54 protein-coding genes and 1 pseudogene (2 of these 55 cut by a window edge) are annotated in these 56,886 nt (G+C 71.8%); 37 read left to right on the top strand and 18 right to left on the bottom strand.

Features of this window, described 5'->3' with window-relative positions; all coding sequences use genetic code 11:
* On the top strand, positions 1-1,183 hold the 3' portion of the coding sequence (locus O7614_RS08395) for an MMPL family transporter (protein WP_278137903.1). The gene continues 1,037 nt to the left of window position 1, outside the view; only the last 1,183 of its 2,220 coding nucleotides appear in the window; the start codon falls outside the window, past its left edge; its stop codon occupies positions 1,181-1,183.
* 57 nt (positions 1,184-1,240) lie between these two features.
* Here the strand turns inward: O7614_RS08395 and O7614_RS08400 are convergent, their stop codons facing one another.
* Together O7614_RS08400 and O7614_RS08405 are read right to left on the bottom strand one after the other, a co-directional pair.
* Positions 1,241-2,083: an endo alpha-1,4 polygalactosaminidase gene (locus O7614_RS08400; RefSeq protein ID WP_278137904.1), complete on the bottom strand. Its 843-nt coding sequence runs from the start codon at positions 2,081-2,083 to the stop codon at positions 1,241-1,243.
* A 116-nt stretch (positions 2,084-2,199) separates the two neighbouring features.
* The gene (locus O7614_RS08405) at positions 2,200-3,369 is read right to left on the bottom strand and encodes a CAP domain-containing protein (protein ID WP_278137905.1); all 1,170 of its coding nucleotides are present in this window, start codon (positions 3,367-3,369) and stop codon (positions 2,200-2,202) included.
* A gap of 371 nt (positions 3,370-3,740) precedes the next feature.
* On the opposite strand from O7614_RS08405, the gene O7614_RS08410 reads away from it, so the two are divergent.
* The 3 genes from O7614_RS08410 to O7614_RS08420 all read left to right on the top strand — a co-directional run bounded on the left by O7614_RS08410 (position 3,741) and on the right by O7614_RS08420 (position 8,528).
* Positions 3,741-3,935: a hypothetical protein gene (locus tag O7614_RS08410; protein WP_007456482.1), complete on the top strand. Its 195-nt coding sequence runs from the start codon at positions 3,741-3,743 to the stop codon at positions 3,933-3,935.
* 358 nt (positions 3,936-4,293) lie between these two features.
* Complete coding sequence (gene smc, locus O7614_RS08415) at positions 4,294-7,908, top strand: chromosome segregation protein SMC (protein WP_278137906.1); 3,615 nt, start codon at positions 4,294-4,296, stop codon at positions 7,906-7,908.
* Positions 7,908-8,528: an HAD-IA family hydrolase gene (locus O7614_RS08420; protein WP_278137907.1), complete on the top strand. Its 621-nt coding sequence runs from the start codon at positions 7,908-7,910 to the stop codon at positions 8,526-8,528. The genes smc and O7614_RS08420 overlap by 1 nt, the downstream gene beginning before the upstream one ends.
* A gap of 7 nt (positions 8,529-8,535) precedes the next feature.
* On the opposite strand, the gene O7614_RS08425 is transcribed toward O7614_RS08420, so the two are convergent.
* The 5 genes from O7614_RS08425 to O7614_RS08445 all read right to left on the bottom strand — a co-directional run bounded on the left by O7614_RS08425 (position 8,536) and on the right by O7614_RS08445 (position 13,548).
* Positions 8,536-9,057: a DinB family protein gene (locus O7614_RS08425; RefSeq protein WP_278137908.1), complete on the bottom strand. Its 522-nt coding sequence runs from the start codon at positions 9,055-9,057 to the stop codon at positions 8,536-8,538.
* 43 nt (positions 9,058-9,100) lie between these two features.
* A complete protein-coding gene (locus O7614_RS08430) occupies positions 9,101-9,595 on the bottom strand; it encodes a universal stress protein (RefSeq protein ID WP_278137909.1) in 495 nt (164 codons plus the stop codon).
* 9 nt (positions 9,596-9,604) lie between these two features.
* Positions 9,605-11,224, bottom strand: a complete 1,620-nt coding sequence (locus O7614_RS08435; protein WP_278137910.1) for an MDR family MFS transporter — start codon at positions 11,222-11,224, stop codon at positions 9,605-9,607.
* Positions 11,225-11,372: 148 nt separating this feature from the next.
* Positions 11,373-11,813 (bottom strand): MarR family transcriptional regulator, encoded by a 441-nt coding sequence (locus O7614_RS08440; protein ID WP_278137911.1) that lies wholly within the window; start codon positions 11,811-11,813, stop codon positions 11,373-11,375.
* A gap of 10 nt (positions 11,814-11,823) precedes the next feature.
* Positions 11,824-13,548, bottom strand: a complete 1,725-nt coding sequence (locus tag O7614_RS08445) for an alkaline phosphatase D family protein (protein WP_278137912.1) — start codon at positions 13,546-13,548, stop codon at positions 11,824-11,826.
* Positions 13,549-13,767: 219 nt separating this feature from the next.
* Between O7614_RS08445 and ftsY the strand changes: the two genes are divergently transcribed.
* From ftsY to O7614_RS08495, 10 genes are all read left to right on the top strand, one after another.
* Entirely contained in the window at positions 13,768-14,949 is a 1,182-nt protein-coding gene (gene ftsY, locus O7614_RS08450) for a signal recognition particle-docking protein FtsY (protein WP_278137913.1), read from the top strand.
* A 6-nt stretch (positions 14,950-14,955) separates the two neighbouring features.
* Entirely contained in the window at positions 14,956-15,819 is an 864-nt protein-coding gene (locus tag O7614_RS08455) for an aminoglycoside phosphotransferase family protein (RefSeq protein WP_278137914.1), read from the top strand.
* 276 nt (positions 15,820-16,095) lie between these two features.
* On the top strand, positions 16,096-17,508 hold the full coding sequence (locus O7614_RS08460; RefSeq protein WP_278137915.1) for an ammonium transporter: 1,413 nt from the start codon (positions 16,096-16,098) through the stop codon (positions 17,506-17,508).
* A gap of 25 nt (positions 17,509-17,533) precedes the next feature.
* Positions 17,534-17,872, top strand: coding sequence for a P-II family nitrogen regulator (locus O7614_RS08465; RefSeq protein WP_172862163.1), 339 nt, complete (start codon positions 17,534-17,536; stop codon positions 17,870-17,872).
* A gap of 14 nt (positions 17,873-17,886) precedes the next feature.
* Positions 17,887-20,217 (top strand): [protein-PII] uridylyltransferase, encoded by a 2,331-nt coding sequence (locus O7614_RS08470; protein WP_278137916.1) that lies wholly within the window; start codon positions 17,887-17,889, stop codon positions 20,215-20,217.
* A gap of 243 nt (positions 20,218-20,460) precedes the next feature.
* Complete coding sequence (locus O7614_RS08475; protein WP_278137917.1) at positions 20,461-21,612, top strand: sensor histidine kinase; 1,152 nt, start codon at positions 20,461-20,463, stop codon at positions 21,610-21,612.
* Positions 21,609-22,265 (top strand): response regulator transcription factor, encoded by a 657-nt coding sequence (locus tag O7614_RS08480; RefSeq protein WP_278137918.1) that lies wholly within the window; start codon positions 21,609-21,611, stop codon positions 22,263-22,265. Before O7614_RS08475 ends, O7614_RS08480 begins: the two co-directional genes overlap by 4 nt.
* Before the next feature lie 115 nt (positions 22,266-22,380).
* Positions 22,381-23,940 (top strand): signal recognition particle protein, encoded by a 1,560-nt coding sequence (gene ffh, locus O7614_RS08485; RefSeq protein WP_278137919.1) that lies wholly within the window; start codon positions 22,381-22,383, stop codon positions 23,938-23,940.
* Between the two features lie 68 nt (positions 23,941-24,008).
* A complete protein-coding gene (locus O7614_RS08490; RefSeq protein WP_278137920.1) occupies positions 24,009-24,587 on the top strand; it encodes a Uma2 family endonuclease in 579 nt (192 codons plus the stop codon).
* An 18-nt stretch (positions 24,588-24,605) separates the two neighbouring features.
* On the top strand, positions 24,606-25,685 hold the full coding sequence (locus O7614_RS08495; RefSeq protein ID WP_278137921.1) for an amidohydrolase family protein: 1,080 nt from the start codon (positions 24,606-24,608) through the stop codon (positions 25,683-25,685).
* 235 nt (positions 25,686-25,920) lie between these two features.
* Here the strand turns inward: O7614_RS08495 and O7614_RS08500 are convergent, their stop codons facing one another.
* Both O7614_RS08500 and O7614_RS08505 read right to left on the bottom strand, forming a co-directional pair.
* Positions 25,921-26,517, bottom strand: coding sequence for a TetR family transcriptional regulator (locus O7614_RS08500; RefSeq protein ID WP_278137922.1), 597 nt, complete (start codon positions 26,515-26,517; stop codon positions 25,921-25,923).
* Positions 26,518-26,538: 21 nt separating this feature from the next.
* Entirely contained in the window at positions 26,539-27,096 is a 558-nt protein-coding gene (locus O7614_RS08505) for a hypothetical protein (protein ID WP_278137923.1), read from the bottom strand.
* 69 nt (positions 27,097-27,165) lie between these two features.
* On the opposite strand from O7614_RS08505, the gene proS reads away from it, so the two are divergent.
* The 12 genes from proS to O7614_RS08565 all read left to right on the top strand — a co-directional run bounded on the left by proS (position 27,166) and on the right by O7614_RS08565 (position 35,424).
* Complete coding sequence (gene proS, locus O7614_RS08510) at positions 27,166-28,572, top strand: proline--tRNA ligase (RefSeq protein WP_278137924.1); 1,407 nt, start codon at positions 27,166-27,168, stop codon at positions 28,570-28,572.
* A gap of 99 nt (positions 28,573-28,671) precedes the next feature.
* Entirely contained in the window at positions 28,672-29,292 is a 621-nt protein-coding gene (locus tag O7614_RS08515; RefSeq protein WP_278142189.1) for a DUF402 domain-containing protein, read from the top strand.
* Between the two features lie 229 nt (positions 29,293-29,521).
* A complete protein-coding gene (rpsP, locus tag O7614_RS08520) occupies positions 29,522-29,989 on the top strand; it encodes a 30S ribosomal protein S16 (RefSeq protein WP_278137925.1) in 468 nt (155 codons plus the stop codon).
* A complete protein-coding gene (locus tag O7614_RS08525; RefSeq protein ID WP_172862164.1) occupies positions 29,964-30,224 on the top strand; it encodes an RNA-binding protein in 261 nt (86 codons plus the stop codon). The genes rpsP and O7614_RS08525 overlap by 26 nt, the downstream gene beginning before the upstream one ends.
* A complete protein-coding gene (gene rimM, locus O7614_RS08530; RefSeq protein ID WP_278137926.1) occupies positions 30,224-30,781 on the top strand; it encodes a ribosome maturation factor RimM in 558 nt (185 codons plus the stop codon). The genes O7614_RS08525 and rimM overlap by 1 nt, the downstream gene beginning before the upstream one ends.
* A gap of 11 nt (positions 30,782-30,792) precedes the next feature.
* Entirely contained in the window at positions 30,793-31,566 is a 774-nt protein-coding gene (gene trmD, locus O7614_RS08535) for a tRNA (guanosine(37)-N1)-methyltransferase TrmD (protein WP_278137927.1), read from the top strand.
* Positions 31,567-31,709: 143 nt separating this feature from the next.
* Positions 31,710-32,066: a 50S ribosomal protein L19 gene (gene rplS, locus O7614_RS08540; RefSeq protein WP_088991045.1), complete on the top strand. Its 357-nt coding sequence runs from the start codon at positions 31,710-31,712 to the stop codon at positions 32,064-32,066.
* A 181-nt stretch (positions 32,067-32,247) separates the two neighbouring features.
* The gene (lepB, locus tag O7614_RS08545; RefSeq protein WP_278137928.1) at positions 32,248-33,120 is read left to right on the top strand and encodes a signal peptidase I; all 873 of its coding nucleotides are present in this window, start codon (positions 32,248-32,250) and stop codon (positions 33,118-33,120) included.
* 10 nt (positions 33,121-33,130) lie between these two features.
* Positions 33,131-33,766 carry a signal peptidase I gene (gene lepB / locus O7614_RS08550; RefSeq protein ID WP_278137929.1) on the top strand — a complete coding sequence of 212 codons (636 nt, stop codon included), beginning with the start codon at positions 33,131-33,133 and terminating at the stop codon, positions 33,764-33,766.
* Between the two features lie 46 nt (positions 33,767-33,812).
* The gene (locus O7614_RS08555; protein ID WP_278137930.1) at positions 33,813-34,298 is read left to right on the top strand and encodes an NUDIX domain-containing protein; all 486 of its coding nucleotides are present in this window, start codon (positions 33,813-33,815) and stop codon (positions 34,296-34,298) included.
* A complete protein-coding gene (locus O7614_RS08560) occupies positions 34,292-35,104 on the top strand; it encodes a ribonuclease HII (protein WP_278137931.1) in 813 nt (270 codons plus the stop codon). Before O7614_RS08555 ends, O7614_RS08560 begins: the two co-directional genes overlap by 7 nt.
* The gene (locus O7614_RS08565) at positions 35,101-35,424 is read left to right on the top strand and encodes a DUF2469 domain-containing protein (protein WP_007075222.1); all 324 of its coding nucleotides are present in this window, start codon (positions 35,101-35,103) and stop codon (positions 35,422-35,424) included. The genes O7614_RS08560 and O7614_RS08565 overlap by 4 nt, the downstream gene beginning before the upstream one ends.
* An 80-nt stretch (positions 35,425-35,504) precedes the next feature.
* On the opposite strand, the gene O7614_RS08570 is transcribed toward O7614_RS08565, so the two are convergent.
* The gene (locus O7614_RS08570; protein ID WP_278137932.1) at positions 35,505-36,647 is read right to left on the bottom strand and encodes a sulfite oxidase; all 1,143 of its coding nucleotides are present in this window, start codon (positions 36,645-36,647) and stop codon (positions 35,505-35,507) included.
* A 177-nt stretch (positions 36,648-36,824) separates the two neighbouring features.
* Between O7614_RS08570 and O7614_RS08575 the strand changes: the two genes are divergently transcribed.
* The gene (locus O7614_RS08575; RefSeq protein ID WP_278142190.1) at positions 36,825-37,271 is read left to right on the top strand and encodes a DUF4240 domain-containing protein; all 447 of its coding nucleotides are present in this window, start codon (positions 36,825-36,827) and stop codon (positions 37,269-37,271) included.
* Between the two features lie 142 nt (positions 37,272-37,413).
* Positions 37,414-38,115 carry a M23 family metallopeptidase gene (locus O7614_RS08580; RefSeq protein ID WP_278137933.1) on the top strand — a complete coding sequence of 234 codons (702 nt, stop codon included), beginning with the start codon at positions 37,414-37,416 and terminating at the stop codon, positions 38,113-38,115.
* Here O7614_RS08580 and O7614_RS08585 read toward each other — a convergent pair.
* The 5 genes from O7614_RS08585 to O7614_RS08605 all read right to left on the bottom strand — a co-directional run bounded on the left by O7614_RS08585 (position 38,036) and on the right by O7614_RS08605 (position 43,631).
* Positions 38,036-39,217: an aminotransferase class V-fold PLP-dependent enzyme gene (locus O7614_RS08585; RefSeq protein WP_278137934.1), complete on the bottom strand. Its 1,182-nt coding sequence runs from the start codon at positions 39,215-39,217 to the stop codon at positions 38,036-38,038. The two genes, O7614_RS08580 and O7614_RS08585, sit on opposite strands and share 80 nt — an antisense overlap.
* Before the next feature lie 44 nt (positions 39,218-39,261).
* Positions 39,262-40,284, bottom strand: coding sequence for a tyrosine recombinase XerC (locus tag O7614_RS08590; protein ID WP_278137935.1), 1,023 nt, complete (start codon positions 40,282-40,284; stop codon positions 39,262-39,264).
* Positions 40,285-40,516: 232 nt separating this feature from the next.
* Positions 40,517-41,722, bottom strand: a complete 1,206-nt coding sequence (locus tag O7614_RS08595) for a DNA-protecting protein DprA (RefSeq protein ID WP_278137936.1) — start codon at positions 41,720-41,722, stop codon at positions 40,517-40,519.
* The gene (locus O7614_RS08600) at positions 41,719-43,239 is read right to left on the bottom strand and encodes a YifB family Mg chelatase-like AAA ATPase (RefSeq protein WP_278137937.1); all 1,521 of its coding nucleotides are present in this window, start codon (positions 43,237-43,239) and stop codon (positions 41,719-41,721) included. Before O7614_RS08600 ends, O7614_RS08595 begins: the two co-directional genes overlap by 4 nt.
* Positions 43,240-43,271: 32 nt before the next feature.
* Entirely contained in the window at positions 43,272-43,631 is a 360-nt protein-coding gene (locus O7614_RS08605) for a YraN family protein (RefSeq protein ID WP_278137938.1), read from the bottom strand.
* Positions 43,632-43,941: 310 nt separating this feature from the next.
* Between O7614_RS08605 and O7614_RS08610 the strand changes: the two are divergent.
* From O7614_RS08610 to frr, 5 genes and pseudogenes are all read left to right on the top strand, one after another.
* Positions 43,942-45,139: pseudogene (locus tag O7614_RS08610) on the top strand (hypothetical protein).
* A gap of 526 nt (positions 45,140-45,665) precedes the next feature.
* Complete coding sequence (rpsB, locus tag O7614_RS08615; RefSeq protein ID WP_278137940.1) at positions 45,666-46,568, top strand: 30S ribosomal protein S2; 903 nt, start codon at positions 45,666-45,668, stop codon at positions 46,566-46,568.
* Positions 46,569-46,702: 134 nt separating this feature from the next.
* Entirely contained in the window at positions 46,703-47,530 is an 828-nt protein-coding gene (gene tsf, locus O7614_RS08620; RefSeq protein WP_278137941.1) for a translation elongation factor Ts, read from the top strand.
* A 161-nt stretch (positions 47,531-47,691) separates the two neighbouring features.
* Positions 47,692-48,459 carry a UMP kinase gene (gene pyrH / locus O7614_RS08625; protein ID WP_030335195.1) on the top strand — a complete coding sequence of 256 codons (768 nt, stop codon included), beginning with the start codon at positions 47,692-47,694 and terminating at the stop codon, positions 48,457-48,459.
* A gap of 82 nt (positions 48,460-48,541) precedes the next feature.
* Positions 48,542-49,099 (top strand): ribosome recycling factor, encoded by a 558-nt coding sequence (frr, locus tag O7614_RS08630; protein WP_278137942.1) that lies wholly within the window; start codon positions 48,542-48,544, stop codon positions 49,097-49,099.
* Between the two features lie 73 nt (positions 49,100-49,172).
* Here the strand turns inward: frr and O7614_RS08635 are convergent, their stop codons facing one another.
* Positions 49,173-49,613: a hypothetical protein gene (locus O7614_RS08635; RefSeq protein WP_278137943.1), complete on the bottom strand. Its 441-nt coding sequence runs from the start codon at positions 49,611-49,613 to the stop codon at positions 49,173-49,175.
* 381 nt (positions 49,614-49,994) lie between these two features.
* Here O7614_RS08635 and O7614_RS08640 point away from each other — a divergent pair, with 381 nt between their 5' ends.
* The 3 genes from O7614_RS08640 (at position 49,995) to O7614_RS08650 (ending at position 53,873) form a co-directional block, all read left to right on the top strand.
* A complete protein-coding gene (locus tag O7614_RS08640) occupies positions 49,995-51,392 on the top strand; it encodes a phosphatidate cytidylyltransferase (RefSeq protein WP_278137944.1) in 1,398 nt (465 codons plus the stop codon).
* A 104-nt stretch (positions 51,393-51,496) separates the two neighbouring features.
* A complete protein-coding gene (gene rlmN / locus O7614_RS08645; RefSeq protein ID WP_269680629.1) occupies positions 51,497-52,654 on the top strand; it encodes a 23S rRNA (adenine(2503)-C(2))-methyltransferase RlmN in 1,158 nt (385 codons plus the stop codon).
* A gap of 31 nt (positions 52,655-52,685) precedes the next feature.
* Positions 52,686-53,873, top strand: a complete 1,188-nt coding sequence (locus O7614_RS08650; protein ID WP_278137945.1) for a DivIVA domain-containing protein — start codon at positions 52,686-52,688, stop codon at positions 53,871-53,873.
* Between the two features lie 80 nt (positions 53,874-53,953).
* Here the strand turns inward: O7614_RS08650 and O7614_RS08655 are convergent, their stop codons facing one another.
* Positions 53,954-54,175, bottom strand: coding sequence for a DUF2631 domain-containing protein (locus tag O7614_RS08655; protein WP_088946662.1), 222 nt, complete (start codon positions 54,173-54,175; stop codon positions 53,954-53,956).
* A gap of 198 nt (positions 54,176-54,373) precedes the next feature.
* Here O7614_RS08655 and O7614_RS08660 point away from each other — a divergent pair, with 198 nt between their 5' ends.
* On the top strand, positions 54,374-55,954 hold the full coding sequence (locus O7614_RS08660) for a Rieske 2Fe-2S domain-containing protein (protein WP_278137946.1): 1,581 nt from the start codon (positions 54,374-54,376) through the stop codon (positions 55,952-55,954).
* A gap of 148 nt (positions 55,955-56,102) precedes the next feature.
* On the opposite strand, the gene O7614_RS08665 is transcribed toward O7614_RS08660, so the two are convergent.
* Positions 56,103-56,886 carry the end of an NAD(P)/FAD-dependent oxidoreductase gene (locus O7614_RS08665; RefSeq protein WP_278137947.1) on the bottom strand. It continues 809 nt past the right edge of the window, so 784 of the gene's 1,593 nt are visible here — the last part of the coding sequence; the start codon falls outside the window, past its right edge — the gene reads right to left on this strand; its stop codon occupies positions 56,103-56,105.

The raw sequence follows: 56,886 nt of genomic DNA on the forward strand, positions 1-56,886 counted from the left end.
GACCGCGCCGCGCACCGGCCGCCACGGTCAGCCCCGTGCGCCCCGGCTCTGGCCCGCTGTGCTCCGGCCGGCGCTGCGCGCGCCGGTGGTGACGCTGGTCATCTCGGTCGGACTGCTGCTCGCGCTGGCCGCGCCGGCGCTCGGCATGAAGCTGAAGTTCCCCGGCATGGAGGACCTGCCCCGCACCACGCCGGCGATGCAGGCGTACGACCGGCTCACCGCCGCGTTCCCGAGCACCGGCACCAATCACGTGGTGGCCGTGCGGGCGCCGGCCGACCAGGCCGACCGGGTACGCACCGCCCTCACCGACCTGTCCACCCGGGCGGCCGGCGACCCGCTGTTCGCCCCGGTCGAGGCGGACGGCCCGAAGATCGAGGTGTCGGCCGACCGGCGGGTGTCGGTGCTGGACGTCGCCACCCCGTACGCCAGCCGGGACGACCGGTCGGTGCAGTCGCTGGAGAAGCTGCGCGAGGACCTGGTCCCGGCCGGGTTGCGGGGCATCCCTGGCATCGAGTACGCGGTCGGCGGCAGCGTCGCCGACAGCGAGGACTACGCGGCCCACGTGCGGGACAAGTTGCCGTTGGTCATGGGCTTCGTGCTGGTGCTGACCTTCCTGGTCATGGTGTTCACCTTCCGGTCGGTGGTGGTCGCGGCGAGCTCGATCGCACTGAACCTGCTCTCCGCCGGTGCCGCGTACGGGCTGCTGGTGCTGGTCTTCCAGGGCGAGTGGGCCGAGGGGTTGCTCGGTTTCACGTCGATGGGTGCCATCGTGTCCTGGTTGCCGCTGTTCCTCTTCGTGGTGCTCTTCGGCCTGTCGATGGACTACCACGTCTTCGTGGTCAGCCGGATCCGCGAGGGGATCCGGTCCGGCATGCCCAACCGCGACGCCGTGTCCTACGGGATCACCTCGTCGGCCGGCGTCGTGACCAGCGCGGCGATCGTGATGGTCGGGGTCTTCTCGATCTTCGCCACGCTGAGCACGATCGACATGAAACAGCTCGGCATCGGCCTCGCGGCGGCGATCCTGCTGGACGCCACGATCATCCGGGGAGTGGTGTTGCCGGCGCTGATGACCATGTTGGGGGACGCCAACTGGTGGGCCCCGCGCTTCCTGCGCCCTCGCCCGGAGCCCGCGCCGGCCGATCCTCCGGCTCCCACCCCGGAGTTGGTGCCGGTGCCCTGACGTCGAGAGCCGTCGGGCCGGGTCGCGACCGCGACCCGGCCCGACACCAGTTCAAGCTCAGGGCAGCGGGCAGGCCTCCCGGGACGCGTCCAACGCGCGGTCCTTCCGGATCGACGCGAAGCCGTAGCCGACGGTGGTCACACAGAAGTCGTCGGTCGAGCCGGCGTACTCCACGTGGAAGACCGGCTTGCCGGCGTCGGCGAACGGCAGCAGCTTGGCGCACTGGGCCAGCCGCACGCACTCCTCGTTGACCACGAAGTCGAAGTCCGGGGCCAGTGCGGCGAGCTGCGGCACGTCGTTGACCAGCCCGGGGGAGAGGCTGAGCGAGCGGGCCAACTCGGCCAGCCGGCGGTTGAACAGCAGTTGGTCGTCGAAGTCGAGTGGGAAGCCGGTGCGGAACGCATACCCGTCGGCGTCGGCGAACGCGACAGCGCCGAAGCCCTTGCCCCGGCACAGCCGCAACCGGTCGGCCAGCACCGGTTCGAGCGCGTCCCAACTCCGGACGTCCAGCCACCGGCTCTCCGGCCGAGGTCCGGTCGAGCCCTGGACGACATCGGGGAACCGGCTGGCGTCCGGGTCGGCGGAGCGGACCGACCCGACGTGCACCTGGCAGATCAGCCGGCGATCCCGGGAGCGCAGCTCGGCGGTCTGCGCGGCGGTGGTGGCCACCGGGTCGAGAAGGAAGACGTCCGCCTGCACCGTCGGGTCGAGCGGGCCGGTGAGCTGCCACTGCCACTGCCAGTGGCGGGACTGCGCGGCCGGCCACGCGGTGGGCGCGCCGGGCGGGGTCAGTGCCGGGCGGCACCCGTACGCCGGTGCGACCAGGAGCAGCGCGACACCGGCCGACACGACGCGGTGCAGTGGGCGTACGGCGGCGCGTCGCCGTGGCCGGATCCGCATCGGCAGCTCCCGGGGCCGGGGCGGCCCGTCGCCGCCCTCACCGGTACGCCGGCCCCACGCTCGGCCCGACGTACCTCACCGGGTCAAACGAGCGCGGGGGCGCGGACGACGCGCGGTCAGCGCGGTGCGGCGAAGACCTGCGTCCAGTACGGTCCGTTGCTGTTGGCGATGCCGACGCCGATCTCGGTGAACGCGCAGTTCAGGATGTTGGCCCTGTGGCCGGAGCTGTTCATCCAGGCGTCCATCACCGAGGTCGGGGTCTTCTGGTTCCAGGCCACGTTCTCGCCGTACGTGCGCCAGGCGTAGCCGACCCGGTCCAGCCGGACGCCGGCGTTGCTGCCGTCGCTGCCGGTGTGCGACATGTTCTGGTGGTCGGCCTGGTCCTGGCTGTGCTTCTGCGCGGCGGTCATCAGCTTGTCGTCGATGCTCAGCGCCTTGCAGCCGGCCTTGGCCCGCTCGGCGTTGACCAGGTCCACCACCTCGCGGGCCTGGGAGCTGACGGTGCCACTGGAACCGCCCGAACCCGAACCGCTGGTCGTGCTCGGCGCGGTGCTGCGTTCGGCGCCGCGGCGCGAGGCGGCGGTGGTCCGCGACTGCGCCGGGGTCGGCTTGACGACCTTGCTCGGCGAAGGGCTCGGCTGCGCCGAGCTGGGCGCGGCGGACGGGGAGGGCGCGGCCAGCGTGTCGATGGCCGGCGGTTCGGTCGGGGCCTGCGACGCGGCGAAGGTGTCGTCCACAGCGGTCGGCTGATCGACCCCGCCCTCACCACCGGGCATCGCGAGCGCGCCGACGCCGAAGCTCACCACTAGGGTGGCCGCCGCGGCGGCGCCGCCGATCATCATCGGCTTGCGCCAGCGGCGCGGGGAGCGGTGCCGTCCCTCGCCGGGCCGGCCGGCCGTGCCGGCCTCGGTGCGCCAACCCGCGGTCGTCCCTGGGTCGGTGGGCCAGTCGCCGGTGGTCGCGGGGCCCCCGTCGGTGGGCCAGTCGCCGGCGGGGTTCTCGATCGGGTGGCTGTCGCCCCAGTGGCCGCTGTCGCCGCCCGGGTGGTGGGCCGGCCAGGCGGCGGTGGGAGCGTCGGCCGAGCCGGCGGCCGTCGGCCGGCCCGACCGCCAGCCGTCGGCGGGCGGCTGCGGGTGCCACTCGTCGCCGGGCTGATCGGCGTCGTCGCCGAACAGGTAGGCCGAGCGGGGCTCCGGGCGGTCGTGCAGCCAGGCCGGCTCGTCGGTCGGCCGCTCGGCGCGCCGGGGGGCGCCGTTCGGGTCCATCGGGTCGGTCCAGCCGTACACGCCTATGCCTCCAGAGGTCGGTTGCGGGCCGGGGTGACGCTACGGCGCGCCCGCGACCTGCGGCAACGTGGCTAAGGAAGAGTTAAGGGGAAGTCGGACGCCAAGGGGCGGACTTCCGGGAATCCGGGCGTACAGTAAAGGTGTCCGGACAGAGCGTGTCCGTGCCGTGAAGGCAGCCCCCCGACAAGTGGACAGGTCGACGTAGAGATGATCTACGGCCTGCGAGAACTTGACGAAGGAGGGGTTTGCGGCTCAATATATAGGTGTCGCCAGTCGCGCCCGGTCATGCCCAGATACAGCTGGAATGACAGCCGCGTACAAATGGGCGCGCGTTGGCCGGCCTTTCCGGCAGCGCATATCAAGGAGTCAGCATGGCGAAGGCCCTCTACGGCCACGTAGGCGCAGCGCCCGACCGGCGTCTGCTCGACGAGGTCACCCGGCTGCGTGCCAGGGTGCAGGCACTGGAGTTCGAGATCACGCGTCTGCGTGCCGACAACGATCGGCTCGCGGCGGCTGCGGCGGAGGCGGACGATCTGCTCCGTCTGGCCGAGCCGGCGCTGACCTGATCTCCGCGTCGACAAAACTGAATCGCAGCATCGCAGAAAAGCGCGCCGACACGTCTGTGCCGGCGCGCAACACTGTCCGATCCTTTTCGGGTCGACGATTTATGATCTTGCGACCGGTCGCGCTGGAACCGTCCCGGCCGCATCCGAATAGCGCACCGGCGGATAAGCCGATCATGAACTGCTCTCGCCATTGTCGCGGCCGCCAGAACAACAGCACGTGCGCGCCTCACACCCTCGACGTACCCGACCCGGGGCGGGTCGCGTGTCGGCCCGCCTCCACCACCGGGTTAGTCTGCGAGTTCACCCAGGTCCCCAGAGCCGGCGACGGTACGGCGGCCACCGGACGAGGATCGAGAAGGTGTATCTCAAGAGCCTGACGGTGAAGGGGTTCAAGTCCTTCGCCTCCGCGACGACGTTGAAGCTGGAGCCCGGGATCACCTGTGTGGTGGGCCCGAACGGCTCCGGCAAGTCCAACGTCGTCGACGCCATCGCCTGGGTCCTCGGCGAGCAGGGCGCCAAGGCCCTTCGCGGCGGCAAGATGGAGGACGTCATCTTCGCCGGCACCGCCGGTCGGGCACCACTGGGTCGCGCCGAGGTCACCCTCACCATCGACAACACCGACGGCGCGTTGCCGATCGAGTACACCGAGGTCTCCATCACCCGCCGGATGTTCCGCTCCGGTGAGAGCGAGTACGAGATCAACGGCAACTCCTGCCGGTTGCTCGACATCCAGGAGCTGCTGTCCGACTCCGGCATCGGCCGGGAGATGCACATCATCGTCGGGCAGGGCCGGCTCGACGGCATGCTGCACGCCAAGCCGGAGGACCGCCGGGCGTTCATCGAGGAGGCGGCCGGCGTCCTCAAGCACCGCAAGCGCAAGGAAAAGGCCCTGCGCAAGCTCGACGCGATGCAGACCAACCTCAACCGCCTCACCGACCTCACCGCCGAGCTGCGCCGCCAGCTCAAGCCGCTGGGCCGGCAGGCCGAGGTGGCCCGCCGCGCCGCCGCCATCCAGGCCAACCTGCGCGACGCCCGGCTGCGCCTGCTCGCCGACGACCTGGCCACCCTGCGCACCACCCTCGACCGGGAGATCGCCGACGAGACCGCGCTGCGCGAGCGGCGCGAGCAGATCGAGGGCGAGCACGTCGAGGTGCAGGGCCGGCTCGGCGAGCTGGAGGCCGCCCTCGCGGAGGACGCGCCGCTGCTCGCCGCCGCACAGGACACCTGGTACAAGCTGTCCGCCCTCCAGGAGCGCTTCCGCTCGATCGAGCAGTTGGCCCGGGAACGGCTGCGGCACCTCAGCGCCAGCGGCGACGACGAGCGGCCCGGCCGCGACCCGGACCAACTGGAGGCCGAGGCCGAACGGGTTCGCGAGCAGGAGGAGGAGCTGCGCGCGGCGCTCACCGACGACCAGATCCGGCTGGCCGAGGCGGTCGAGCACCGCCAGGAGCTGGAACGGCAGCTCGCCGCCGCGGAACGGGAGCTGGTCGCCGCCGCCAAGGCCATCGCCGACCGGCGGGAGGGGATGGCCAAGCTCACCGGTCAGGTCAACTCGGCCCGCGCCCGCACCACCAGCGCCGGCGAGGAGATCGAGCGACTCGCTGTCGCGCACGCCGACGCGCTGGGCCGCGCCGAGCAGGCGCAGGCCGACCTGGACGCGGTCGCTGCCCAGTCCACCGAGGCCGACCGGGACAACGCGGACCTGGACGCCCGGCACGCCGAGGCGGTCGCCGCGCAGGAGCGGGCGCAGGCGACCGTGCGCTCGCTGTCCGACGCCGAGCGGGCGGCGGAGAAGGACGCCGCCACCTGGAAGGCCCGGGAGGAGGCGCTGGCGCTGGGGCTGCGGCGCAAGGACGGCGCGGGGGCGCTGCTCGCCCGCGCCGGCGACGTGCCCGGCCTGCTCGGCAGCCTCGCCGGGCTGCTCACCGTCGCGCCGGGCCACGAGGCCGCGTTGGCCGCCGCGCTCGGCGGCCTCGCCGACGCGGTCGCCGTCAGCGGGGTGGACGAGGCCGTCGAGGCGATGCGGCTGCTGAAGATCTCCGACGCCGGCCGGGCCGGCCTGCTCGTCGGGAGCCCGGCGGGCCCCGGCATGACCGGTTCCGCCGACGCGCTGCGTCCGAAGCTGCCCGACGACGCCCGGTGGGCCCCCGACCTGGTGGAGTGCAGCGCGGAGCTGCGTCCGGCCGTGCACCGGGCACTGCGCGACGTGGCGCTCGTCGACGACCTCGCCGCCGCCGCCGAGCTGGTCGCCAGCAACCCCGAGCTGCGGGCGGTCACCCCGGACGGTGACGTGGTCGGGGCGTACGCGGCGGCCGGCGGGTCGGCCAAGGCCCCCAGCTACATCGAGGTGCAGGCGGCCGTCGAGGAGGCGCGTACCAACCGACTGACCGCCGAGCGCGACGGCGCGGAGCTACGGGACCAACTCGTCGAGGCGCGCGCCGAGGTGGCGGCCGCCAAGGAGGCCGTGCAGCATGCCGCCGCCGAGAAGCGGGAGGCGGAGAGTCACCGCAACGCCGCCGCCCGCCGGCTGGCCGAGTTGGGCGCGGCGGCCCGCTCGGCGAAGGCGGAGACCGACCGGCTCGGCGAGTCCCGGTCCCGTGCCGAGGCGGCCCGGCAACGGGACCTCGCCACCCTCGACGAGTTGGAGGAGCGGCTGCGGCTGGCCGAGGAGACACCGGTCGACGCCGAGCCCTCCACCGAGGAACGGGATCAGCTTGCGGCCATGGTGCCGCAGGCCCGGCAGAACGAGATGGAGGTCCGGCTCGCGGTGCGTACCGCCGAGGAGCGGGTCTCCTCGATCGCAGGCCGGGCCGACTCTCTCGCGCGGCAGGCCACCGCCGAGCGGGCCGCCCGGGAACGCGCAGCGGCCCGGCGGGCCGCGCGCACCCGCGGTGCGGGCATCGCCCGGGCCGTGGCCGGGGGCGCCCGGGAGGCGCTCACCCGGCTCACCACCTCGATCGCGACGGCGGAGGAGCACCGCGACGCCGTCGCCCGGGAACGCGCCGCCCGCGAGGCAGAACTCCAGGAGGTACGCGGCGCGGCCAAGCGGCTCGGCGCGGAGCTGGAGCGGCTGACCAGCCAGGTGCACCGCGACGAGGTCGCCCGCGCGGAGCAACGGCTGCGCATCGAGCAGTTGGAGGCGAAGGCCGCCGAGGACTTCGGGCTGGACGTGGAGACACTCGTCGCCGAGTACGGCCCGACGCAGCCGGTCCCGCCGACCCCTGTCGACATCGCCACGGCCGAACGCGACGGCCTGCCGGTGCCCGAGCCGGTCCGTTACGAGCGGCCGGTGCAGGAGAAGCGGGCCGCCAAGGCGGAACGGGAGCTGACCCTGCTCGGCAAGGTCAACCCGCTCGCGCTGGAGGAGTTCGCCGCGCTGGAGGAGCGGTACAAGTTCCTCTCCGAGCAGTTGGAAGATCTCAAGGCCACCCGTCGGGACCTGCTCACCGTGGTCAAGGACGTGGACGAGCGGATCCTGGAGGTCTTCGCCAGCGCGTTCGAGGACACCGCCCGGGAGTTCGAGCAGGTGTTCAACGTGCTCTTCCCCGGCGGCGAGGGGCGGCTGATCCTCACCGAGCCGGAGGACCTGCTCACCACCGGCGTCGAGGTGGAGGCCCGCCCACCGGGCAAGAAGATCAAGCGGCTGTCGCTGCTCTCCGGTGGCGAGCGGTCGCTGACCGCGGTGGCCATGCTGGTGGCGATCTTCCGTGCCCGGCCCAGCCCGTTCTACATCATGGACGAGGTGGAAGCGGCCCTGGACGACGTCAACCTGGGCCGGTTGATCACGTTGATGGCACAGTTGCGGGAGAAGAGCCAGCTGATCGTCATCACGCACCAGAAGCGGACGATGGAGATCGCTGACGCGCTCTACGGCGTGACCATGCGCAGCGGGGTCACGCAGGTGATCAGCCAACGGCTCAACCGGGCCGACGAGGACGACGAGCGGCACGGCCGCGGCGAGGAGAACGGGTAGTGGCTCGGGAACGCGCGACGGCGCTCCTGCTGGACTTGGACGGCGTCCTGCGCCGCTGGGACCCGGCGGTCGCCGCCGGTGTCGAGCGGGAGTACGGCCTCTCCGACGGGGTGCTCGGCGAGATCGCGATGCAGTGGGGCCGCCTCCAGCCGGTGCTCACCGGCCAGGTCAGTCACGCCCAGTGGGTGGACAGCGTGGCCGACGCGCTGGCCGAGCCGGCCGGTGGCCCGGACCGCGCCCGGGCGGCGGTGGAGCAGTGGCAGCGGTACCGGGGTGAGGTCGACACCGAGGTGCTCGACTTCGTCCGGGAGGTGCGTGCCGCCGGGATCAGGGTCGGCCTGGGCACCAACGCCACCGACCTGCTCGACGCCGACCTGGCCGCACTCGGCCTCGTCGGCGAGCTGGACGTGGTGGTCAACTCCTCGGTGGTCGGCGTGCACAAGCCGGCCCCGGAGTACTTCCAGGCCGCCTGCCAGGCACTGGCCACCCCACCCGCCCGGGTGCTCTTCGTGGACGACGAGGACTGGGCCGTGCGCGGTGCCCGGGCCGCCGGGCTGTCGGCGCACCGCTGGGGCGGTCACGCCGACCTCCGTTACCTGCGTGCCGCTCTGGACTACTGAGCGCCTGTCACTCGCCGGTGACGCCGTCGATGCGTTCCCGGATCAGGTCGGCGTGGCCGTTGTGCCGGGCGTACTCCTCGATCATGTGCACGTACACCCAGCGCAGGTTGAAGGTGCGCTTCTTCGCGCCGACCTCGGTGAACGTCTCGTCGAGCGAATGGCCGGCGGCGGCCTCGCGGGCCAGTGCCACCTCCCGGTGGAAGATGGCGAGGTCAGCCTCGGCGTCGGCGTCGCTGACGTCGTGGTCGGCGTCCGGCGTCTCCGGGGTGAAGTACGGGTAGTCGACCCGCTGGCCGGCGAAGTTCTCCCGGAACCACCAGGCCTCCACCTCGGCCAGGTGCCGGACCAGACCGAGCAGGGTCAGCCCGGAGGGTTGCACGCTCGGCGTCCGCAACTGCTCCTCGGTCAGGCCGGAGCACTTGAGCAGCAGGGTCTGCCGGTGGTAGTCGAGCCAGCCGTCGAGCATGGTGCGCTCGTCGCCGACGTACGGTTCGAGGGTCCGGGTGATCTCCGGTGCGGTCCACGTCATGCGCGCATCCTGCCCGGCACATCTGACATGCCGCGACGGGTTATCAGGGCACCACCACGACGGGCCAGCGACCGGCCCGTACCAGGCGGGTGGCGACCGAGCCGACCAGCCGGTGACCGGCCTGCTCGGAAGCGCCCACCAACACCATGTCGGCCTGGAACTCGTCGGCCGCTGCGCACAACTCGCCGTACGCGTCGCCGCGCCGGCAGACGAAGGTCACCGGGATGCCCCACTGCTCGGCCCCACGACGGCACTCCCGGCGCAGCTCGTCGGCCAACTCCTCGTGGGTGCGTTGGACCGCGCCGGCGTCCATGCCGGGCACCAGGGCGGTCAGGCCGCTCGCCGAGCTGACGAAGACCACCACCAGGGCGGCGCCCTGCCGGCGGGCCAGGCCCGCGGCGTAGGAGCCGGCCCGCTCGGAGGTACGGGTGCCGTCGATGCCCACCATGATCACCCGAGGGCCGTCCGTGCCCCGCTCGAAGGGCAGCGGCCGGGTTCGGGGGCCGTACTCCTCGCGGTCCGGTGCTCCCACGCCCATGGTTCTACCTCACCTCTGTTCACCGGTACGGACCACGGCCGCGCCAGCGCCGGCGGCGAGTGTCGATTCCCGCTCGATCTCCGCCGAAACCGGGTCGCCGTTGTGCTGCCGCAGCGGTACCTCCTTGATGAAGGCCACCGCGATCAACGCGATCAACGCGAAGGGTGCGGCAGCCAGGAAGATGTCACCGGCGCCGTGGCCGTAGGCGCTCTCCACCACGGCCCGCAGCGGGCCGGGCAGGGTGTGCACGTCGGGTAGGGCGCCCCCGGAGCCGGAGCTGGAGGCGGGGATGCCGAGTTGGGCCAGCCCGTCGGCGGTGTAGTCCTTGACCTTGTGGGCGAGGACCGCGCCGAGGGCGGATACGCCGATCGCGCCGCCGAGGCTGCGGAAGAAGGCGACCACCGAGCTGGCCGCGCCGAGCTCGTGCGGGCCGACGGTGTTCTGCACGGCGAGGACCAGGTTCTGCATGGTCAGGCCCAGGCCGACGCCGATCAGCACCATGTAGACGCTGAGCACTGTGAAGCTGGTGTCCGCACGGAGGGTGCCCATGAGCGCGAAGCCGATGGTGAGCAGCGTCGAGCCGGTCACCAGGAACCGCTTCCAGCGACCGGTCTTGGTGATGATCCGTCCACCGACGGTGGAGGCGACCAACAGGCCGAGGATCATCGGCAGGGTCATCAGGCCGGACATGGTCGGGCTCTGACCGCGGCTGATCTGGAAGTACTGGCCAAGGAAGATCGACGCGCCGAACATCCCCACGCCGACCGCGATGCTGGCGACGACGGCGAGGGTGATGGTGCGGTTGCGGAACAGGCGCGGCGGGATCATCGGCTCGGCGGCCCGGGTCTCGACCCGGATCGCCAGGGCGCCGAGGACCAGGGCGCCGAGGACCATGGCGGCGGTCTGCCAGGACGCCCAGGCGAACTGGTCACCGGCGAGCGAGACCCAGATCAGCAGCAGCGAAACGGCAGCGGTGATCAGGGTGGCGCCCCACCAGTCGATCTGGGCCTTCCGCTTCACCACGGGCAGGTGCAGGGTCTTCTGGAGGACGATCAGCGCGAGGATGGCGAACGGCACCCCCACGTAGAAGCACCAGCGCCAGCCGAGCCAGGAGGTGTCCACGATCACGCCGCCGATCAGCGGGCCGCCGATGGTGCCGACGGCCAGCACGGCCCCGAGGTAGCCGCTGTAGCGGCCCCGCTCGCGCGGCGCGATCATCGTGGCCATGATCACCTGCGCCAGCGCGGTGAGGCCGCCGGCGCCGACGCCCTGCAGCACGCGGCAGGCGATCAGCTCGCCGGTGCCCTGGGCGAGGCCGGCCAGGATCGAGCCCAGCACGTAGATGCCCAGGGCGAGCTGGACGAGTGCTTTCTTGCTGGTCAGATCGGCCAGTTTGCCCCAGATTGGGGTGGTCGCGGTCGTCGCGAGCAGGGCCGAGGTGACCACCCAGGTGTACGCGGACTGGCCGCCGTGCAGTTCGGTGATGATCCGCGGCAGCGCGTTCGAGATGACCGTGGAGGAGAGAATCGCGACGAAGAGGCCCAGCAGCAGGCCGGAGAGCGCCTCCAGGATCTGCCGGTGGGTCATGGTCACGGCGGTCGCCTGGGGAGGCGCTGTCGCCTGGCTCATCGTTTGGTGCCTCCGAGCGGAGTCGAGGTGGAACGGCGGCGGGCTGGTGCGCACTGGCCGCCTGAGAGTTGCTTCGGGCAACCGTACGTCTTGGTTGCCTGAAGCAACAACCTGCCGGGCTGGCACTCTATTCCCCCGTCGCCGGGCCCTACTGCCAGGAGTCGTTGAACCGGCCGAGCAGCCGGGCGAACTCCTCGACGTCCCGGTCCGGCCAGCCGTCCAGCGCGCGCAGGAACTCGCCCAGTCGGGCGGACCTGGCCACGTCGAAACGACGCTGCCCCTCCTCGGTGAGGCTGATCTGCGCGGCCCGCCGATCACTCGGATCGGGGTCGCGGTAGACCAGGCCCAGGACCTCCAGGGCGTTGATCTGCCGACTCAACGTCCCCTTGCCCACACCGAGCCGCGCCGCCAACTCGGTCAACCGGATCGACCCACTACGCCGCAACCAGAGCAACAAACCGTAGGTGTTCGGCTCCAGGGTCGGGTGCACCTCGCGGGCGATCTCCCAGGAGACCGCCCGCCCACGACGCAGCAGGGCGGTCAACTCGTGCTCGACCGCCCTGATCGGTTCCGGCAGGTGCTCGTCCACGGCGTAGAGACTACGGCGAGGTAGGCGGGGAGGCCGAGAGTCGACGCCGCATCACTGCGCGCAGGTGCCCGTCCTTCGTGGTGCCCTCGATGACCACGTCCGCCCCGCGCCCCCGATGCGTCAGGGTGGCGACCGCGTTGCCGAAGTAGGGCCCGGCCAGCTTGCGCCAACGCACCCCCGGCCGGCGCACACCGGCGGAGCGAGCCAGCGCCCGGGTGGCACCGGCCGGACCAGCCGACCAGCCCAGGCGCATCAGCGGACGAATGCCGGCCGGCACCTGGTTGTGGATCGGTGAACAGGTGAGCTGGTGCACGGGCGTGACCACCGCCGGGTCGCCGAACCGGGCCCGGGCCACGTACGAGTGGTGCACGTCCCCGGAGAGCACGCTGATCGACGCCGGAGGGGCGTACGCCGGACCGGCGCCGACCCGCGCGCCGGACTCCCTCGGGGTGCCGGTGCCGATCCGGGCGAACGTCTCCGCGAGCCCCTCGAAGGAACGCCGGAACGCCGCCCAGTGCTCCAGGTCCAGTGCGCGGCGCAGCTTCTCCGCCCCGCGCGCCACCCAGGGGCGGGGCGAATCCGCCAGCTTCTCGTTCCACGCCTCGATGTGGTGGATGCCCTGCGGCAGCAACCAGGGCAGCGAGGCGCCGACCACCAGGTGGTCGTAGACCCCGTGCGCCTGGTCCAGGAACCAGGACCACTCGCCCGGCGGCAGCATCGCCCGGCTGCCCGGGTCGAGCACCCGACTGCACCGGTTGTCGAGCATGACCAGGCGGGTGCGGCCCAGGTCCAGTGCGTAACTCCACTGGTACTGCACCGCGCGCCAACGCTCGGTGTCGTGCGCCACGTCCGACTCCTGGTCGACCCGGTGCCCGAACTCGCGCAGCACACCTGTCGCGTCCTCGGCGGCGGCGACCTTCGCGAAGACCGGGTCGGCGACGATCTCGTCGGGAGAGAGGTTGCCCAGGTGCTGGTAGACCCAGTACGAGGCAAGCCCGCTGCCGATCCGCTCCTGCCACCACGGCTGCTCGCGGACCTCCGAACGCCATGCCGCCGAGGTGTTCCAGTCGTCGATGATCTCGTGATCATCGAAGATCATCACGCTCGGTACGGTGGAGAGCAGCCAGCGGATCTCCGGGTCACGCCAGGACTCCAGGTAGAGCTTGGTGTACTCGTCGAAGCTGACCACCTGGTCGGCCGGGGCGCCCTTGGGACGCCGTCGCCGCCGACGCAGCAACCGGCGCACCGTGGGTGAGGTGACGTCGGCGTAGACCTGGTCACCGAGCAGCACCAACAGGTCCGGAGGCGGGTTCGACTCCGGGTCGGCCATCATCCGCCGGGCGTACGCGTCCAGCGCGTCCGGTGGCAGCTTGCGGGTCGTGGCGTGCTGGGTGGTCTCCCGGCACGAGCCGAAGATCAGGCTGACCGGCTGGTCCCGGTCGTCGGCGGCCCGGGTGCGGATCACGCTCGGCGGGAAGCCGCTGCTCGGCACCGGCCAGACCAGCTCGTCGTCGACCAGCACCTCGTAGGTGGTCGCACTGTCCGGGGTGAGTCCCTCCACGATCACGAGCGCGTAGTGGTGGTCGTACGCCGAGAAGGTGGGCGCGGTGCCGGTGGCGCCGCCCGCGGTGCGGACGGTGACCACGGCGGGCGCGGCGGTCTCCACCCAGATGGTCGCTCGGGTGTCCACCACTCGCCGCAGGAGTGGGCCGATGAGGAGGTGGGCGGCGGGCATGCGGCCGAGCCTACCGCCGGTTTCCTGCGCCGGCCGGGGGCGGTGGCTGAGACCCCCGGCACCGCTCGGGGGTGCGGTCGCTGAGACCCCCGGCACCGCTCGGGGGTGCGGTCGCTGAGACCCCCGGCACCGCTCGGGGGGTGCGGTGGCTGAGACCCCCGGCACCGCTCGGGGTGCGGTGGCTGGGACGCGGTCGCCCGCATCTGACAGGATTCCGGCATGGCCGAATATCTCGTCCTCGCTCTGGTCCTGCTCGGTGTGCTGATCGCCGGCACAGTCGGGCTGGTCGTGCCGCGATTGCGGCGGCGACCCGAGCCCCCGTTGCCGCGCACGGAGGTCGACACCAGGGCAGAGGAGGATCTCGCCGGCCCGCCGGTCGAGGCACCGGAGTCCGATCTGTCCACCGGTGTCCTGGTCGAGCCGCCGCCGGTGGTCGAGGCACCCGTCGAGGTGCCCGAGCCGACCGCCGGGCGGCTGGTCCGGCTCCGCTCGCGGCTGTCCCGCTCGCAGAACGTCTTCGGCAAGGGCCTGCTCGGCCTGCTCGCCCGCGACCACCTCGACGAGGACGTCTGGGAGGAGATCGAGGACAGCTTGATCACCGCCGACGTCGGCGTCGACGCCACCCGCGACATCGTCGACCGGCTCCGGGAACGCACCCGGGTGCTCGGCACCCGCTCGGCCTCCGAGCTGCGGGCACTGCTCGCCGCCGAGCTGGTCAACGCGCTCGACCCGAGCATGGACCGGTCGTTGCGGACCGCGCCGAAGGAGGGCGTGCCGGCGGTGGTCCTGGTCGTCGGCGTCAACGGCGCCGGCAAGACCACCACCTGCGGCAAGATCGCCCGGGTGCTGGTCGCCGACGGCCGCAGCGTGCTGCTCGGCGCCGCGGACACCTTCCGCGCCGCCGCCGCCGACCAGCTGGAGACCTGGGGCTCGCGGGTTGGGGCGGAGACCGTCCGGGGGCCCGAGGCCGCCGACCCGGCCAGTGTCGCCTTCGACGCGGTCAAGCGCGGCATCGACACCGGCGTGGACACCGTGCTCATCGACACCGCCGGCCGACTGCAGAACAAGGTCGGCCTGATGGACGAGCTGGGCAAGGTCAAGCGCGTGGTGGAGAAGCAGGGCCCGATCGACGAGACACTGCTCATCCTGGACGCCACCACCGGCCAGAACGGCCTGGAGCAGGCCCGGGTCTTCACCGAGGTGGTCAACGTGACAGGCGTCGTGCTGACCAAGCTCGACGGCACCGCGAAGGGCGGCATCGTGATCGCGGTGCAGCGCAAGCTCGGCATCCCCGTGAAGCTGGTCGGCCTCGGTGAGGGCAAGGACGACCTGGCCCCGTTCGACCCGGCGCAGTTCGTCGACGCGTTGCTGGGGACCGAGGCCACCGGACGGGACGCGTAGTCTCGGGTGTCCAGTGACAACCGCGCGTACGCGGGCTGGCGTGAACCCGGCCACCCTTCGCAGCGCCTCGGGAGACCGTACGTGACTTCGCAGGAGATCCCGCTGCACGGCGGCAACGTGAGCACCGTCGTGCGCGTCGGTGACACGGTCCGCCGCAACGCCGGGCCGTGGACACCGTCCGTGCACGCCCTGCTGCGCCACCTGGAGTACGTGGGATTCACCGGTGCCCCGAGAGCGCTCGGCATGGACGAGCGCAACCGTGAGGTGCTGTCGTACCTGGAGGGGGAGTGTGGGGAATACCCGCTCGCCCCGCACTGGGTGACCGACGAGGCGCTGGTGACCGTCGCCACCATGCTGCGAATGTTCCACGACGCGCAGTACGGCTTCACCCCGCCGCAGGGGGCGGTCTGGCGCTCGTTCGGCCCGCCGCCGCCGGACACCGAGGTGATCTGCCACCACGACGCCGCGCCGCACAACGTGATCTGGCGGCCGGACGGCACCCTCGGGCTGATCGACTTCGACCTCGCCTCGCCCGGCGCACGGATCTACGACGTGGCGTACGCGGCCTGGACCTGGGTGCCGATCTTCGCGGACCGGGACTCGATCACGCTGGGCTGGAAGCACCCGGACCGGCCGCGCCGGCTCCGGCTCTTCGCCGACGCGTACGGGCTGATCCCTCGGGACCGACACCGGCTGATCCGGACCATCCGCAAGCGGATCGTGGACCACGTCGAGGGCATCCGTCGGATGGCCGCCGCCGGTGAGCCGGCGTTCGTCCGGATCGTGCACAAGGGCCACCTCCGCCGACCGATGCGCGATCTGCGGCTGCTCGACTACGAGCGGCACGCGCTGGAGAACGCCCTCCGCTGAGCGTCGACCGGTCGATGCTCGGACGGTTCCGTCGGGCGGACCGGTCGATGGTTCGGGCCGGTCAGCCATCGACGTCCGCCGTACGGTCGATCCACTACCGTCCATGCTGCCGAGTGTGCGGAGTTCGTGACACGTACGAAACAACCCGTCACCAACCGGAAACGCGCACGGGACCTTGGGTGAAACAGCCGGCAACAAAGCTTCCGCGCAACCGGCCTACGGGCGACGCTGCCCCGGAAAGCCGCGAAGGAGGACTTCACCCTTTAGGAGGCCAGCGTGCCTGAAGCACCGACGATCGACGGCGCCAATACCACGTGGCTGCTGGTTTCGACCGCGCTCGTGCTGCTCATGACCCCCGGACTGGCGCTGTTCTACGGCGGCCTCAACCGGGCCAAGGGCGTACTCAACATGATGATGATGAGCTTCTCCGCCATCGGGCTCATCTCCATTCTGTGGTGGTTCTACGGATTCAGCGTCGCCTTCGGGACCGACGTGAACGGCTTCTGGGGCGACCCGGGCGCGTACCTCGGCACCAAGACGTTCCTCGCCGAGACCGACCTGTGGGGTGCCACGGCGGAGAACCCCAGCGGCATCGGGGTCCCGCTCTACGTGTTTATGGCCTTCCAGATGGTCTTCGCGGTGATCACCGTCGCGCTGATCAGCGGCGCCATCGCCGACCGGGCCAAGTTCGCCGGCTGGCTGCTGTTCGCCTTCGGCTGGGCCACCCTGGTCTACTTCCCGGTCGCCCACTGGGTGTGGGGCGGCGGCATCATCGGCGCCGACATCCACGCGCTGGACTTCGCCGGTGGCACCGCGGTGCACATCAACGCCGGTGCGGCGGCCCTGGCCGTGGCGCTGGTGCTCGGTAAGCGGCTCGGTTGGCCGCGCGAGGGCATGAAGCCGCACAACATCCCGCTGGTCGCGCTCGGTGCGGGTCTGCTGTGGTTCGGCTGGTTCGGGTTCAACGCCGGCTCCGAGCTGACCGTCGACTCGGTCGCCGGTCTCGCCTTCATCAACACCCAGCTCGCCACGGCGGCCGCGGTGCTCGGCTGGATCGCGGTCGAGTGGATCAAGGACCGCAAGCCGACGATGGTCGGTGCCTCGTCGGGTGCCGTCGCCGGCCTGGTCGCGATCACCCCGGCCTGTGGTTTCATCGCCCCGTGGGCGTCCGTCCTGCTCGGCATCGTGGCCGGTGCCGTGTGCGCGCTGGCCGTCAGCCTCAAGTACAAGCTCGGCTACGACGACTCGCTCGACGTCGTCGGCGTGCACTTCGTCGGTGGCTGGATCGGGTCGCTCTGGCTCGGCCTGTTCGCCACCAACTCGGTCAACGCCGCCATCACCGACGTGGTGGGCGCCTCCGACGGGCTCTTCTACGGCGGCGGCGTGACCCAGCTCGGACGGCAGGCGCTCGCTGGCGTGATCGTCAGCGTCTGGTCGTTCGGCATCGCCTGGGTGCTCGCCTTCGTCATCGAGAAGACGATCGGCTTCCGGGTCAAGGCCGAGGCGGAGGTCGAGGGCATCGACATCGGCGAGCACGCCGAGAGCAGCTACGACCTGTCCCCGGCCGGTGGTGGCACGGGCAGCGCGTTCGCGATGGCTGGCATCGGCACCCCCGGTGGTGGCTCGACGAGTGGTGCCAAGCCGGAGGCGGAGCCCGCCGAGCCGGTCAACGAGAAGGTCGCCGGTTAACGTTCCTGGGATGGAGGGGTTGGACATGAAGCTGGTGACCGCGGTCATCAAGCCGTACCAACTAGACGCGGTGAAGGAGGCCCTGCACGCCCTCGGGGTGGCCGGGCTGACCGTCAGCGAGGTCCAGGGGTACGGGCGGCAGAAGGGGCACACCGAGGTCTACCGGGGTGCCGAGTACACGGTCGAGTTCCTGCCCAAGATCCGGGTGGAGGTGCTCACCGACGAGATCGACGTCGACAAGGTGGTGGACGCCATCGTCGGGGCGGCCCGCACGGGCAAGATCGGTGACGGCAAGGTCTGGGTCACCGGTGTCGAGGAGGTCGTCCGGGTGCGTACCGGCGAGCGCGGCCTAGACGCCCTCTGACGACCGCGACCGACATGACCTCGTTGATCAGGAAGAACGCGTCAGGGCACGCCGCCGATGGTGACGCGAACCTCTTGATCAACGAGGTCGTCGGCGTTACCGGGGGGATCGGGGAGGCTGCGCGACTCGCGCGTGCGGCGGCTTACGACGAGTTTCTACGCGGGTTGCTGCCCGCGCGGGACGGGGTGGCACTGCTCGCCGTCGGTGGGTTGGGTCGGCGGCAGTGCGCCCCGTACGGCGACCTCGATCTCGTACTGCTGCACGCCGGGGTGCCCGGCACCGACGAGGTCGCCGCCTCGGTCTGGTACCCGATCTGGGACGCGGGCCTGCGGCTCGACCACTCGGTACGCACCGTCTCCGAGGCGCTCTCCGTGGCCCAGGACGACGTCAAGGTCGCCCTCGGGCTGCTCGACGCCCGGCTGGTGGTGGGTGACCAGACGCTGGCCGACTCGCTGATCCGCACCGCCGCCGACCACTGGCGACGCACCGCCGTCCGGCACCTACCCGGCCTGCGGGAGGTCACCGAGGCCCGTTGGCAGGCGCACGGCGAGCTGGCCTTCCTGTTGGAGGGCGACCTCAAGGAGGCCGCCGGTGGTCTGCGCGACGTGGGGCTGCTGCGGGCGATCTCCGCTGCCGGCATCACCGACGCGCTGCGTCCCGCCGTGCGTGCGGCTCACCTGCGCCTGCTGGACACCCGCGACGCCCTGCACCAGCAGGTCGGCCGCCGGGTCGACCGGCTGGTCGCCCAGGAACGCGACGGAGTGGCACGACTGCTCGGGCTGCGACAACTCCAGCCCGGCGCGTCGGACGCCGCGCGGCAGCCTGGAGCCGTCGTGGAAGACGGCGACGCGCTCCTGCGCCGGGTCGCGGGTGACGCCCGTACGGTCAGCCACGCGCTGGACGACGCGTTCCGTGCCGCCGACCGGTTGCGCTCCGGCCGCCTCCGCAACGGTGGTGGGCGCCCCGTGCGCCGCCCGGTGGCCCGCGACGTGGTGGAGCACGACGGTGAGCTGGTGCTGGCCCGGACGGCGATCGGAGCCCGCCCCGATCCGAGCCTCTCCCTGCGGGTGGCCGCCGCGGCGGCCACGACCCGACTGCCGATCGCCCGAGCCACCTGTGAGTGGCTGGCGGCGTACTGCCCGCCGCTGCCCGCGCCGTGGCCGGCTGATGCCCGGGCCGCGCTGACCACCCTCCTCGGTGCCGGTCCCGGGCTCGTGCCGGCGTGGGAGACCTGCGACCGGTACGGGCTGATCGACAACTGGCTGCCCGAGTGGACCCGGTTACGCAGCCTGCCGCAGCACAACCCGGTGCACCGCTACACCCTCGACCGGCACCTCGTGCAGACCGCGTACGAGGCGAGCCGGCACACCCGCGAGGTCGAGCGCCCGGACCTGCTGCTCCTCGGCGCACTCCTGCACGACATCGGCAAGGGGCTCACCGGTGACCACAGCACGGTCGGTGTGCCACTGGCCCAGGCGGTGGCGATCCGGATCGGTCTGCCCGCCGCCGAGGTCGAACTGATCGGCACGCTGGTCCGGCTGCACCTGCTGCTGCCCGACGTGGCCACCCGCCGGGATCTGGCCGACCCGGTCACCATCGCCTCGGTGGCCGAGGCGGTGGGGGACACCGGCACCCTCGACCTGCTGCACGCGCTGGTCCGCGCCGACGCGGCGGCGACCGGGCCGGCGGCCTGGTCGGACTGGAAGGGTCGACTCGTCGCCGAGTTGGTCGCCCGGGTCCGCACCGCACTGGACACCGGCGTACTCCCCGAACCGCCCACCCCGGACCCGGCGCTGCTGGCCGGGCCGCTGCCGGTCGTCCACCTGACCGGCGACCGGGTGTCGGTCGCCGCGGCCGACCGGCGGGGCCTGCTCGCCACGGTGGCCGGCTGCCTGGCCCTGCACCGCCTGGAGGTGATCTCCGCGGACGCCTCGGTGGTCGACGGCCGTGCCCTGGTCGAGTGCCGGGTGCAACCCCGCTACGGCCTCCCGCCGGACCCGGTCCCGCTCCGCGCCGACCTGCGCCGGGCCGTCGCCGGCGACGTGTCGGTGACCCAGCGGCTGCGCGGCCGTGCGCTCGCCGCCCGGGGCGGCGGGGCTGCTCCGCGGGTCGTCTGGCACCGCGAAGCGGCCACCGACGCGGTGCTGCTGGAGGTGCGTGCCGCCGACGCCGCCGGGTTGCTCTACCGGGTCGCCTGCGCTCTCGACGAGGCGGGTGCGCTGGTTCGCGCGGCCCGCATCTCCACGCTCGGCGCCGACGTGGTCGATGCCTTCTACCTGGTCGGCGGCTGGCCGGACGACGCCACCCGAGCCCGCCTGGAGGCTGCGGTCCTCGCCGCCGTCTGACCGGCGGTCGCTGCCGCCGCCGGGCCGTCGGGCTCGTCGCTGGGTCGTCGGGCTCGTCGCTGGGTCGTCGGGCTCGTCGCTGGGTCGTCGGGCTCGTCGCTGGGTCGCCGGGCTCGCCGCCGCGACTCGGCGCGCGGAGGAGCGGCGGACCCCGCTGGGGGCGGCCGATACGTCGGCGGACGTAGCGTCGGTGCCGCCGCCGGACGCACGCCGAGGCCCGTCTGCGCGGGCAGAATGACGGCCATGTGGCGCGGTGGTCAGCGGGGGTGGCGGTCGGCGGCGGCGGACGTCGCGCTCGCCCTGGCGCTGCTCGTCATCGGGTTGCTCGGCACCGACCTGGCCGGCGACGACCAACCCGGATCGAAGCCGGTGGACGCCGCCTGCCGGGTGTTGATCGTGGTCGCCGCGCTGGCCCTGACGCTGCGGAACCGGGCACCGGCGGCCGTCCTCGCCCTGGTCAGCGTGGCCACCACGATCTACCTGGTGATCGGGTACCCGTACGGGCCGATCCTGCTGACGCTCCTGGTGGCGGTGTACACCGTCGCGACACGGTTGCCGGTGCGCCCGGCGGCACTCGCCACCGGTGGCGCATTCGTCCTGCTCCTCACGCACACCTTCCTCTCCCCCGGCCCGGCCGCCGGTTGGACGGCGACGCTGCCCACGTCGGCCTGGGTGGTCGTACCGTTCGCGGTGGGGGTGGTGGTGCGGGTCAACCGCGAGACGGCCGCGCGCAGCCTGGAGGAGGAGGCCCGCAGTCGGGCCGAGCAGGCTCGGCGGCAGACCGACGAGGAGCGGTTGCGCATCGCGCAGGAGGTGCACGACGTGGTGGGGCACGGGCTGGCCGCGATCAGCATGCAGGCGGAGATCGCCCTGCATCTGCTGCCGAAACGGCCGGAGCAGGCGGAGACCGCGCTGACCGCGATCAGTCGGACCAGTCGGGAGGCGCTGGACGAACTCCGGGTCACCCTCGGCGCGGTACGGCAGGGCGCCGAGCGTGGGCCGGTGCCTGGCCTGGCCCGGCTTCCGGCGCTGCGTGACCGGCTGGCCGGCGCCGGGCTCGCCGTCGACACGCGAGTGATCGGCGATCCTCGGGAGTTGCCGACCGCCGTGGACCTGACCGCGTACCGGGTGGTGCAGGAGGCGTTGACGAACGTGTTGCGGCACGCGGGGGTGACCAGCGCGGAGGTGACCGTGGACTACCGCGCCGACGAGGTGACCGTCGAGGTCACCGACCGGGGTGCGGGCGCCGGGGCAGCTCCGACCGACGGGGGCGGGCACGGTCTGGCCGGGATGCGGGAGCGGGTCACGGCACTGGGCGGGCGGCTGACTGCCGGGCCGCGCGCCGGTGGCGGGTTCCGGGTGTACGCCCGGCTTCCCGTGGAGCCGACCGCGTGATCCGGGTGCTGGTCGCCGACGACCAGGACCTGGTCCGGCTCGGTCTGCGCGCGCTGGTGGAGAGCGAGGACGACCTGGAGTTGGCCGGTGAGGCCGCCGACGGTCTGCGGGCGGTCGAGCTGGCGCGCCGGGAACGGCCGGACGTGGTGCTGATGGACATCCGGATGCCCGGCATCGACGGCATCGAGGCGACCCGGCGGATCGTCGCGGACCCCGACCTGACCGGCACGCGGGTGGTGGTGCTCACCACCTTCGAACTGGACGAGTACGTCTTCGACGCCTTGCGGCACGGCGCTAGCGGGTTCCTCACCAAGGACACCCGACCGGTCGACCTGCTGCGCGCGATCCGGCTCGTCGCCGACGGAGAGGCGCTGCTGTCGCCGTCGGTGACCCGCCGGGTGGTGCGGGAGTTCGCTACCCGGCCGTCGCGGGTCCCTCGTCCGCACCCCCGGCTGGGTGCGCTGACCGACCGGGAGCGCCAGGTCGTCGGCCTCGTCGGTGAGGGCCTGAACAACGAGGAGATCGCCGCCCGGTTGGTGGTCAGTCCGGCGACCGCGCGGACCCACGTCAGCCGGGCGATGGGCAAGCTGGGCGCCCGGGACCGGGCCCAGCTCGTCGTGTTCGCGTACCAGTCGGGGTTGGTGTCGGGGTGAGGCCCCGGGCCGGGCGACAGCGGTCGTGCGGGCGGGCGGTTACCCTAGCGGTGGCCGGACTCCGCAGTGCCGGCCGCGTTGTGCCCGCCGGAACACTGACAAACGGGATGTTCGCGTGTTTGACACCTTGAGTGACCGCCTGTCCGGGATCTTCACCAAGCTCCGCGGCAAGGGGCGGCTCACCGACGCCGACATCGACGCCACCGCGCGCGAGATCCGCCTCGCGCTGCTGGAGGCGGACGTCGCGCTGCCGGTGGTCAAGGGCTTCATCGCGGCGGTGAAGGAGCGAGCCCGCAGCGCCGAGGTCTCCCAGGCGCTGAACCCGGCCCAGCAGATCATCAAGATCGTCAACGAAGAGCTGATCAACGTGCTCGGCGGTGAGGGGCGACGGCTCCAGTTCGCCAAGCAGCCGCCAACGGTGATCATGCTGGCCGGTCTCCAGGGTTCCGGTAAGACGACCCTGGCCGGCAAGCTCGCCCGCTGGCTCAAGGGCCAGGGGCACCAGCCGCTGCTCGTCGCCGCCGACCTCCAGCGCCCCAACGCCGTCGGGCAGTTGCAGGTGCTCGGTGGCCGGGCCGGCGTCGAGGTGTACGCCCCGGAGCCCGGCAACGGCACCGGTGACCCGGTGCAGGTGGCGCGCGCGTCGATCGAGCACGCCAAGCGGGCTGCCCGCGACATCGTCATCGTCGACACCGCCGGCCGGCTGGGCATCGACGCCGAGATGATGCAGCAGGCCGCCGACATCCGCGACGCGGTGCAGCCGGACGAGGTCATCTTCGTCATCGACGCGATGGTCGGTCAGGACGCCGTCCGCACCGCCGAGGCGTTCCGCGACGGCGTCGGCATCACCGGTGTGGTCCTCTCCAAGCTCGACGGCGACGCCCGTGGTGGTGCCGCGCTGTCGGTGCGGGAGGTCACCGGTCAGCCGATCCTGTTCGCCTCCACCGGTGAGAAGTTGGAGGACTTCGACGTCTTCCACCCCGACCGGATGGCCAGCCGGATCCTCGGCATGGGCGACGTCCTCACTCTGATCGAGCAGGCCGAGCAGGCCTTCGACTCCGATCAGAAGGAGAAGATGACCGCCAAGCTGATGGGCGGCGAGCAGTTCACCCTGGACGACTTCCTCGACCAGCTCATCGCCGTGCGGCGGATGGGCCCGATCGCCAACGTGCTGGCCATGATGCCCGGCATGGGGCAGATGAAGGACCAGCTCTCCGAGCTGGACGACAGCCACTTCGACCGGGTCACCGCGATCATCAGGTCGATGACCCCGGGCGAGCGCACCAACCCGAAGATCATCAACGGTTCCCGCCGGGCCCGCATCGCCAACGGCTCCGGCGTCACCGTGATGGACGTCAACCAGCTGCTCAACCGCTTCGCCGACGCGCAGAAGATGATGAAGCAGATGGGCGGCATGATGGGCCTGCCTGGCGGCGGTCGGCGCAAGGCGACCAAGTCGCCGAAGAACAAGCGCAAGGGCACCAAGGGTGGCGGTCGGCCGCGTACCGGCGCCGGCGCCGGGATGCCGGGCGGCTTCCCTGGTGGCATGCCGCAGCTCCCGCCGGGGATGGACCCGAACGACCTGGCCGGCAGCCAGGGCCTCCCGCCCGGTTTCAAGCTGCCGAAGATCGACTTCAACAAGCTCGGCAAGGGCGGCGACAAGGGCCCGCGCTGACGCGTGTCGGTGACGGCGGGCGACTGATCCAGCGCTTAGGGTGATGTCGCCCCCTGGAAGGAGATCTCATGACCGCGGCCCCGATCCTGCCCGAACGGCACGAGTGGACGGTCGACGACCTCGGTGAGCTGCCGAAGGACCTTCCGTACGAACTGATCAACGGAAGGTTGATGGTGCCGTCGCCGACTGCCGTGCACCAAGAGTTCTGTGTCGAGCTGCTGCTCACGCTTCGGGTCAACTGTCCGCCCGAATACCTGGTCAGCATCGACCTGTCGATGCGGGTCGACCGGCGCAACGAGCCACGCCCGGACGTGGTGGTCATCCGCCGCAAGCACGCCGGCCGGTCGCCCGTCCCGGTCGAGGACGCCCTGCTCGCCGTGGAGGTCGTCTCACCGACCTCGAGCTTCCGCGACATGTACGACAAGGCGAAGGTCTACGCGCACGCCGGCGTCCGGTCCTACTGGGTGGTGGACCCGCTGCAGGAACGGGTCACGCTCACCGAGTACGCCCTCGGCGCGAACCGCGAGTACGAGCAGGTCGCCCACACCGAGGACCTGTTCGTCACCGAGCGGCCGTGGAAGGTCTCGGTGGACCTGCCCGCGCTGACCGTCCGCAAGAACGACCTGCTCGCCCCCGACGAGGGGTGATCGGGTAGGACTGTGCACATGGCCCTTCATGTGCGCGGCGTGCTACTTCCCGACGACGAGGTCCGCGATCTCTGGCTGGTCGGCGACCGGGTGACCTTCACCCCGGTGCCCGACGCGGAGACGGTGGTCGACGGCGGCTTCGTCCTACCCGGGCTGGTCGACGCGCACTGTCACATCGGCATCGCCCGAGGTGGCGCCCCGATCACCTCACTCGACCAGGCCCGCGAGCTGGCCCGCCTCGACCGGGACGCCGGCGTGCTGGCGATCCGGGACGCCGGCTCGCCGTACCCGTACCCAGAGTTGGACGACGAGCCGGACCTGCCGCGACTGGCCCGCGCGGGCCGGCATGTCGCCCCGCCCAGGCGCTACCTGCGGGACATCGGCGTGGAGATCGACGCGACCGAGGTCGCCGCGACGGTGGCCGCCCAGGCGAAGGCCGGCAACGGTTGGGTCAAGCTGGTCGGCGACTGGATCGACCGGGGCGTGGGTGACCTCGCGCCGGCCTGGGACGCGGACACGCTCACCGCCGCCGTGCGGGCCGCGCACGACGCCGGGGTACGCGCCGCGGTGCACACCTTCTCCGAGTCGGCCGTCGAGATCATGGTGCGGGCCGGCGTCGACTCGGTCGAGCACGGCACCGGGCTCAGCCTCGACCTGATCGACGAGATGGCCCGGCAGGGCACCGCGCTGGTCCCCACAATGATCAACATCGCCACCTTCGGGGGTATCGCCGAGCAGGCGCGGGGCAAGTTCCCCGGGTACGCCGAACACATGCTCGCGTTGCGCGACGGTTTCCCCGAGGTGGTGCGCGCCGCGCACGAGGCGGGTGTGCCGATCTACGTGGGCACCGACGCCGGCGGCGGCATCGACCACGGGCTGGCCGCCGAGGAGATGATGCTGCTGCACGAGCGGGCGGGAATGGCGCCGCTCGACGTGCTCGCCGCCGCCTCCTGGGGTGCCCGGGAATGGCTCGGCTTCCCCGGCCTGATCGAGGGCGGCCTCGCCGACCTGACTGCCTACCCGGAGGACCCCCGCCTCGACCTGCGCGTCGTCCGCGCCCCGTCCCGCACGATCCTCCGCGGCCGCGTCGTCCGCTGATCCGCTCCCGCGCGGGCCGCGCTCCCGCGCGCGGGCCGCGCTCCCGCGCGCGGGCCGCGCTCCCGCGCGCGGGCCGCGCTCCCGCGCGCGGGCCGCGCTCCCGCGCGCGGGCCGCGCTCCCGCGCGGGAGGTCGTCCCGGGTCCAGATCGCGCACGAACCAGGATGTAGTGGTGTCGGCGCGTCGGTGAGGCCACTACATCCTGGTTCGAGCGTGATCTTGGCGCGCGGGGCGGGTCAGTGGGGTGGGCGGGCGGCGGCGCTGAAGAGGTGGACGGCCAGGTCGGCGAGGGCTGTGGCGGTCTGGTCGATCGGGGAGCGGGGGAGCACGATGTGGCTCACCACCAGCCGGACGACCGCGTCGGCGGCGAAGGCCAACGCGGCCTGGTCCGCTCCGGGTAGGTGGTCGCCGGCCCAGTCGATCAGCGCGCCGGACGCCTCGGTGAGCACCACCTCGGCGCGGGTCGTGAGGTACGGAAGTAGCTCGTCCGAGCCGCCTCGGGCGCTGCTCAGGATGGCTTTGACCAGGGGGTTGTCCGCCGCGGTGGTGAGGGTGTGGGCGATCGCCGCGTATGCGCCGGCTCGCACGTCCGAGCCGTGTGTGAGCAGTGCGGCACGGACGTCGCCGACGAAGCGGTCCACCTCGCGCCGAGCCAGCGCCTCGGCCAGCCCGGCCTTGCTGCCGAACTCGTTGTAGACGGTCTGCCGACTCACCCCGGCGGCAGCCGCGACGGCGCCCATCCGGACACCGTCCCACCCGGTCGCGACGGTCAGTGCGCGGGCGGCGTCGACGATGCTGTCCCGCACCGGGGTGGCGGCCCTCTGCTCAGTCATGGTGGTCGAAGTGTAGGCGGTTCAGCGCACGTCGATCTGGTACTGCGCCTCGACCCGGAATCCCCCACCGTCGGTGCCACCGAAGCTCAGCTCGTGCTGACCGGGGGCGGGTGGTGGCACCAGCCCCCACAGGCCCCAGCAGGAGACCTGCACGGGCCACGGCCAGACGGTGACGACGTTGTTGAAGAAGCCGCGGACCGGGAACGACGTCGCCGAACCGGCTTCGCGCAGGGCGACTGCCACGCCGTCGAGCTGCGCGTGGCCGGTGGCGCCGTCCATGGGCTCCGCCGGTTCGGCCGTGCGGCCGACCTGCCACCAGCAGAAGGTCGGGAAGAACAGCGGCCGTCCGGCGGGAACCACGCACCGCCGTTGCGCAGCACCACCGAAGGTGCCCGCGAGGAACCACACGTCGGCGGGTTGGTGGTGCCCGGCGTGCCGACCTGACCGGTCGGCGATCGGATTGGCCGGCTGCCGGTGCCGGGCCACCCAGCGCACCCATCTGCTCGCGAGGTGGGCCAGCTCGTCGGGGTCGGGCTGGGGGTCGAAGACCGCTGGGGGGTGCGGATCGAGGGGGTTCATGACGGCAGATGCTAACGATGCCGCGCCCGACCACACTGCCCCGACGAGCGGCGCATAGGATGTGCGGTCATGGCACGCGTGCTCACTCCCCGTGCGGAGGATTTCCCCCGCTGGTACCAGGACCTGATCGCCAAGGCAAAGCTGGCCGACAACGGCCCGGTCCGCGGCACCATGGTCATCCGACCGGCCGGCTACGCGATCTGGGAGCGTATGCAGGCCGAGATGGACGCCCGGATCAAGGCGGCCGGCGCGGAGAACGCGTACTTCCCACTGTTCATCCCGGAGAGCTACCTCAAGCGCGAGGCCCAGCACGTCGAGGGCTTCTCACCGGAGCTGGCGGTGGTCACCCACGGTGGCGGCAAGCAGCTCGCCGAGCCGGTGGTGGTGCGTCCCACCAGCGAAACGGTCATCGGCGAGTTCATGGCCAAGTGGATCGACTCGTACCGGGACCTTCCGCTGCTGCTCAACCAGTGGGCGAACGTGGTCCGGTGGGAGCTTCGTCCGCGCATCTTCCTGCGTACCAGCGAGTTCCTCTGGCAGGAGGGGCACACCGCGCACGCCACCCGCGAGGACGCCCGGGCGTACGCGCGGCGGATCCTGCACGAGGCGTACGAGGACCTGATGGTCAACGTGATCGGCATTCCGGTGGTGGTCGGCCTCAAGACGGCCCGTGAGCGGTTCGCCGGGGCGACGGCCACGTACACCTGCGAAGGCATGATGGGCGACGGCAAGGCGCTCCAGTTGGGCACCAGCCACGAGCTGGGTCAGAACTTCGCGAAGGCGTTCGACATCAGCTACTCCGCCAAGGAGGGCGGCCGGGAGCACGCGTGGACCACCTCCTGGGGCACCTCCACCCGGATGCTGGGTGGCCTGATCATGGCGCACGGCGACGACAACGGTCTGCGCGTGCCGCCGAAGCTGGCCCCGATCCAGGCGTACATCATGATCGTCAAGGACGGCGAGGGCGTGGCGGAGGCGGCGGCCAAGCTGCGCGACGGCCTGCGTGACGCCGGTGTCCGGGTCGCGCTCGACGACCGGACCGACACCGCGTTCGGCCGCCGGGCCGTCGACGCCGAGCTGCGGGGCTATCCGGTACGCGTCGAGGTCGGCCCCCGCGACCTGGCCGTGGGCAACGCGACGGTGGTGCGTCGCACCGACGGGTCGAAGTCCCCGACGCCGGTGGCCGACGTGGTCGCCGCGGTGCTGGCGGCGCTGGAAACCGACCAGCAGGTGCTGCACGACCAGGCGCTGGCCAACCGCGAGTCGCGCACGGTGGAGGTTGCCACCCTGGCGGAGGCGATCGAGGCCGCCGCGACCGGCTGGGCCCGGGTGCCGTGGTCGGCGGTCGGTGTGGCCGGCGAGGCCGAGGCGAACGGCCAGGGCGTCACGGTGCGCTGCCTGCTGCGCGCCGACGGCTCGGTACCGGACTCCGAGGACGAGCCCGACCTGGTCGCCATCCTCGCCCGCGCCTACTGAGGCGCAAGGAAGGGCACCCTTTTAACGCCTGCGGTAGAGGAAGGGCCCCCTGCTAACAGCCCCGGAGGTGCTGCGGTGTTCGCGCCGGGTCGGTTGATCATGCATCGGAATGTGCGGCACGGTCGGATCGGATGGGTCCGGCCGGGCCGCGTGGTCAGCGACGACGAGCGGGGTCTGCTGGTGTGGATCGCCCGGGACTCGCCGGTGGCCCACGAGGTGACCGAGGCGGGTCTGGGCATGCGGGCGATGCCCTTCGCCCAGTGGATCTCGTCGTCGTACCGGTTGGCGCACGGGCGTTGGAACGGCCCGCCGCTGTTGAAGTTCCTGCCTACCGGGGCGGCGCACTCCGTCTGGTGGTTCCGCGACACGCAGGGCCGGTTCGCCCACTGGTACGTCAACCTGGAGGAGCCGGGCGTCCGCTGGGACGACGGCCCGGTGGCCGGCGTCGACGTGGTGGACCAGGACCTCGACGTGGTGGTCCGCCGGGACCTGAGCTGGGAGTGGAAGGACGAGGAGGAGTTCGTCGAGCGCCTTGCGTTTCCGGACGACTACTGGGTGACCGACGAGAAGGCGGTCCGGGCCGAGGGGGAGCGGGTGATCGCCCTCGCCGAGGCCGGCCAGTTCCCGTTCGACGGCACCTGGTGCGACTTCACACCCCCGTCAGACTGGGACGTACCGGATGAACTTCCGCCGGGATGGGACCGTCCGCCGGTGCGCTGAGGGGTGTCTCGCGTCACCGGTGCTGCGGTGTCCGGGTCCGATGCGTGCGATCGGCATCGCATCTGGCAGAATGGGTCGCTGGTATCCGGCGCGCGTCCGGCGCCCTCTAACCCGGGCGCGTCGCTAGTCCACCGAGTAGTCTCCGGCCCAACCCCACGGGTCCGGTCGGCGCTCACCCATGCACACCGCCCGTACGGGCCGGTGAGATCGCAACAGGAGCGAAACAACTGTGGCCGTAAAGATCCGGCTCCTGCGGATGGGCAAGATCCGCAACCCGCAGTACCGCATCGTCATCGCCGACTCGCGCACCAAGCGTGACGGTCGGGCGATCGAGTTCGTCGGGGTTTACCAGCCGAAGGAAGACCCTTCGATCATCGAGGTCAAGTCGGAGCGGGTCCAGTACTGGCTGTCCGTGGGCGCTCAGCCGAGCGAGGCGGTGCAGCGTCTGCTGGAGCTGACCGGTGACTGGCAGAAGTACAAGGGCCTGCCGGCCCCGCCGCCGCTGAAGGTCGCCGCCGAGCGGGCCGACCGCAAGGCGGCGTACGAGGCTGAGGCGAAGGCCGCCGCCGGGCTCGCCCCGGAGACCCCGGCCAAGCCGGCCAAGAAGGCCGCCAAGGCTGCTGAGGCTCCGGCCGAGGCGCCGAAGACCGAGGCTCCGGCCGAGGCCCCCGCTGCCGACGCCGGTGAGCAGGCCTGACATGCCTCTGCGTCCGGCGTTGGAGCACCTGGTCAAGGGCATCGTCGATCACCCGGACGACGTCCGGGTGCGGATGGTCGATTCCCGTCGGGGCAAGCGGCTCGAAGTCCGCGTGCACCCCGAGGACCTCGGCACGGTGATCGGGCGGTCCGGCCGGACCGCCAAGGCGCTGCGTCAGGTGATCGGCTCCATCGGCGGGCGCGGCGTGCGCGTCGACATCGTCGATTCGTACTGATGCAGCTCGTCGTCGGCAGGATCGGCAAGCCGCACGGTGTCCGCGGTGAGGTCACCGTGGAAGTGCGGACCGACGAGCCCGAAGCACGGTTCGCCCCCGGTGCAGTGCTGCGCACTGAACCGGGGGCGGTCCCGTCCCCGGTGCCCGCGAACGGGCCGGGCGTGCTGTTCCGGGTTCCGGCGGAGCTGACCATCGAGGAATCCCGCTTCCACCAGGGCCGGATGCTCGTCGCGTTCGAGGGCATCCTGGACCGCGACGCCGCCGAGGCGCTGCGCGGCACCCTGCTCGTGGTGGACAGCGCCGACGTGGCCCCGCCGGACGATCCGGAGGAGTTCCACGACCACCAGTTGGTGGGGTTGGCAGTGGTGACCCCGGCCGGCGAACGCCTGGGCGAGGTCGCCCGGATCGACCACGCCCCGTCCTCGGACCTGCTGGTGCTGCGGCGCCCCGAGGGGCGTACCGCGTTGATTCCGTTCGTCCGGGCGATCGTTCCCGAGGTCGACCTGGCCGGTGGACGTGTGATCGTCGACCCGCCGGCCGGCCTGCTCGATCTTTAGGGCCACCCCGCATGCGCGTCGACGTCGTGTCGATCTTTCCGGAGTACTTCGCCCCGCTGGACCTGTCGCTGATCGGACGGGCGCGGGCCAACGGCGTACTCCAACTCGCCGTGCACGACCTGCGGACCTGGACCCACGACGTGCACCGCACCGTCGACGACACCCCCTACGGCGGCGGGCCGGGGATGGTGATGCGCCCGGAGCCGTGGGGTGCGGCGCTGGACGCGCTCGCGCCGGCCGAGGCCACACCGCCCCGGTTGCTGGTGCCGTCGCCGGCCGGTGTCCCGTTCACCCAGGCCATGGCGTACGAGTTGGCCGCCGAGTCGCATCTGCTCTTCGCCTGCGGCCGGTACGAGGGCATCGACCAACGCGTGCTGGAACACGCTGCCACCCGGATGCCGGTGACCGAGGTCTCGCTCGGTGACTACGTGCTCTTCGGCGGCGAGGTCGCGGTGCTGGTGATGGTGGAGGCGGTCACCCGGTTGCTGCCGGGGGTGCTGGGCAACGCGGACTCGTTGGACGAGGAGTCGCACGCGCACGGGTTGCTGGAGGCGCCGATCTACACCAAGCCGCCGAGCTGGCGTGGGCACGACGTGCCGGAGGTGCTCCGCTCCGGAGACCACGGCAAGATCGCTCGTTGGCGCCGCGAGGAGGGTCTGCTGCGGACCGCCGCCCGTCGTCCCGACCTGCTGGCCGCGCTGCCCGCCGATCGGCTCGACAAACGGGACATCGCGGCCCTGGACCAGGCCGGATTTCAGCTGCCGCCGGGGGATGTGGCAAAGTAGGGGGGTTGCCGCATCCGTCCGCGCCCGCGGGCGGCTGCGAGGATCCCCGACCGGGGTCGGCTCGCCGACCACCACCCGGGGATCAGAATCACCCACCCGCGCACCGAGTGACGGTGCGCCGTGAGCCTTACGAGGACGCAGCGATGAACATCCTGGACGCCCTTGACGCCCAGTCGAAGCGGACCGACCTCCCCGACTTCCGGGCCGGTGACACCGTCAAGGTGCACGCCCGCGTCGTCGAGGGCAACCGGTCCCGTGTCCAGATCTTCCAGGGCGTCGTGATCCGCCGCCAGGGTGACGGTCTGCGCGAGACCTTCTCGGTCCGCAAGGTCAGCTTCGGTGTCGGTGTCGAGCGGACCTACCCGCTCAACGGCCCGGGCATCGACCGGATCGAGGTCGTGACCCGTGGCGCCGTGCGCCGCGCCAAGCTCTACTACCTGCGCGAGCTGCGCGGCAAGAAGGCCAAGATCAAGGAGAAGCGGGAGAAGCAGCCCAGCTGACTTCCCGCTCGCCACGCCGCCTGAGCTGCGCGTATGCCGTACCGACCAGACCGCACTACCCTGGTCGTACGGGCGCAGCGAGGCGGCGGCCCCGCCCTCGTGGCGGGCAGCCGTCCACTACCGCCCGTGGAGCCTCGTCGAGGCTCCCGGGCGGTAGTGCTTCTGTGGACCGGGGAGTGGCGTGGTGCAGACGCTTGACGAGGACGGCACCGTCGATCCGTGGCGCCGGCGGGCTCGCCGTACCCGCCGCCAGATGCCGCTCTGGCAGGAGCTTCCGCTGCTGCTGGTTGTCGCGTTCTGCCTCGCCGTGCTGATCCGCACGTTCCTGCTCCAGGCGTTCTTCATCCCGTCCGGTTCGATGGAGGACACCCTCCTCGTCGGGGACCGGGTTCTGGTCAACAAGGTCGTCTACGACGTTCGCGATCCGGTGCGCGGTGAGGTGGTGGTCTTCCGGGGCACCGACCGCTGGGCGCCGCAGGTCGACGAGCAGCCGGAGCCCGGCGTCGCCGGTCGACTCGCCCGCACCGTCGGCGACCTGGTCGGGGTGAGCCGCCCCGGTGAGAAGGACTTCATCAAGCGGGTGATCGGCCTGCCCGGTGACCGCGTCGCGTGCTGCGACAGTCAGGGGCGGGTGACCGTCAACGGCACTCCCCTCAACGAGCCGTACGTGCTGCGGGACTCCCCGCTGGACCTTCCGCCCAACCCGTCGGAGTGCCGCTCCCGGCGCTTCGACGAGGTCGTCGTACCGCCCGGTCAGCTCTTCGTGATGGGTGACCACCGCGAGGTGTCCCAGGACGCCCGTTGCCAGGGCCCGGTGCCGATCGACAACGTCGTCGGTCGGGCCTTCATGGTCGTCTGGCCGTCGTCGCGGTGGAACTCGTTGTCGGTGCCGTCGACGTTCGACGACGTGTCCGGGCCGGCCACGGCCTCCTCCGGCGCACCACCGGTGCGACCGACCCCGCAGGGCGATGTGCTGCTCATGCTCCCGGCGTTGGTAGCCGCACTGCGTGGTTCCCGCGCGTTCCGGACGGTGACGTCCAGCCCGGCAACGTAGGCTCCTTGGCGTGATTGACGAGCAGACCGACAAGCCGCGTAGCTCCTTCTGGAAGGAGCTGCCGATCCTGCTGGGTGTGGCGATCCTGGTTGCGGTGCTGGTCCGCGCCTTCGTGCTGCAGACCTTCTTCATCCCCTCCCCGTCCATGGAGAACACACTCAAGATCGATGACCGGGTGTTGGTCAACAAGCTGGTCTACGACTTCCGGTCGCCGCACCGCGGTGAGGTGATCGTGTTCAAGGCCCCCACCACGTGGAGCGGCAACCCCGACGGTGAGGACTTCATCAAGCGGGTGATCGGTGTCCCCGGTGACCACGTGGTGTGCTGCGACCCGCAGGAACGACTGATGATCAACGGCAAGTCGTTGGACGAGCCGTACATCTTCTCCATGGACGGGGTCCGCGACAAGCCCGCCGACCAGGAGTTCGACATCACCGTGCCGGAGGGTCGGCTGTGGGTGATGGGTGACCACCGTTCGGCCTCCGGTGACTCGCTGGAGCACTGGCAGCAGTCCGGGCAGAACATCACCGAGGCCACGATCCCCGAGGACGACGTGGTCGGGCGGGCGTTCACCGTCTTCTGGCCGGTCAACCGGGCCACCTGGCTGACCGTGCCCGACTCGTTCGACGGCATTCCCAAGCCGTAGACCACCGGGCGTGGGCGATCCGCCGTCGGTCTGGCAGGCTGGTGCGGTGACCGTCTACACCCCTCGACGCGCGGCCCGCGTGCTGCTCGTCGACGCGGCCGGTCGGGTCCTGCTGTTCGAGGGCTTCGACCCGGCCCGACCCGGGCATCGATACTGGTTCACCCCCGGTGGTGGGCTCGATCCGGCGGAGACCCCGGCGGCCGGCGCGGCGCGGGAGTTGGCCGAGGAGACCGGGCTGCGCCTCGACCCGACCGCGCTGGGTGAGGCGGTCTTCTCCGACATGACCGAGTTCACCTTCGACGGCAACTGGTACCGCCAGGAGCAGGACTTCTTCCTCCTTCGGGTGCAGTCCTGGCAGGTCGACACCACCGGCTTCAACGACATCGAGCAGCGCAGCATCGCCGACCACCGCTGGTGGCTCCCCGACGAGCTGGCGGCCAGCGGTGAACGGTTCTACCCGCCCGAGTTGCCGGCCCTGCTGGCCCGGCTGGGGCAGTGGACCGCCCCAACTCGGGACGAGGCGTCGTGCTGACCCCGCCGCGCACGGTCGTACGCCGGGAGGCCGGCCTCTACGCCCTGGAACGAGCGTTGCAGCGACGCGGGTTCCGGCACGTGGCCGGTGCCGACGAGGCGGGCCGTGGTGCGTGTGCCGGTCCACTGGTCGCCGCCGCGGCGGTGCTGCCCGAGGGGCGGCGCGGCGAGATCGACGGGCTGGCCGACTCGAAGCTGCTCACCCCGGCCAGTCGGGAACGGGTGTACGCGGAGGTCGTGGACCGCGCACTCGCGTACGCCGTGGTGGTCATCCCCGCCGACGAGGTCGACGCCCGGGGGCTGCACGTGTGCAACCTCGCGGCGATGCGCCGGGCGCTCGCCTCGCTCACCACCCGGCCGGAGTACGTGCTGACCGACGGCTTCGGCGTGGACGGGCTGGGCGTGCCCGGGCTGGCGGTGTGGAAGGGCGACCGGGTGGCCGCCTGCGTGGCGGCGGCCAGTGTGCTCGCCAAGGTCACCCGAGACCGGATCATGGTGGAGCTGGACGGGGTGTTCCCGGCGTACGGCTTCGCCGAGCACAAGGGCTACATCACCCCGGAGCACTCCGCGGCGTTGCGGGAGCACGGGCCGTGCCGGGAGCACCGGTTCTCGTACGTCAATGTCGCTGCGGTCTCCGGCCGCGACGGCCGGCCGCCGCGCGCCCGACGGCCCGGCGGCCACGCCTCGGAAGAGCCGATGGAGCGCTCCTGGGCGTCAGGGGGTACCGTCGGCGTGGCGTTGGGCGAGCAGCCTCGGCCTCCGGCGCCGGTGGGGGAAGATGTGGCCATGGAAGGCGGAGTGCGATGAGCGCGGAAGATCTCGAGAAGTACGAGACCGAGATGGAGCTGCAGCTCTACCGGGAGTACCGCGACATCGTCCGCCAATTCTCGTACGTGGTGGAGACGGAACGCCGGTTCTACCTGGCCAACCAGGTCGACCTGCACGTGCGCAACTCCGACGGCGAGGTCTACTTCGAGGTCGAGATGCACGACGCCTGGGTGTGGGACATGTACCGTCCCGCCCGCTTCGTGAAGAACGTCCGAGTGATGACTTTCAAGGACGTCAACGTCGAAGAGCTGGAGAAGCCCGACATCTCGCTGCCCGCCGACTCCGGCTTCGGCGGCTGAGCGACCTACCCGGCTTCGGCGGCTGAGCGCACGCGGCCGCAGCACGGGCCCCCCACCCGTGGTGCAGCACCGGCCGCCGATCACTCGGCCGGCACCACGACCTCGACCCGCTGCACCAGGTTGTTGGCGAAGCCGCCACGGTTCCACGGCTGCTCGACCGGCTGGGTCCGCCCGGACGCGTCGGTCGCCCGGGCACCCAGCACGTATCGGCCCGGGGCGGCGGTCCACTCGTACCGCCAGCGCCGCCAGGCGAAGTCACCGGCCGCCGCCGGGTCCAGCTCGGCCGGCGCCCAGCTCTCCCCACCGTCGGTGGTGACCTCCACCGACACCACCGGGGCGTGCCCGGACCAGGCCCGACCGTCGACCGTGCAGGCACCGGGGCGCAGCACGCGGCGGCGGGACATGAAGTCGGGGAAGCCTGGCGGGCGGACCAGCGCCCGCGGCTCGATCCGCGTCACCGGCACGCCCGGGTCGTCGGCGTCGCGGCGGACCCGGTAGGCCACCGCGTTCTGGTACCCCTGGAACGGCTCGGTCCGGACCTCGATCGAGTGCAGCCACTTCACGTGCGCCATGCCGTACCAGCCGGGCACGATCAGCCGCAGCGGAGCGCCGTGCTGTGGCAGCAGGGGAGCGCCGTTCATCTCGTACGCCAGCAGCACCTCCTCGCGCAGCGCGTCGGCGACCGGCAGCCCACGCTGGTAGTCCTGCTCGACCCCGCGCTCGACGCCGTGATCGGCGCCGGTGAAGACCACGTCGACAGCGTCCGGCCCGAGGCCCGCCTCCCGCAGCAGCGGAGCGAGGGGCGTGCCGGTCCACTCGGCGTTGCCGACGGCCTCGACCAGCCACGGCTGGCTCACCGGCCGGGGGTGCAGCAGGGCCCGGCCGTTACCGGCGCACTCCAGCGTCACCTGCCGGGTGACCCGTGGCCGCTCCCGCAGGTCGGCGAGGGTCACCGTCAGCGGCCGGTCCACCGCGCCGCCGATGGTCAGCGCGTGCGTCGCCGCGTCGACCTCCGGGATGTCGTAGTGGATCAGCAGGTAGTGCAGCCCGGCGGGCGTGACGTCGTAGCGCAGCGCCTCCAACGGGATGCCGTGGTTGCGGGCAGCGAGCTGCAACTCCTCGGCGCTGATCGCCTCGTCCGGATGCGCGAGCCGGGACGGGCCGCTCACGTCGGCCACCGCCGGCCCGGTGGAGGAGGACGTCCGGTCATCGAGAGTGGTCATGCGGGCCTCCCCGGTGCAGACGGCGGCACCCGCCGTACGCGGCCCAGCCTAGGCCCTCCCGGGCTGCGGGGCGGCGCGCGGTCGAACTGCTTTGGACCCGAAGACGGCACCGGAGGTACGGCGGCGTGGGGTCAGCGGGCTGGTACCGGTTCGGCCGAGCGATCATTGCGGGTTGTGATGATTGCGGATGAGGAATTCTGGCGGCTCGTCGCGGTGTTGGGCGGTCGGCCCGAGGTGCAGGACGACCGGCCGTACGAGCGGTTGACCGCCGTGCTGGCGGAAGAGCCGGTGGAGCGGATCATCGGCTTCGCCGAGACGCTCGCGTTCAAGCTCTACGAACTGGACCGTCGGGTGCTCGCTCGGGCAGTTCCACCGGGCGGCGACCAGCTGACTGAGGACGGCTTCCTGTACGCGCGCTGCGCGGTGGTGGTGGCGGGACCGGCGGCCTTCGATGCCGTGCTGGCCGATCCGGCAGCGTTCGGGCGCTTCACGACCGTCGAGGCCGCTCATGCGGAATCGATTCTCGACGTCGCGTCCAACGCATACCAGACAATGACCGGCAAGGAGTGGGAGCACGTCGAGGAGTACGACTACGAGACCGGGTCCAATGAGCAGTGGTGGTGACCTGGTCCGGTAGGCGTCGGGCCAGTGTCCGGGCATAGCAGATCATCGAGGACGTTGGGTGGTCGTCCACAGCACGCCCCGTTGTCCACAGACCGGTCGGCCGGGCTGGCAGACGGCCCGGTGTTGGCTGCAGGCTGCCATCATGCGTCCGCCGTCCACCCCTTCGATCCGCCGTACGCTGCTGCTCTGCGCCGCGCTTCCGCTCGCGCTGACCGTGCAACTCTGCGGGCTGGCGGTGTTGGTCGCGGTGGTACCCGGCCAACCACCGACGCCGACCGTCCCGGTCGCGGCCCTGGCGGTGCCGGTGGCGGGCCCAGCGCCCACCGGGCGATTCCGCTGGCCGGTCGACGGGCCACCTCGTCCGGTACGCCGATTCGACCCGCCACCCCGGCCGTGGCTGTCCGGTCACCGGGGCGTCGACCTGGCCGCGCCGGCCGGAGCGGTGATCCGCAGCGCCGGTCCGGGCACCGTCCTCTTCGCCGGTATGGTGGCCGGGCGACCGGTCATCACCGTGGGGCACGCCGACGGGCTGCGGACCACCCACGAGCCGGTCCGACCCGCCGTACGTCCTGGCCAGCAGGTCACCGCCGGCACCCCGCTGGGCGAGCTGCTACCCGGCCACCCGGGTTGCCCGGCCGAGGCGTGCCTGCACTGGGGCCTGCGCCGGGGCACGGACTATCTGGACCCGCTGGCACTGCTCGGCCTCGGCCCGGTGCGTCTGGTCCCTGTCGGTCCGCTTCCGGTGTCTGCTCCCGGTCGTCCGGTCAACGCTGGGCGAGCAGTGCCGGCAGCCGTGCGCCCAGCCGCTCGTACTCGTCGGCGGTGTTGTAGACCTGACCGGTGAGCCGCAGCCACCCCCGGCCGTTCCAGCTCATCACCGCCACCTCGGCGGCGAGCCGTTCACCGATGCGCGCCTGCAACGCCCGAGCGGCGTCGATCGTGGTGCCAGCGCCGGGCGGCAGCGGGATGAGACGCATGGCCACCCCCGGTCCGCCGGGGTCGGGCAGATCGCCGGGGGCCACCCCCAGGGCGTCCGCCACCACCCGCTGGCCGTACGCGGCGAGCGCGGCGTTGTGCGCCCGTACCCGGTCGACGCCGAGACTGCGCAGCGTGAACAGGCCCGCCGGCGCGGCCAGCCAGGACGTGTAGTCGAGGGTCGCCTGCCACTCGAGCCGGGCCGGGAAGCCCGACTCCTGCTCCCAGGAGACCACCAGCGGCTCGATCCGGTCCCGCCACTGCGGTGCCACCGCCAGCAGGGCGGTCCCGCGCGGGGCGTACGCCCACTTGTGCAGGTTGCCCACCCAGAAGTCGGCGCCGATGCTGGCCACCGTCGTCGCCAGCATTCCCGGGGCGTGTGCGGCGTCGACCAGGACCGGTATGCCGTGTTCGCGGGCCACCCCGACGATCGCGGCGGTCGGGAAGAGCTTGGCCGTGGCCGAGGTGAGCTGGTCGACGACGAGTAGTCGGGTCCGGCCGGGTCGCAGGCCGTCGCGGACGATCTGCACGAGCTGCTCGTCGGTCGCGGCCAGTGGAATCGGCAGGACCCGGCTGACCGCCCCGGTACGGCGGCACTCACGCTGGATGGCCAGGCTCACCGCCCCGTACCCGTGGTCGGTGCTGAGCACCTCGTCGCCGGGCCGCAGGCCCATCGACTGGAGCACCACGGCGACGCCGGTCGTGGTGTTGCCCACCAGGGCGCTGCCGTCCGGGTCGGCACCCAGGAACCCGGCGAGGTGCCGGCGGGTGTGCGCGATCCGCTCGACCAGCCCCTGGGTGAAGAAGCGCAGCGGGTTGGACTCCATCTCGTCACGCAGCCGCTGCTGGGCTCGCTGCACCCCGATCGGGACCGCGCCGAACGAGCCGTGGTTGAGATGGCTGACCGCCGGGTCCAGGGAGAAGAGCAGGCGGGCGCCCGGGATCGGCTCAGGGGGCTGCGGGACGCTCACTTGATGATCGTAACCGCCGGGGCCCCCGGACCTGCGGCCCTTGATCAGGCGCGCGGGTGGGCCTGACGGTACGCGGCGCGCAGCCGCTCCACCGACACGTGTGTGTAGATCTGCGTGCTGGCCAACGACGAGTGACCGAGCAGCTCCTGCACGGCGCGCAGGTCCGCACCACCCTCCAGCAGGTGGGTGGCCGCCGAGTGGCGTAGACCGTGCGGGCTCGTCCGGGGTAGGCCGGCGGCCTCGGCGTACGCACCGACGATCTGACGCGCGGTCGTCGGATTGAGCCGACCACCACGGGCACCCAGCAGCAGCGCGTCCCCGGAGTGCGCGCCCATCAGCGCCGGCCGGCCCCGGCGTAACCAGTCGTCCAACGCCCGCTGGGCGGGCACCCCGTACGGCACCGAGCGTTCCCGTCCGCCCTTGCCGAGCACCCGGATCACCCGTCGGCCGTGGTCGACGTCAGCGACGTCCAACCCGCACGCCTCACTGACCCGTACGCCGGTGGCGTAGAGCAGCTCCAGCAGCACCCGGTCCCGCAATGGCACCGCGGTTTCCGTCGGGGCGCCCGCCGCGTCTGTGGGTGCTGGATCTGTGTGTTCTTGGTGTGCTTGGGGTGGGTCGGTGGTGGGCGTCGCGCGACGGGCCGGGGCCTCGACCAACGCGGCTGCCTGGTCGGCGCGCAGCACGCCGGGCAACTCCCGGTGTGCACGTGGGCTGGCCAGTGCCGCACCGACGTCGACGGCTAGCAGCCCGGCTCGGTGCGCCCAGGCGCTGAACGCCCGTGCCGACGCGGCCCGCCGCGCCAACGACGTGCGTGCCGCGCCCGTGGTGCGCTGCCGCGCCAGCCAACTGCGCAACACCGACAGGTCCAGGTCGGCCAGGTCGACGCAGCCCATCCGTACCGCATGGTCGAGCAACGAGACCAGATCGGTGACGTACGCGCGGACGGTGTGCGTCGAGCGGTTCCGCACCCGGGACAGGTGCTCGGCGAAGTCGTCGACGGCATCCCGCAACGCCGGCGGTAGTGCCTGGTGCATGGCCCGGGTGCTCCGGTCGGGCCGGCTCATCGCGGACGCGCCGGTTCGTCGGCCCCGGCGCCCTCACTGGCAGCTGACACGCCCTCAGCCTACGGCCGATGGGTGCTAGCTGCGGTTGCTCCTCTTGACCAGGAACACGACCAGGCCCACAACGAGCACAGCGGTCGTGACGAGACAGCACAGGATGGTGACATGCCACGGCTTGATCGCACCCATGACCACGCACCGTACCGGTAACACCAGCTGTCGGGTGCCCCGTCATTCAGCGTGCGGTGACGCCTACGTTTCCGGGTTTCGGTGCTACCTGCGCACGGAGGGCGTAGCCGTCGTCACGACGGACCACCATGGACAGCTCCTCGAGCAGGGACAGCTTGCGCATCGCGGTGCGAACGTCGAGGCCGGCGCGGGCGGCGAGCGCGTCGACACCTCGGGCACCCCGGCGGGGCATCGCCTCCAGCAGTGACCGCGCGTCGTCGTCGAGCGCGTCGGCGGGCCGTTGTGGGCCACGCGCCGGCGGGGCCAGGTCGGCGCCGATCCGGCCCACCTCCTCGAGCACGTGTGCCACGCCGGTGACCAGCCGCGTCTTGGGGTTGTCGCGGAGGAACTCGTGCGCGCCGACGGACATCGCCGAGGTCACCGGCCCGGGCACCACCATGGCTACCCGATTGGTGTAGACGGCTCGGCGCGCGGTCTGGGTCGCGCCACTGCGCGCCGACGCCTCCACCAGGACCGTGCCCAGGGTGCCTGCGGCGATCACCCGATTGCGGATCAGGAACCGGGGCCGCAGCGGCTCGGCACCGGGCGGCCACTCGCTGACCAGCAGCCCGGTGTCGGCGATCCGGTCGAAGAGCGCGGCGTTTCCCATCGGGTACGGTCGGTCCAGTCCACAGGCGAGCACCGCGACGGTCAAACCGCCCGCGTTGAGGGCTCCCCGGTGGGCGGCGGCGTCGATGCCGAACGCGCCACCCGACACGACTGTCCAGTCCCGCTCGGCCAGCCCGTATCCCAGCTCGGTCGCGACGTGCTGGCCATACCCGGTGGCCGCCCGCGCCCCGACCACGGCCACCGAACGATCCAGGGCCTCGCCCAGCGGCCAGCCTCCACGTACCCAGAAGCAGAGCGGTGGTGCGGTCTCCAGGTCCACCCGTCGGGTGACGTCCGGCAGACGTAGCGTGGCCAGAGCGGCAACCCGGGCCGGCCACTCCTCGTCGTCCGGCGTGACCAGTCGGGCACCGAGCCGGTCGGCGCGCTCCAGCGCCTCGGCCGCCACCGCCCGGGCGTCGCCGCCCGCCAACCGGGCGGCCACCGTGCTGTGCAGCCAGCCGTCCGGGCTGCCCCCGTCGAGCAGCAGATCGAGGGTCGCCACCGGCCCGAGCCGTTCGACCAGCCGGTACACCACGCGGGTGCCCGGCTCGGCCAGCCAGGTCAGCGCGACCCGGGCCAACCTGCGCTCGTCGTCGGCACTCACATCGCTTCTCCCGTCCTGAGTTGGATCGCTTCCCGCACATCGTCCTGATCTGGCCGGTCTCGGCCGTCCAGGTCGGTGATGGTCCAGGCCATCCGGATCACTCGATCGAAGCCGCGTGCCGACAGTGAGCCGGAGTCGAGTCGGCCGCGCAGTTCGGCGGTGACCCGGGCGGGCAGCCGCCACGGCGGTCGACGTAGATACGGGCCGTCCACCTCGGCGTTGAGCCTCCGACCGAGGTCGGCCCAGCGGGTCGCCGCCGCCTGTCGGGCCGCCGCCACCCGCGCGGCGACCGTCGCCGAGGGTTCAACATCACCGTGGGGTGCCATCAACTCCGCCGCCCGCACCGGCATCAGCCGCACCTGCACGTCGATCCGGTCGAGCAGTGGCCCGGAGAGCCGGCCGAGGTATCGGCGACGGACCAACGCGGTGCACTCGCAATGTGAGTCGCCGGCCGGTTTCGCGCAAGGGCAAGGGTTGGCGGCCAAGACCAACTGGGTCCGGGCCGGGTAGACAGTGCCGCCCCCGCTCCGGCTCAGCTGGATACGACCGTGCTCCAGGGGTTGGCGCAGCGCCTCCAACGCGCCCTTGCTGAACTCGGGAGCTTCGTCCAAAAACAAGACCCCACGGTGGGCCAGCGACACCGCGCCGGGCCGGGCCAGCCCAGAGCCACCGCCGACCAGCGAGGGCACGGTCGCGGTGTGGTGCGGCGCCTGGAACGGCGGGCGTCGCAGCAACCGGCCGCCCGGCGGCAGCAGCCCAGCGACCGAGTGCAGTGCGGTCACCTCCAGCGCCGCGTCGTCGTCCAGCTCGGGCAGGATCGACGGCAGTCGTTCGGCGAGCATCGTCTTGCCGGCACCCGGAGGGCCGAGCAGGGCCACGTGGTGCCCACCGGCGGCGGCCACCTCCAACGCGCGCCGACCCAGCTGCTGCCCGGCGACCTCGGCGAGATCCGGTCCACCGACGACTGGCGTCGGTTCGGCCTCCGGCGGCTCGATCAGCGGGGTGCCGTCGCGGACGAAGGCGACCAGCCGGTGCAGGTGGTCCACCGCTCGCACCCGTACCCCTGGGATGACCGCGGCCTCGGCGGCGTTGCCGACCGGGACGATCACCCGCTCGACGCCGGCCCGGGCCGCGGCCGCGACCATCGGGAGCACGCCGCGCACCGGCCGGACCGTCCCGTCGAGCCCCAACTCGCCGAGGACCACCACACCCTCCAGCGGGAGCAGCGGCAGCTCACCCGAGCCGCCCAGCAGAGCTGCGGCGATGGCGAGGTCGAAGGCCGAGCCGAACTTCGGCAGCGTGGCGGGCAGCAGGTTGAGGGTGATCCGCCGGTTGGGCCAGCGTTGGCCGGAGTTGACCACGGCGGCGCGGACGCGGTCGCGGGCTTCGTGCAAGGCGGTGTCCGGCAGGCCGGAGATCACCACTGCCGGCAGACCGGCGGCCAGGTCGGCCTCCACCTCGACCAGGTGGCCGGTCACCCCGACCAGACCCACACAGAGCACCTTCGCGTAGCTCATGACGCCGTCACCGATCCTTCGGAATACGCATCTCAGAACGCGCCCTTGAGGTGGTCGACCTGTGCCGGGCCGGACTCCGGCAGCCGCACCGACAGCACGTCGAACCGCACCTCCTCGGCGGTCGTGCCGGTCTCGGTCAGCCAGCGCGCGGCGAGCCCTCGCAGCCGGCGGGCCTTGGCCGGCACGACCGCCTCGGCCGGCGTGCCGAAGTCGTCGCTCCGGCGGGTCTTCACCTCGCAGAAGGCAAGCACCGGCCCGTCCCAGGCGATGATGTCGATCTCTCCGGCCGGGCAGCGCCAGTTCTGGGCGACAGGGCGCAGCCCTGCCTCGGTCAGGTGCCGAACGGCGCACCGCTCCCCGTACGCGCCGACTGCCTGGTTCCGCTTCGTCATGGAGGCACGGTGCCCGCCGAAGTGCGAGCGCCGCGACCTCGCCAACAGCAGATCTGTGGACAACCAGTGACCTGTGGACAACCGGACGATCAAGCCCGCGCCGTGCTAGGAAGCCATGGCCTGGCGACTCACCGCCGCCAGCCGCCTCATGATCAAGTGATGGAAAGTAGGTCCCAGGACGGCTGTGGACCTACTTTTCATCACCTGATCAACGTTGATGGTGGGCGCGAGGGCGGCCCCGGCGCGTCTCCACCGGCTTCCGTCCGATCGCGCTGGCCGCCGCGCTGGCCGCCGCACGGGTCGGGCCGAAATGGCGCGGGCGTGGCCGGTCGCATACGGTGCCTGACGTGGACGGACGACGGAGTTATCCGGAAGATCAGGAGCCGCGCTGGTACCCGGATGAGCGGGGTCGCGGTTATGGCGAGTCGGAGTGGCGCGGCGCGGGCGAACCGCGGTACCGGGACAACGACGTTCCCGGGCAGCGTGGCCCCGACGAGAGCCACTCCGTCGAGGACACCGGGGTCGGCCGACGCCGCGAGCCGGACTCCGGACGCTTGGGCGCCGTGGACGCGGGCCGCTTCGGCGGTGCGGCGGAATCCGATTCGGGGCGGCTGACCGCGGTGGACACCGGTCGTTTCGGCGGTGTGCCTGAGCCGGACTCAGGTCGCTTTGGCACCGCGGACGCCCAGTCTGGCCGGTTCGGCGCGAGCGAGCCCGACTCGGGCCGGTTCGGCGCGGTCGACCCGGTCGGGGACGCTCGGCCGGAGACCGACGGATACCGGGCAGCCCGGTCGCGGCGGGCTGACCGGGACCCCTCGGAGACCTCTGGCGAGTTGCCCGGTCGGTGGGCCGCCCGGGAGGCGGCCGGGACGGGAGCCCCGCTCACCGTCCGGGACCCCTCGGAGACCTCTGGCGAGTTGCCCGGTCGGTGGGCCGCCCGGGAGGCAGCCGGGACTGACGCACCGCTGACCGTCGCTCGCGAGGAGATCGGCCGTTCGTCGACGCCGGTAGGTGAGACCCCGGCCGGCGCTGTCGCCGACCAGGCTCGTCCCGCCCCGCTCGGCGGGTATCCGATCATCGAGCCCACCCGTGGCGGTGGCGAGACTCCGCATCCGCTGGAGATGCCGACCGGACCGATGCCGGGGATCGGTCCCCGCCCCGACCTGCCCACCGGCGAGCCGCCGGTGTATCCGCCGGCCGCTGACGGCGTCTACCGGACCCGTCGGCCGGTGTTGGCCGTACTCTTCGCGCTGCTGGTGTTGATCTTCGAGGCACCCGCGCTGCGGGTGCTGCTCGCGGGCGTGACCGGCGATCCGGTGGACGCCGGGAACGTCGTGGTGGGGATCGCCCTGGTCGCCGCGCTGCCGATCTTCGGGATCGGACTCTACGGGCTCCGAACCGGAGGTCTGGCGCTTTCCGACACCGGCCGGGGCTGGCTGCGCCCACCGACGGCCTACCTGACCGTCGGCCTGGTGCTCTTCATCGCCGCCGCGCTCGCCGCTGGCTGACCGGCCGCGCTCGCCGGTGGCTGACCGGCCGAGGATTCGCGCAACAACCAGGAAATAGTGGCCTCCGCGTCGTTGGAAGCCACTATTTCCATGAACTAGCGCGATCGGGTAGCAAGCGGGCGAGCGGCCAAGCGCCAAGCCGGGCGGGCGACCAGGGCGAGCGAGCGGCAAGGGGCAAGGCGCACGGGGCACGGCGAAGGCGCACGGGGCACGGGGCAAGGCGCACGGGCCAACGGCCAACGGGCCAGGGAGAGCGAGCGATCAGGCGGGAGCCACCGAGCCGGGGAACGGGAAGCGACGGCGCAGCGCACCCCGGGGCGGCTGAACGGGTGAGGGGCGTACACTGGCCAACTGGCGACCGCCTCGTGCGGTCGACCTCGCGCGCCCTCTTCACGAAATCGTCGTGGAGCGACGGCCTCCCTGGTCCCGATCTTGATCGGGCCCACCATGGGTCGGCGACCAGGCGCCAGGACGCCCGGCCACCGGCCGGGCGTGACAACCAGGGATCCAGAGGAGTACCCCAACCATGGCCGTCGTGACCATGCGCCAGCTGCTGGAGAGCGGTGTCCACTTCGGGCACCAGACCCGGCGCTGGAACCCCAAGATGAAGCGCTTCATCATGACCGAGCGCAACGGCATCTACATCATCGACCTGCGCCAGACCCTCGACTACATCGAGAAGGCGTACGAGTTCGTGCGTGGGACCGTCGCCGAGGGCGGCAGCATCCTGTTCGTCGGCACCAAGAAGCAGGCTCAGGAAGCGATCGCCGAGCAGGCGACCCGGGTCGGCCAGCCGTACGTCAACCACCGCTGGCTCGGTGGCATGCTGACCAACTTCCAGACCGTTTACAAGCGGCTCCAGCGGATGAAGGAGCTGGAGGGCCTGGGTGACCTCAGCGGCACCGCCGCCGGTTACACCAAGAAGGAGACCCTGCAGCTCTCCCGCGAGAAGATCAAGCTGACCCGCACCCTCGGTGGTCTGCGGGACATGCAGAAGCTTCCCGCCGCGGTCTGGATCGTCGACACCAAGAAGGAGCACATCGCCGTCGACGAGGCCCGCAAGCTGGGCATCCCGGTGATCGCGGTGCTGGACACCAACTGCGACCCGGACGAGGTCGACTTCCCGATCCCGGGTAACGACGACGCGATCCGTTCGGCCGAGCTGCTGACCAAGGTCGTCGCCGCCGCCGTCGCGGATGGTCTGATCGCGCGTTCCGGCCGTCGCCGGGGCAACGACGAGAAGCCCGAGGGTGTGGCGAGCGACGAGCCGCTGACCGAGTGGGAGCGCGAGCTGCTCGAGCCGAAGAAGGCCGACGAGTCGGCCGCCCCGGCCGAGCAGCCCGCCGCTGCCGCCGCCGAGCAGCCCGCCACCCCGGAGCAGCCGGCGCAGGCCGCCACCGAGCAGCCGGCGGCCGCTACCGCGGAGTGATCGCACCGTCGCTGCCCCACTGTCCGTTTCTTCGGATGGGGGGCGGCGGCGGTACGCCGGGCACCATCCGCCCGGATCCGGGTAACCGGGATCTCTGACCATCCACACGCCGTCTCAACACCGAAGAGAGAGCCATGTCCCAAATCACCGCCGCGGACGTCAAGAAGCTCCGCGACCTCACCGGCGCCGGCATGATGGACAGCAAGAAGGCGCTGACCGAGGCCGAGGGCGACTTCGACAAGGCCGTCGAGATCCTGCGCGTCAAGGGCGCCAAGGACGTCGGCAAGCGGGCTGGTCGTACGGCCGCCAACGGCCTGGTCGCCCACTCCGGCAAGGCCCTGTTGGAGCTCAACTGCGAGACCGACTTCGTCGCCAAGACCGAGTCGTTCATCGCGCTGGCCCAGCAGCTGGTCGAGCACGGTGAGCGCTCCGGCGTGAACACCGCCGAGGAGCTGCTCGCCAGCGAGCTCGACGGCAAGGTCGTCGCCGACCTGATCCAGGAACAGTCCGCCAAGATCGGCGAAAAGTTGGTCCTCAACCGGTTCGCCAAGGTCGAGGGCACCACCGCCGTCTACCTGCACCGCAAGGCCCAGGACCTGCCGCCGGCCGTTGGCGTGCTGGTGTCGTACACCGGTAAGAGCGACGAGGCCGGCGACGCCGACGCCCGTGGTGTGGCCATGCAGATCGCCGCGATGCGACCGAAGTACCTCACCCGGGACGAGGTTCCGGCCGAGATCGTCGAGTCCGAGCGGCGCATCGCCGAGCAGACCGCCCGCGAGGAGAACAAGCCCGAGGCGGCCCTGCCGAAGATCGTCGAGGGTCGGGTGAACTCGTTCTTCAAGGACTACGTCCTGATCGAGCAGTCGTCCGTCGCCGACAACAAGAAGTCGGTGAAGCAGGTGCTGGCCGAGGCCGGCATCGAGGTCACCCGCTTCGTGCGGTTCGAGGTCGGCCAGGCCTGAGCCGTCACCGGGCGCCGTGGGTGCCCGTGGGCAGGAGACGTCGACGAGGAGGCCGCCGGTGTACGTGACAGGCACCGCGGCCTCCTCGTCACATAGGGTCGGCAGCGGCAGGTTCGCGGTACGCGCCGCACGGGGCGTGCGCGTGGTGAAGGGCGGGGCGGATGACGCAGGTTGTGAGTGACCGGACGCTGGAGCTGGACGATCCGACGGCACCGCCGCCGGGGCGGGCCCGCCGGGTGGTGCTGAAGCTCTCCGGTGAGGTCTTCGGTGGTGGCGCGATCGGCGTCGACCCGGACGTCGTCCAAGCCATCGCCCGGCAGATCGCCACAGTGGTCCGCCGCGGCGTGCAGGTCTCCGTGGTGGTCGGCGGCGGCAACTTCTTCCGCGGCGCGGAGCTGCAGAAGCGCGGGATGGACCGGGCCCGCGCCGACTACATGGGCATGCTCGGCACCGTGATGAACTGCCTCGCCCTCCAGGACTTCCTGGAGAAGGAGGGCATCGAGACCCGGGTGCAGAGCGCCATCACGATGGCCCAGGTCGCCGAACCGTACATCCCGCTGCGGGCGATCCGGCACCTGGAGAAGGGCCGCGTGGTCATCTTCGGCGCCGGCGCCGGCATGCCGTACTTCTCCACCGACACGGTGGCCGCCCAGCGGGCTCTGGAGATCCGGGCCGACGTGGTGCTGATGAGCAAGAACGGCGTGGACGGCGTCTACACGGCCGATCCCCGGATCGATCCCACCGCCAGCAAGCTCGACTCGATCACCTTCTCCGAGGTGCTGCGCCGCAACCTGCGGGTGGCCGACGCGGCGGCGTTCAGCCTCTGCATGGAGAACGGCCTGCCGATGCTGGTCTTCGGTGCGCAGGGTGACGACACCATCATCCGCGCGGTGGGTGGCGACAAGATCGGCACCCTGATCACCGCCTGAGCCGCGCCGTCGGCGACGGCAGCGGCGGTGTGACGACTTTCAGCAGAGCCCACGACGAGCACAGAAGGAGGCGAGGAGACCGGTGATCGACGACACCCTCCTCGAGGCCGAGGAAAAGATGGAGCGTGCGGTCGAGCACGCCAAGGAGGAGTTCGGCGCCATCCGCACCGGTCGCGCCAACCCCGCCATGTTCTCCAAGGTCATCATCGACTACTACGGCACGCCCACCCCGCTGACCCAGATGGCGTCCATCGCGATCCCCGAGCCGCGCATGGCGATCATCAAGCCGTACGACAACTCGCAGATCAACGCGATGGAGAAGGCGATCCGCGACTCGGACCTCGGGGTGAACCCGAACAACGAGGGCAGCCAGCTGCGCATCCTGCTCCCGCAGATGACCGAGGAGCGCCGCCGCGACATGATCAAGGTGGCCCGGCACAAGGGCGAGGAGGCCAAGGTGGCGATCCGCAACGTCCGCCGCCGTGGCAAGGAGGAGTTGGACCGCATCGTCAAGGACGGCGAGGCCGGCGAGGACGACGGTCGCCGCGCCGAGAAGGAACTCGACGACCTGACCCAGCGCTACGTCGCCAACATCGACGACCTGGTCAAGCACAAGGAAACCGAACTGCTCGAGGTGTGAGCGTCCGCCCGCTGGCGCGGGTGGGACGCTGCGAGGCCCGATCCCCACGGGGGAACGGGCCTCGTCTCGTACATCAGCAGGGAATCCAGACGGTCCGGGTGCTCTCGGCCACCTGCTCCCCGGTGTACGCGTCGCGGAGCGCGAAGCGGACAGCGGCCTTGCCCGGGTGCAGCACCGGATCCCTGCGGGCGAAGCCCATCCCGAGTGCGACGGTGCCGCCGTCGCACTGGATCTCGCCGGCGCCCCGTCCCGAGGTGGCCCAGAGGGTCGGCAGGCCGTCCTGCACCAGCGAGGCCGACATCAGGTACGCGCCGGCCGGGCAGTTGCGGGCGCTGGCGTCGACACTGGTCGCCGGATACGCCTCGCCGGGCTCGGCCAGCGGCGGCTCGAACAGGTACAACTCGCTGGCGTGGCGATCGATGGTGATACTGGTACCCGCCGTGGCGGCGGCCGGTGACCCCGCTGCCAGGACGATGGCGGCCGCGGTCAACGCCGCCATGCTGATCTTGTACACGTGTGTGCCCTTCCCCCGTCGGACGCGCCGGCGGGAGCCGGCGCTTCCCCAGCGGATCACGCCGGGTGTGCTCGACTCAGTTCCTGATCCGGCAGTTGACGGGTCAGATCGATGGCTGCGGATTCCGCCCGTGGTGCCGTACCGGCTGGGGTATTCCGCCGGCGCGCGGGCCGACGACCAGGGCGGGGCCCGTCAGCGTGCCCTCGTCCGCCGTGCCGTTGCGGCGGGTGCAGTAGGCTCGGCAGGATTCCCGGCCACCGGGTGGTGAACCCCGGGAATCGACCGACCGTCGGGGCGGTCAACCGGAGGAACATCGCGCGTGTAGGGGATGCTTGTGGTCGTGCGTCATGTGGTGGTTCTCGCGCCCCGTCGCGGTGTGTGATGTCCCGCCCCGACCCCTACGGCAGCGAGCCTCGCGGCTGGGACCGTCCGGAGCGCCCGGTTGCGCTGCCCTGGCCCGACCAGGAGCTGGACGCCGGCCAGTGGAGCCGCCGTCCCAGCGCCGGCCCCGAGCTGTACGCCGATCCGCACGCCCGGCCGTACGCCGACCCGCACCCCACGGACCCGTACGACGAGCGCGGCCGGGCGGTCCGCCCGGACGACCGGGACCGTCTCGACGACCGTGACCGGCGCGATCGCTTCAACGACCGGGACCGGCGCGAGGACGACCGGAACCAACCCGACCGGTACGAGGATCGGGGTCGCTCCGGCTGGCACGGCGATCGTTCGCCGGCCCCGGACGGCGTCCCCACCCGCCCGGAGCGCTACGACGAGCCGGGCCGGTACGACGAGCCGGGCCGGTACGACGAGGACGCGTATCCGACCGCTCAGCTCGCGCCCATCGGTGCCGAACTGATGCCGGACCCGGAGCCGGCGGACGAGCCGGAGCCGCCGGCCGGTCGACGGACGAAGGGTCGGCGTCGAGCCAGCCTCGACCGACCGGCCACCCAGCAGGTGGGCAACGGGCGGGCTGGCCGCAACCTCCCGGCGGCGATCGGGGTCGGGCTGGGGCTCGGCGCGCTGATCGTGGTGCCGCTGGTGTTCTACCCGTTGGCGTTCCTGCCGGTGATCGCCGCCGCGGTCGCCGTCGGCATCTGGGAGATGGCCAGGGCGGTCCGGCGCAGTGGCGCCCACCCGCCCCTGGTGCCGCTGATCGCCGGCGGAGTGCTGACCGTGGGCCTGGCCTGGTTCGCCGGCCCGGACGCGCTCAGCCTGGGACTGCTCGTCACCGTGCTGGGCACGATGATCTGGCGGCTCGGTGACGGTCCGGCCGGTTTCCAGCGGGACCTCACGGCCGCCACTCTGATCGCTGTCTACGTGCCGTTCCTCGCTGGTTTCGCGGCGTTGCTGGCGGCGGCCCCCGGCGACGGTTGGATGCGGATCCTGGCCACCCTGGTCGCGGTGGTCCTCTCCGACACCGGCGGGTACGCGGCCGGCGTCTCGTTCGGCAAGCACCCGATGGCCCCGTCGATCAGCCCGAAGAAGTCCTGGGAGGGCTTCGCCGGCTCGGTCACCGCGGCGGCCCTGGGCAGCGCGTTGCTGCTGTGGCTGATGTTCGAGGTGGCTCCCTGGTGGGGTGCGCTGTTCGGGGTGGCGGTGTCCTGCGCGGCGGTCCTCGGCGACCTGGCCGAGTCGATGATCAAGCGGGATCTCGGCGTCAAGGACATGAGCAACCTGCTGCCCGGCCACGGCGGTCTGATGGACCGACTGGACTCGATCCTCTTCGCGGTGCCGACCGCCTACCTGCTGCTGGTCGTCCTGGTGCCGGTGGTGAACTGAGGCATGGATCACGGCGTTCCGGTCATCCGGCTGCGGGGGTCGCGGCCCGTTCGGCACCTCCGGATCGGCACCTGCCGCCGACGGCGTGACACACTGGACCAGCCATGACGAGCCTGCCGTTGATCCCCGCCATCTCGGATGCCCCCGCCGCGCGCCGGGCCTCCATGCCGCCGAAGCACCTCGCCGACCTGGACCTGGCCGGCCGCCAGGCGCTGGTCACCGAGTTGGGTGAGCCCGCCTTCCGTGCCAAGCAGGTGTCGAACCACTACTTCGGGCGGCTGGTCCGTGACCCGCAGGCCATGACCGACCTGCCTGCGGCGACCCGGGAGCGGTTGTCCGAGCAGTTGATGCCGACGCTGCTCACTCCGGTGCGCGAGTTGGCCTGCGACGACGGAGCGACCCGCAAGGCGCTCTGGCGGCTGCACGACGGTGCGCTGGTGGAGAGCGTGCTGATGGGCTACCCGGACCGGGTCACCGTCTGCATCTCCAGCCAGGCGGGCTGTGGCATGGCGTGCCCGTTCTGCGCGACCGGCCAGGCCGGGTTGACCCGCAACCTGTCCACCGCGGAGATCGTCGACCAGGCGGTGTACATGGCCGGGGTGGCGGCGTCCGGCGTGGTCGCCGGGTCCCCGCCTCGGCTGTCGCGTGTCGTCTTCATGGGCATGGGTGAGCCGTTGGCCAACTACAACCGGGTCATCGCGGCGATCCGTCGGCTGGTCAGCCCGGCTCCGGAAGGGCTTGGTCTGTCCCAGCGGCACATCACCGTTTCCACGGTCGGGCTGGTTCCGGCCATCCGCCGACTGGCCAGCGAAGACCTCTCTGTGACCCTTGCGCTGTCGTTGCACGCGCCCGATGATGATCTGCGCGACGAACTCGTGCCGGTCAACCAGCGCTGGAAGGTAGCCGAGGTGCTGGACGCAGCGTGGGACTACGCCGCCCGGACGGGCCGTCGCGTGTCGATCGAGTACGCGATGATCAAGGACGTGAACGACCAGCCCTGGCGGGCCGACCTCCTCGGGCGGCTGCTGGCCGGCAAACTGACGCACGTGAACCTCATCCCGCTCAATCCGACGCCGGGCAGCCGCTGGGACGCGAGCCCGAAGCCGGTCGAGCGGGAGTTCGTCCGGCGGTTGCGCGATGCCGGGGTGTCCACCACCGTGCGGGACACCCGGGGTCGCGAGATCGACGGAGCGTGTGGCCAGCTCGCCGCCGCCGAGGACAACGACACCAACACCGACCGCGCCGGAGAGGCACCGGCGTGACCGGGCGTGGCGAACGAGACCAGGAGACATAGTGGCGAGTCAGGGTCAGCGTTTCCGGCGCAAGGCGCTCCGCCGGGGATACAAGGTCGACGAGGTGGATGCCTTCCTCGACCGGGTCGAGGCGACGCTCGACGGCCGACAGGTCGGTGCGCCGGTGGCCTCCCAGGAGGTCCACGACGTCGTCTTCCGGGTCCGGTTCAACGGCTACGACGAGTGGCAGGTCGACCTGCACCTCGACCGGGTGGAGCGGCAGCTGGCCGAGTTGGAGGAGCGTAACAGCGCCGGGCGCGGTGGCGACCCCCGAATGGGTGACCGGTTGGGCCCACCGGACCGGATGGGGCCGCCGATGCGCGATGACCGGGGCATGGCCCCGCCGATGCCACCGCGCCCGATGCCCGCCCAGGCCGGCCCGCCCGCCGACCGCTACGGCCGCTTCGACGAGCCGACCGGCGCCTTCGCCGGCGGGTACGACGGCCCGCGCGGCGGTTACGACGCCCCGCGCGGCCCGGCTGGCCCCGGCCCGATGGGTCCCGGGGGTCCGATGGGCCCCGGTGGTCCCATGGGTCCCGGTCCGATGGCTGGCCACGGAGCTCCGCCGCGCGGCCTCCCCGCCGGCCCCTCCGGCTATGGCCAGGACGACCAGCGTGGGCCTGGTGGCTACGGCCAGGACGATCAGCGTGGGCCTGGTGGCTACGGCCAGGACGACCAGCGCGCGCCCGGCGGCTACGGCCCGCCGGAGGAGCCGCGTTTCGACGGCTTCGAGGCCGGTCGGCGCGGCCGCACCGACATGACCGCCGAGATTCGGATGCCGGAGCGGGAACTGCGTGACATGCGCAGAGGCCCGGCCGGTCCGCCTCAGCTGCCTCAGCAGGGCATGGGTGGCCCGCCGATGGCCGGTCCGCCCGCAGTGGCCGGCCCTCCGATGGGTGGCCCCCCGATGGTCGGTCCGCCGATGGCCGGTCCGCCCGGAAGCGACCTGTACCGGGTCGACCAGATCCGCCGCAGCTTCCAGGTTCGTCGCTTCGGCAGCGGGTACGACCCCGACCAGGTGGACCGGTTCTTCGAGACCCTGCTCGGCGGCATGCAGCGCCGCAACCCGATGCCGGTCGACCCGAAGGACCTCGACACGCTTCGGTTCGGGCTGGTTCCCGGCGGCTACTTCGAGGCCGAGGTGGACGCCGCGCTGAAGGACGTGCAGGACATTCTCTTCGGGCGCTGACCCGACGCGCACGCACGAGGGCCCGTCCCCGGGTGGGGGCGGGCCCTCCGTGTACGTCGGTCGCGCGTCAGACGGTCGGTTCAGGAACGCAGACCGTTGCGCCGCAGCACGATGTCGCCGATCACGATGATCAGCAGCAGTGCGGCCAGGCCGATCAGCCAGAGGTCCTCGACCCTGCCCTCGTGGTTGCCGCAGATCATCGCCAGCAGCGCCAGCGCCGACAGCACCGCGCCGATCTGCCCGGCTTTGCGGTGCCCGGGCTTGTGCTGGTCTGGCGACGTTACCGGCTCGCTTCCTGCCACTGTCGGTCCTTCCCTCGCGATCGGATCTTTGGTTAGTCTGGCACGCCTCCCGCTCGGCGCGGCGAGGTGGGGGTTTCCTGGCCATCAGGCTCTGCCTGCCCGGGCCGGACGGCACTACCGGCGTCGCGGGGTGGCGGTCAGACTCGCTCCGGTAGCGTTTGGTGCACACCTGATTGTCTGTTTGAGGGGGACTGTGCGGTGCGAGTGACCGGAACCGGGCACGCCAGCATGCGGATCGACACGGCCGCGGGCAGCATCCTGTGCGACCCGTGGGTCAACCCGGCGTACTTCGCCTCGTGGTTCCCCTTCCCGGACAATTCCCTGCTCGACTGGGAGAGCCTGGGCCAGGTCGACTACCTGTACGTCTCCCACCTGCACCGGGACCACTTCGACGCGAAACACCTGCGGGACTTCATCTCCAAGGACGCCACCGTCCTGCTCCCCGAGTTCCCCACCTCGGAGATGGAGGACGAGTTCCGGGCGCTGGGCTTCACCAAGTTCCTGAAGGCGCCCAACGAGCAGGTCGTGGAGCTCCCCGGCGGCCTGAAGATCATGATCCAGGCGCTGACCAGCCCGACCGACGGCCCGATCGGCGACTCGTCGCTCTGGGTCGAGTACGACGGGGTGCGGCTGCTCAACCAGAACGACGCCCGCCCGACCGACCTGAGCGTCTTCGCCGAGCTGGGGCACGTGCACGCGCATCTGCTGCAGTTCTCCGGCGCGATCTGGTACCCGATGGTCTACGAGCTGCCGCAGGCGGCGAAGACCGCGTTCGGCAAGCAGAAGCGTGACCGGCAGTTCGACCGTACCTGGCGCTACATCGACGACCTGAAGGCCGACCACGTCTTCCCGATCGCCGGCCCGCCGTGCTTCCTCGACGACGAGCTGTGGCAGTTCAACGACATCCACGGCGACGAGGGCAACATCTTCCCCGACCAGTCCGTCTTCCTCTCGGAGTACGCCAAGGTCGGCGGCACCAACGGGATCGTGCTGCTGCCGGGTAGCGTCGCCGAAGTCACCACCGACGGCGCGAGCACCACCCACCCGGTGCCGGTGCAGGAGTTCTTCGCGAACAAGGTCGCCCACCTGGAGGAGATGCGGGAGCGCAAGCGCCAGATCATCGAGGCGGAGAAGGCGTCCTGGCGGCACCCCGAGGTGGACGTCCTCGGCGAGATGAAGCGTCGGATCGAGCCGCTGCTCGACGAGTCGATCTACCTGGCCAAGGGTGTGGGTGGCCCGGTCCGCTTCGACCTGGTCGGCTACGACGGCGAGAGCGTCGAGTCGATCGTGGTGGACTTCCCGGGCAAGGAGGTTCGACCGTACGCCGACGAGAAGGTCCGCTACCGGTTCCGGACCGAGCGGTCGCTGATTGAGCACCTGCTCTTCATCGACGAGGTGGACTGGGTCAACTCGCTCTTCCTGTCCTGCCGGTTCTCGGCGGCCCGGATCGGCCAGTACAACGAGTTCGTCTACGCCTTCTTCAAGTGCCTCTCGGAGGAGCGTCTCCAGTACGCCGAGGGCTGGTACGACGAGCACGAGCGCAGCACCGACGCCGAGGACATCACCCTGGGCGACTGGGTGGTGCAGCGGCGCTGCCCGCACCTCAAGGCGGACCTGACCCGCTTCGGCATCGTCGAGGGCGACCAGCTCACCTGCCAGCTGCACGGTTGGCGTTTCGACCTGCCCAGCGGCCGCTGCCTGACCAGCGTCGGCCACAAGGTGCGAGCCCACCGGGTGGACGCGGAAACCCCCGCCCCCGCCGGCGAAGCCCTCTCCTAACCCGAACCCCCACCCCCACCCCTCAACTCGGTCGATCATGGAGTTATGGTGCCCGTTCTGCGGCGTTTAGTCGCCGTTGTCCACCACCACAACTCCATGATCGACGGGGTCAGGGGGCGGGCGGGGCGGGATGGGATGTCGTTGTGGCTTAGGTGAGGTCGGTGAGGATTCGGCGGGCGGCGTTGTGGCCGGCGGCGCCGATGACGCTGCCGGCCGGGTGGCACCCGGCGCTGCCCGCGTACACGCCGTCGATGCCGGTGGCGTACGGCATCCGGTCGGTGAACGAGACGGTGTTGTCGACGTGGTGGATGTGCCCGCCGGTGATGCCGAAGTGCTCCTCGATGCCGGGCGGGGGCAGTGGCACCGCGTCGGCGATCAGGTCACCGGTGCCGGGGGCGTACCGCTCGACGATCTCGACCAGCCGGTCGACGTAGCCGGGCAGCTCCGCGTCCCAGGTCGTGCCGGCCAGTTCGTAGGGGACCGACTGGACGAACAGCGCCGACGAGTGGTGCCCGGCGGCGTCGGAGAGCGAAGGGTCGACGGTGGTGTGCAGGTACCACTCGATGGTCGGCTCCGCCGGCAGTCGCCCGGCCTGCACGTCCGCCCACATCGCCCGCAGCGCGGTCATCGGTGAGGTGGCCTCCCCGCCGACCAGCGAGGCGGAACCGGGCAGCAGGTGGATGGTCGAGCCGAACGGGCTCGGCGTGCCGGCCGGCAGGCAGGAGAACCGGGGCAGCCCGGTGAGCGCCAGGTTGAGTTTGAGGGTGGTGCCGGGGCGGCGGACCGCCGCCATCCGCTCGCCGAGTGGCGCCGGGAGCGCGCCGTCGGGCAACAGGTCCATCAGCCGGTACGGGTCACACGCGCCGAGCACCACACGGGCGGCGACCTGTCGGCCGTCGGCCAGCACCACTCCGCTCGCCGCGCCGCCGTCC

Origin of the sequence: Micromonospora sp. WMMD961 (genome assembly GCF_029626145.1) — a bacterium.
Classification (GTDB): domain Bacteria; phylum Actinomycetota; class Actinomycetes; order Mycobacteriales; family Micromonosporaceae; genus Micromonospora.

Excerpts from the sequence above, each read along its gene's own strand:
- O7614_RS08400 (WP_278137904.1), bottom strand. The coding sequence starts at position 2,083 with ATGCGGATCCGGCCACGGCGACGCGCCGCCGTACGCCCACTGCACCGC.
- trmD (WP_278137927.1), top strand. The coding sequence starts at position 30,793 with ATGCGCGTCGACGTCGTGTCGATCTTTCCGGAGTACTTCGCCCCGCTG.
- O7614_RS08470 (WP_278137916.1), top strand. The coding sequence starts at position 17,887 with ATGACCTCGTTGATCAGGAAGAACGCGTCAGGGCACGCCGCCGATGGT.
- O7614_RS08475 (WP_278137917.1), top strand. The coding sequence starts at position 20,461 with ATGTGGCGCGGTGGTCAGCGGGGGTGGCGGTCGGCGGCGGCGGACGTC.
- O7614_RS08490 (WP_278137920.1), top strand. The coding sequence starts at position 24,009 with ATGACCGCGGCCCCGATCCTGCCCGAACGGCACGAGTGGACGGTCGAC.
- O7614_RS08605 (WP_278137938.1), bottom strand. The coding sequence starts at position 43,631 with ATGACGAAGCGGAACCAGGCAGTCGGCGCGTACGGGGAGCGGTGCGCC.
- O7614_RS08580 (WP_278137933.1), top strand. The coding sequence starts at position 37,414 with ATGCGTCCGCCGTCCACCCCTTCGATCCGCCGTACGCTGCTGCTCTGC.
- O7614_RS08590 (WP_278137935.1), bottom strand. The coding sequence starts at position 40,284 with ATGAGCCGGCCCGACCGGAGCACCCGGGCCATGCACCAGGCACTACCG.
- O7614_RS08410 (WP_007456482.1), top strand. The coding sequence starts at position 3,741 with ATGGCGAAGGCCCTCTACGGCCACGTAGGCGCAGCGCCCGACCGGCGT.
- ftsY (WP_278137913.1), top strand. The coding sequence starts at position 13,768 with ATGGCCGAATATCTCGTCCTCGCTCTGGTCCTGCTCGGTGTGCTGATC.
- rpsB (WP_278137940.1), top strand. The coding sequence starts at position 45,666 with ATGGCCGTCGTGACCATGCGCCAGCTGCTGGAGAGCGGTGTCCACTTC.
- O7614_RS08495 (WP_278137921.1), top strand. The coding sequence starts at position 24,606 with ATGGCCCTTCATGTGCGCGGCGTGCTACTTCCCGACGACGAGGTCCGC.
- O7614_RS08505 (WP_278137923.1), bottom strand. The coding sequence starts at position 27,096 with ATGAACCCCCTCGATCCGCACCCCCCAGCGGTCTTCGACCCCCAGCCC.
- O7614_RS08435 (WP_278137910.1), bottom strand. The coding sequence starts at position 11,224 with ATGAGCCAGGCGACAGCGCCTCCCCAGGCGACCGCCGTGACCATGACC.
- O7614_RS08500 (WP_278137922.1), bottom strand. The coding sequence starts at position 26,517 with ATGACTGAGCAGAGGGCCGCCACCCCGGTGCGGGACAGCATCGTCGAC.
- tsf (WP_278137941.1), top strand. The coding sequence starts at position 46,703 with ATGTCCCAAATCACCGCCGCGGACGTCAAGAAGCTCCGCGACCTCACC.
- O7614_RS08430 (WP_278137909.1), bottom strand. The coding sequence starts at position 9,595 with ATGGGCGTGGGAGCACCGGACCGCGAGGAGTACGGCCCCCGAACCCGG.
- proS (WP_278137924.1), top strand. The coding sequence starts at position 27,166 with ATGGCACGCGTGCTCACTCCCCGTGCGGAGGATTTCCCCCGCTGGTAC.
- pyrH (WP_030335195.1), top strand. The coding sequence starts at position 47,692 with ATGACGCAGGTTGTGAGTGACCGGACGCTGGAGCTGGACGATCCGACG.
- rimM (WP_278137926.1), top strand. The coding sequence starts at position 30,224 with ATGCAGCTCGTCGTCGGCAGGATCGGCAAGCCGCACGGTGTCCGCGGT.
- rlmN (WP_269680629.1), top strand. The coding sequence starts at position 51,497 with ATGACGAGCCTGCCGTTGATCCCCGCCATCTCGGATGCCCCCGCCGCG.
- O7614_RS08425 (WP_278137908.1), bottom strand. The coding sequence starts at position 9,057 with ATGACGTGGACCGCACCGGAGATCACCCGGACCCTCGAACCGTACGTC.
- O7614_RS08600 (WP_278137937.1), bottom strand. The coding sequence starts at position 43,239 with ATGAGCTACGCGAAGGTGCTCTGTGTGGGTCTGGTCGGGGTGACCGGC.
- O7614_RS08465 (WP_172862163.1), top strand. The coding sequence starts at position 17,534 with ATGAAGCTGGTGACCGCGGTCATCAAGCCGTACCAACTAGACGCGGTG.
- O7614_RS08575 (WP_278142190.1), top strand. The coding sequence starts at position 36,825 with ATGATTGCGGATGAGGAATTCTGGCGGCTCGTCGCGGTGTTGGGCGGT.
- O7614_RS08640 (WP_278137944.1), top strand. The coding sequence starts at position 49,995 with ATGTCCCGCCCCGACCCCTACGGCAGCGAGCCTCGCGGCTGGGACCGT.
- O7614_RS08515 (WP_278142189.1), top strand. The coding sequence starts at position 28,672 with ATGCATCGGAATGTGCGGCACGGTCGGATCGGATGGGTCCGGCCGGGC.
- O7614_RS08565 (WP_007075222.1), top strand. The coding sequence starts at position 35,101 with ATGAGCGCGGAAGATCTCGAGAAGTACGAGACCGAGATGGAGCTGCAG.
- rplS (WP_088991045.1), top strand. The coding sequence starts at position 31,710 with ATGAACATCCTGGACGCCCTTGACGCCCAGTCGAAGCGGACCGACCTC.
- O7614_RS08445 (WP_278137912.1), bottom strand. The coding sequence starts at position 13,548 with ATGCCCGCCGCCCACCTCCTCATCGGCCCACTCCTGCGGCGAGTGGTG.
- O7614_RS08570 (WP_278137932.1), bottom strand. The coding sequence starts at position 36,647 with ATGACCACTCTCGATGACCGGACGTCCTCCTCCACCGGGCCGGCGGTG.